This window comes from Psychromonas sp. (assembly GCF_047632955.1).
Taxonomy (GTDB): domain Bacteria; phylum Pseudomonadota; class Gammaproteobacteria; order Enterobacterales; family Psychromonadaceae; genus Psychromonas.
In genome coordinates this window covers 1-57,671 of record NZ_JBLIED010000002.1, presented here as the reverse complement: position 1 = coordinate 57,671, position 57,671 = coordinate 1, and the positions used below count along the sequence as shown (strand labels likewise).

Annotated in this window: 41 protein-coding genes (1 of these 41 running past the window's edge); 19 read left to right on the top strand and 22 right to left on the bottom strand. The window is 42.5% G+C overall.

The window, feature by feature from the left end:
• Positions 1-480 carry the 5' portion of a GNAT family N-acetyltransferase gene (locus tag ACJAZP_RS01985; protein WP_415229058.1) on the bottom strand. Its footprint begins 33 nt before the window's first position, so only the first 480 of its 513 coding nucleotides appear in the window; the start codon lies at positions 478-480; its stop codon lies beyond the left edge, outside the window.
• Positions 481-1,365: 885 nt separating this feature from the next.
• Between ACJAZP_RS01985 and ACJAZP_RS01980 the strand changes: the two genes are divergently transcribed.
• From ACJAZP_RS01980 to ACJAZP_RS01960, 5 genes are all read left to right on the top strand, one after another.
• Positions 1,366-2,514: a betaine/proline/choline family ABC transporter ATP-binding protein gene (locus ACJAZP_RS01980; protein ID WP_415229057.1), complete on the top strand. Its 1,149-nt coding sequence runs from the start codon at positions 1,366-1,368 to the stop codon at positions 2,512-2,514.
• On the top strand, positions 2,511-3,179 hold the full coding sequence (locus ACJAZP_RS01975; protein WP_415229056.1) for an ABC transporter permease: 669 nt from the start codon (positions 2,511-2,513) through the stop codon (positions 3,177-3,179). Before ACJAZP_RS01980 ends, ACJAZP_RS01975 begins: the two co-directional genes overlap by 4 nt.
• The gene (locus ACJAZP_RS01970) at positions 3,176-3,907 is read left to right on the top strand and encodes an ABC transporter permease (protein WP_415229055.1); all 732 of its coding nucleotides are present in this window, start codon (positions 3,176-3,178) and stop codon (positions 3,905-3,907) included. The genes ACJAZP_RS01975 and ACJAZP_RS01970 overlap by 4 nt, the downstream gene beginning before the upstream one ends.
• A gap of 133 nt (positions 3,908-4,040) precedes the next feature.
• Positions 4,041-4,949, top strand: a complete 909-nt coding sequence (locus ACJAZP_RS01965; RefSeq protein ID WP_415229054.1) for a glycine betaine ABC transporter substrate-binding protein — start codon at positions 4,041-4,043, stop codon at positions 4,947-4,949.
• 520 nt (positions 4,950-5,469) lie between these two features.
• The gene (locus ACJAZP_RS01960; RefSeq protein WP_415229053.1) at positions 5,470-6,378 is read left to right on the top strand and encodes a glycine betaine ABC transporter substrate-binding protein; all 909 of its coding nucleotides are present in this window, start codon (positions 5,470-5,472) and stop codon (positions 6,376-6,378) included.
• 628 nt (positions 6,379-7,006) lie between these two features.
• On the opposite strand, the gene ACJAZP_RS01955 is transcribed toward ACJAZP_RS01960, so the two are convergent.
• A complete protein-coding gene (locus tag ACJAZP_RS01955; protein WP_415229052.1) occupies positions 7,007-8,998 on the bottom strand; it encodes a hypothetical protein in 1,992 nt (663 codons plus the stop codon).
• Between the two features lie 948 nt (positions 8,999-9,946).
• On the opposite strand from ACJAZP_RS01955, the gene ACJAZP_RS01950 reads away from it, so the two are divergent.
• Complete coding sequence (locus ACJAZP_RS01950) at positions 9,947-10,687, top strand: Crp/Fnr family transcriptional regulator (protein WP_415229051.1); 741 nt, start codon at positions 9,947-9,949, stop codon at positions 10,685-10,687.
• A gap of 184 nt (positions 10,688-10,871) precedes the next feature.
• On the opposite strand, the gene ACJAZP_RS01945 is transcribed toward ACJAZP_RS01950, so the two are convergent.
• Entirely contained in the window at positions 10,872-11,363 is a 492-nt protein-coding gene (locus ACJAZP_RS01945; protein ID WP_415229050.1) for a TlpA family protein disulfide reductase, read from the bottom strand.
• A gap of 203 nt (positions 11,364-11,566) precedes the next feature.
• On the opposite strand from ACJAZP_RS01945, the gene ACJAZP_RS01940 reads away from it, so the two are divergent.
• From ACJAZP_RS01940 to ACJAZP_RS01925, 4 genes are all read left to right on the top strand, one after another.
• A complete protein-coding gene (locus ACJAZP_RS01940) occupies positions 11,567-13,060 on the top strand; it encodes an alkaline phosphatase (RefSeq protein ID WP_415229049.1) in 1,494 nt (497 codons plus the stop codon).
• Between the two features lie 81 nt (positions 13,061-13,141).
• Positions 13,142-13,549 carry a hypothetical protein gene (locus tag ACJAZP_RS01935; RefSeq protein WP_415229048.1) on the top strand — a complete coding sequence of 136 codons (408 nt, stop codon included), beginning with the start codon at positions 13,142-13,144 and terminating at the stop codon, positions 13,547-13,549.
• Between the two features lie 11 nt (positions 13,550-13,560).
• Positions 13,561-14,229 carry an ABC transporter ATP-binding protein gene (locus ACJAZP_RS01930; RefSeq protein WP_415229047.1) on the top strand — a complete coding sequence of 223 codons (669 nt, stop codon included), beginning with the start codon at positions 13,561-13,563 and terminating at the stop codon, positions 14,227-14,229.
• A complete protein-coding gene (locus tag ACJAZP_RS01925; protein ID WP_415229046.1) occupies positions 14,207-15,451 on the top strand; it encodes an FtsX-like permease family protein in 1,245 nt (414 codons plus the stop codon). Before ACJAZP_RS01930 ends, ACJAZP_RS01925 begins: the two co-directional genes overlap by 23 nt.
• Before the next feature lie 160 nt (positions 15,452-15,611).
• Here the strand turns inward: ACJAZP_RS01925 and ACJAZP_RS01920 are convergent, their stop codons facing one another.
• The 7 genes from ACJAZP_RS01920 to ACJAZP_RS01890 all read right to left on the bottom strand — a co-directional run bounded on the left by ACJAZP_RS01920 (position 15,612) and on the right by ACJAZP_RS01890 (position 28,947).
• Positions 15,612-17,540: an aspartate:alanine exchanger family transporter gene (locus ACJAZP_RS01920; protein WP_415229045.1), complete on the bottom strand. Its 1,929-nt coding sequence runs from the start codon at positions 17,538-17,540 to the stop codon at positions 15,612-15,614.
• A complete protein-coding gene (locus tag ACJAZP_RS01915) occupies positions 17,533-18,915 on the bottom strand; it encodes a glutamate decarboxylase (protein ID WP_415229044.1) in 1,383 nt (460 codons plus the stop codon). The genes ACJAZP_RS01920 and ACJAZP_RS01915 overlap by 8 nt, the downstream gene beginning before the upstream one ends.
• A 790-nt stretch (positions 18,916-19,705) precedes the next feature.
• Complete coding sequence (locus ACJAZP_RS01910; protein WP_415229043.1) at positions 19,706-21,493, bottom strand: choline/carnitine O-acyltransferase; 1,788 nt, start codon at positions 21,491-21,493, stop codon at positions 19,706-19,708.
• Between the two features lie 605 nt (positions 21,494-22,098).
• Positions 22,099-22,947, bottom strand: coding sequence for a GGDEF domain-containing protein (locus tag ACJAZP_RS01905; protein WP_415229288.1), 849 nt, complete (start codon positions 22,945-22,947; stop codon positions 22,099-22,101).
• A gap of 258 nt (positions 22,948-23,205) precedes the next feature.
• On the bottom strand, positions 23,206-23,676 hold the full coding sequence (locus tag ACJAZP_RS01900; RefSeq protein WP_415229042.1) for a ligand-binding sensor domain-containing protein: 471 nt from the start codon (positions 23,674-23,676) through the stop codon (positions 23,206-23,208).
• A 484-nt stretch (positions 23,677-24,160) separates the two neighbouring features.
• Positions 24,161-26,431, bottom strand: coding sequence for an EAL and GGDEF domain-containing protein (locus ACJAZP_RS01895; RefSeq protein WP_415229041.1), 2,271 nt, complete (start codon positions 26,429-26,431; stop codon positions 24,161-24,163).
• Positions 26,428-28,947, bottom strand: coding sequence for a chemotaxis protein CheB (locus tag ACJAZP_RS01890; protein WP_415229040.1), 2,520 nt, complete (start codon positions 28,945-28,947; stop codon positions 26,428-26,430). The genes ACJAZP_RS01895 and ACJAZP_RS01890 overlap by 4 nt, the downstream gene beginning before the upstream one ends.
• A 558-nt stretch (positions 28,948-29,505) precedes the next feature.
• Between ACJAZP_RS01890 and ACJAZP_RS01885 the strand changes: the two genes are divergently transcribed.
• A complete protein-coding gene (locus ACJAZP_RS01885; RefSeq protein WP_415229039.1) occupies positions 29,506-30,501 on the top strand; it encodes a porin in 996 nt (331 codons plus the stop codon).
• Between the two features lie 119 nt (positions 30,502-30,620).
• Positions 30,621-31,220, top strand: a complete 600-nt coding sequence (locus tag ACJAZP_RS01880; RefSeq protein WP_415229038.1) for a DUF2057 family protein — start codon at positions 30,621-30,623, stop codon at positions 31,218-31,220.
• A 294-nt stretch (positions 31,221-31,514) separates the two neighbouring features.
• Here the strand turns inward: ACJAZP_RS01880 and ACJAZP_RS01875 are convergent, their stop codons facing one another.
• A complete protein-coding gene (locus ACJAZP_RS01875) occupies positions 31,515-31,718 on the bottom strand; it encodes a hypothetical protein (protein WP_415229037.1) in 204 nt (67 codons plus the stop codon).
• A 698-nt stretch (positions 31,719-32,416) separates the two neighbouring features.
• Here ACJAZP_RS01875 and ACJAZP_RS01870 point away from each other — a divergent pair.
• From ACJAZP_RS01870 to ACJAZP_RS01855, 4 genes are all read left to right on the top strand, one after another.
• Positions 32,417-33,196 (top strand): DeoR/GlpR family DNA-binding transcription regulator, encoded by a 780-nt coding sequence (locus ACJAZP_RS01870; RefSeq protein ID WP_415229036.1) that lies wholly within the window; start codon positions 32,417-32,419, stop codon positions 33,194-33,196.
• A complete protein-coding gene (locus ACJAZP_RS01865) occupies positions 33,189-34,241 on the top strand; it encodes an oxidoreductase (protein WP_415229035.1) in 1,053 nt (350 codons plus the stop codon). Before ACJAZP_RS01870 ends, ACJAZP_RS01865 begins: the two co-directional genes overlap by 8 nt.
• On the top strand, positions 34,238-34,702 hold the full coding sequence (locus tag ACJAZP_RS01860; RefSeq protein ID WP_415229034.1) for a heme-degrading domain-containing protein: 465 nt from the start codon (positions 34,238-34,240) through the stop codon (positions 34,700-34,702). Before ACJAZP_RS01865 ends, ACJAZP_RS01860 begins: the two co-directional genes overlap by 4 nt.
• A gap of 492 nt (positions 34,703-35,194) precedes the next feature.
• Complete coding sequence (locus ACJAZP_RS01855) at positions 35,195-36,196, top strand: LLM class flavin-dependent oxidoreductase (RefSeq protein WP_415229033.1); 1,002 nt, start codon at positions 35,195-35,197, stop codon at positions 36,194-36,196.
• Positions 36,197-36,373: 177 nt separating this feature from the next.
• Here the strand turns inward: ACJAZP_RS01855 and poxB are convergent, their stop codons facing one another.
• Positions 36,374-38,098: a ubiquinone-dependent pyruvate dehydrogenase gene (gene poxB / locus ACJAZP_RS01850; protein WP_415229032.1), complete on the bottom strand. Its 1,725-nt coding sequence runs from the start codon at positions 38,096-38,098 to the stop codon at positions 36,374-36,376.
• 494 nt (positions 38,099-38,592) lie between these two features.
• Between poxB and yegD the strand changes: the two genes are divergently transcribed.
• Positions 38,593-39,906: a molecular chaperone gene (gene yegD / locus ACJAZP_RS01845; RefSeq protein ID WP_415229031.1), complete on the top strand. Its 1,314-nt coding sequence runs from the start codon at positions 38,593-38,595 to the stop codon at positions 39,904-39,906.
• Positions 39,907-40,092: 186 nt separating this feature from the next.
• On the opposite strand, the gene ACJAZP_RS01840 is transcribed toward yegD, so the two are convergent.
• The 10 genes from ACJAZP_RS01840 to ACJAZP_RS01795 form a co-directional block, all read right to left on the bottom strand.
• The gene (locus ACJAZP_RS01840; protein WP_415229030.1) at positions 40,093-40,638 is read right to left on the bottom strand and encodes a hypothetical protein; all 546 of its coding nucleotides are present in this window, start codon (positions 40,636-40,638) and stop codon (positions 40,093-40,095) included.
• Positions 40,639-41,059: 421 nt separating this feature from the next.
• A complete protein-coding gene (locus tag ACJAZP_RS01835) occupies positions 41,060-41,395 on the bottom strand; it encodes a hypothetical protein (protein ID WP_415229029.1) in 336 nt (111 codons plus the stop codon).
• A gap of 272 nt (positions 41,396-41,667) precedes the next feature.
• Positions 41,668-43,788, bottom strand: coding sequence for an alpha-amylase family glycosyl hydrolase (locus ACJAZP_RS01830; RefSeq protein ID WP_415229028.1), 2,121 nt, complete (start codon positions 43,786-43,788; stop codon positions 41,668-41,670).
• Positions 43,789-43,916: 128 nt separating this feature from the next.
• Positions 43,917-45,758, bottom strand: coding sequence for a glycoside hydrolase family 13 protein (locus tag ACJAZP_RS01825; RefSeq protein ID WP_415229027.1), 1,842 nt, complete (start codon positions 45,756-45,758; stop codon positions 43,917-43,919).
• 114 nt (positions 45,759-45,872) lie between these two features.
• A complete protein-coding gene (locus ACJAZP_RS01820; RefSeq protein ID WP_415229026.1) occupies positions 45,873-47,876 on the bottom strand; it encodes an amylo-alpha-1,6-glucosidase in 2,004 nt (667 codons plus the stop codon).
• A 102-nt stretch (positions 47,877-47,978) separates the two neighbouring features.
• On the bottom strand, positions 47,979-48,602 hold the full coding sequence (locus ACJAZP_RS01815; protein ID WP_415229025.1) for a hypothetical protein: 624 nt from the start codon (positions 48,600-48,602) through the stop codon (positions 47,979-47,981).
• Between the two features lie 134 nt (positions 48,603-48,736).
• Positions 48,737-49,864, bottom strand: coding sequence for an ABC transporter ATP-binding protein (locus ACJAZP_RS01810; RefSeq protein ID WP_415229024.1), 1,128 nt, complete (start codon positions 49,862-49,864; stop codon positions 48,737-48,739).
• Entirely contained in the window at positions 49,864-50,778 is a 915-nt protein-coding gene (locus ACJAZP_RS01805; RefSeq protein WP_415229023.1) for a sugar ABC transporter permease, read from the bottom strand. Before ACJAZP_RS01805 ends, ACJAZP_RS01810 begins: the two co-directional genes overlap by 1 nt.
• Positions 50,778-52,076, bottom strand: coding sequence for an ABC transporter permease subunit (locus tag ACJAZP_RS01800; protein ID WP_415229022.1), 1,299 nt, complete (start codon positions 52,074-52,076; stop codon positions 50,778-50,780). Before ACJAZP_RS01800 ends, ACJAZP_RS01805 begins: the two co-directional genes overlap by 1 nt.
• A gap of 151 nt (positions 52,077-52,227) precedes the next feature.
• The gene (locus ACJAZP_RS01795; RefSeq protein ID WP_415229021.1) at positions 52,228-53,361 is read right to left on the bottom strand and encodes a sugar ABC transporter substrate-binding protein; all 1,134 of its coding nucleotides are present in this window, start codon (positions 53,359-53,361) and stop codon (positions 52,228-52,230) included.
• 1,387 nt (positions 53,362-54,748) lie between these two features.
• Here ACJAZP_RS01795 and ACJAZP_RS01790 point away from each other — a divergent pair.
• Together ACJAZP_RS01790 and ACJAZP_RS01785 are read left to right on the top strand one after the other, a co-directional pair.
• Positions 54,749-56,071 (top strand): carbohydrate porin, encoded by a 1,323-nt coding sequence (locus ACJAZP_RS01790; protein WP_415229020.1) that lies wholly within the window; start codon positions 54,749-54,751, stop codon positions 56,069-56,071.
• Positions 56,072-56,154: 83 nt separating this feature from the next.
• Positions 56,155-56,985, top strand: coding sequence for a MalM family protein (locus ACJAZP_RS01785; protein WP_415229019.1), 831 nt, complete (start codon positions 56,155-56,157; stop codon positions 56,983-56,985).
• Positions 56,986-57,671 lie beyond the last annotated feature (686 nt).

The following is a 57,671-nucleotide window of genomic DNA, read 5'->3' as shown; positions in this document are numbered from 1 at the left end:
GTTTGATGCAAGTTTACGTTTCTCGAATGGCTTAACCATACCACCACAATATACAAATTGGTTCCATTTGTTCTGTGACTTATCAAAGTAACAAATAGGAGCCTGTAATTCGACGTAACCTGATGATTGGTAAGTTTTAGGTTCATAGGCAAAAAGAAACGAGTGGCTAACGTCAATCGTTTTCAATTTATTATCTAATTGTCTAAGCAGTTGCTTGCATAACCCTTTACCACGGTGATCTTTATTAACTGCGATTGCTCCCACGATACCGGCTTTAAACTGAAACTGTCCTTGACACATGTCGCGAGCATAAGCAAACCCACAACCAATGATTTCAGCAGAGATCTTAATAACTACCCCACATACAAACTCATCAGATAACTCAACATGAACTGTTGAGTTAAACACGTTGGAAAGGAATAAGTTAATTTGTGACTCCGATGCTTGAACCTCACTTTTTGTTAGTACTTTTAAGTGCACGTTGACTCCTTTCATATAACAGAGCATTGGTCTGCATTCTTACTAATACACATTTGAGATTTTATTTTTGATAAAAATTATATACTAACAGACTTATAAAATAGTTAGATAGATCCAAGGCATGATTGCAAATTGATATTTTATATAGAGGGAATAACACATCTGTATTTATAGAGATCGTTACAAATCCAGACCATACAAAATTAACTTATTATTTTCAATACGTTAAAGTATTAAGAAGGTGAAACGTGAAGATCAAGTATTCTTATAAAATGCAATAAACAAACATGTACTCGATTTGAGTCTAAAATCATTATTATGAATAATTTTCTAAGGCGCTCTATTGGTCAACGTTGTTCAGGCTTAGATTCAGCCAAGAGCAATTCTCCGGCACGATTTTCCCCGTGATATAACCATCACCAGCGCCTGGTTTTTAGGTGTTTTTAGCGCTTAAATAGGTCACCTGATAAGAGGGGGTACTCTTCTTATTTGGCTTTTCCCCGAATTGATGTGCGTTGTGAGCTAGTTGATTTTGGTTATTATTTATAGTTTTTAATCCGGCAAAGTGCTGCAACTTTGTGTTCTCTAATTTTAAGTAACTCGAAGCGCATCGATTGATTATACACAGGCTTTGCTGGGGCATCATTAGCTCTATTATGTGTTTTGGCTTAATTCGAGTATAATATCGCCTTTAATACAATGATTTAAATGAATATATAGTACGAAGGTTTGTCTTTTATACCTGACTTTTACGCTTTACCTGACAATCAGTTTGCTATTAAATTTCATGATGACAGATTGATTGTCCTATTAATAAGTCGAAATAATACTGTTACTAATACTCTGAAACAGAAAGGAATAGTTCAGAGAACAAAAAGGCTTCCAATGATAACTTATGAATCTGTAACAAAAACATTCGGCAAGGGAATCAATACCGTTAACGCCCTTGATAATATAAGTTTTACCATTCCAAAAGGTGAAGTAGTGGTGTTTCTTGGTCCTTCGGGATGCGGCAAAACAACTACCCTGCGTCTTACCAACAGACTGGAGGAACTCACCGGAGGGACCATCACCATAGATGGTCAGAATATTATGGACCTTGATGTCGTCGAGCTCAGGCAGCGCCTGGGATATGTCATTCAGGCGATCGGACTCTTCCCAAATAAAACCATCGCCGAAAACATTGCCGTAGTACCCAAACTGCTGGGCTGGGACAAGGAACGTATCCGCAAACGGGTTGATGAGCTGCTGCAAATGACCAACCTTGATCCTGATTTGTATCGCGATCGTTATCCCGCAGAGCTCTCTGGCGGTCAGCAACAGCGTGTGGGAGTTGCTCGAGGACTTGCCGCAGACCCCGAAATACTGCTGATGGATGAGCCTTTCGGCGCGATAGATCCGATCAACAGAGAAGAGATTCAAGACGAGTTTCTCAAGCTTCAGGCAAAACTGAAGAAGACCGTGGCCTTTGTCTCTCATGATATACACGAAGCGATCAAGATGGGCGATCGTATTGCCATCTTCAACAAGGGAAAACTGGTACAGTACGACACACCCGAGATGATTCTGACTCAGCCGAAAAACAAATTTGTTTCCGACTTTGTGGGTGCCGACCGGGCACTGAAAGTCCTTGGGCTGATGCGGGTAAGTGATATTATTAACCGCACGCCGAAGAACATTATTCAGGGATCCGACCGTTCTCAGGCAGCATTAGATTTTCTGAGTAACAAGCAATATCGCTACGGTATTGTGCTTGAAGAAAATAGACCGATAGGCTTCGTAACCCAGAAAGCGCTCAAATATGAAGAAGGGCCGGTGCGCGAGGTGATCGAAACATATCCCATTTTTCTGAAGGAACATACTCCACTGCGAGACGTGCTTTCCTCCATGCTGATGTATGACGCTATTACTTTTTGTGTGGTCGACGGAGATAAAAACTTTGTCGGGACGGTAACCTACAATGATATACAAAAAGCGGTAAAAGCAAGTTACGCCGACGAAGTAGAAAATATTGAAAATGAGGTGGCGCAATGAGCACACTGCAATTCATAATAGATAACCTGAACGAGGTTATGTATCTCACCTGGGAGCATATATGGATTGTGGGGATGGCGCTTCTTATCGCCACACCCATTGGCGTGGCGCTGGGTGTCCTCATTACGCGACAGGAGCAGTTTGCTTCGCGGGTTTTGAACGGTGCTAACATACTGATGACCATTCCCTCTCTTGCTCTGTTTGGATTGATGCTGCCGATCCTGGCGATTGTTAATATGGGTCTGGGAAAAGTGCCTGCTGTGATAGCACTGGTGTTATACAGTCAGCTTCCTATTATCAGAAATACCTATACCGCGATCAAGAATGTTCCGCCTGCTCTGGTTGATGCCGGAAGAGGGATGGGCATGAGTAAGTGGAAACTTTTACGCGAGGTGGAAATTCCGCTGGCTATGCCATTAATTATTGCCGGATTGAGAACGGCTGCGGTGATGAATATCGGGGTTGCCGCTATTGCTACCTATATCGGAGCTGGTGGCCTGGGCGTGTATATCCAACAGGGTATTGCCCGCGTATATCCGGAGATGATAATGAGCGGTGCGATACTTGTTTCTCTTTTGGCTATCGTAGTCGACGGTGGAATGGCGCTGCTGGAAAGGATGGCGACGCCAGAAGGTATTAAGGTACAGAGGAGACTTTCGCGATGAATAAAATATTTGCAAAATTATATATGATTATCATTGCGCTTATCATACTGATAGCGGGTATCACCTTTGAACGTACGGGTCTGATAGATCTGCTTTCTGATCCATACGAATATCCGGTTATTATGGCATTGTTCGGCCAGCATCTGTACATGGTGTCGATCAGTATGGTGTTTGCTACTATTATCGGCGTCACCGCGGGTATCGTGCTTACCAGAAAGCGGTTTCGCAAGTATGCGGGAATCTGCATGTATGTTATCGGCTTGGGACAAACTATCCCCTCGCTGGCTGTTTTAGCACTGGCCATGAGTTTCTTAGGTATTGGCATGAAACCTGCGATATTTGCGCTGGCCATCTATTCTATCCTGCCCATCGCCAGAAATACGCTTGCCGGTATTACTGCGGTACCCCCGGATCTGATTGATGCCGCAAAAGGCATGGGAATGCCTCCAATGAAAATTCTTCTCGAAGTAGAGTTACCCAACTCCATGAAGGTTATTCTCACGGGATTCAGAATAGCCCTGATAATCAATATCGGTACCGCTGCACTTGCTTATGTTATTGGAGCAGGGGGCCTGGGAGATCTTATTTTCACCGGCATAAATCTTATGCAGACAGATAAGCTGTTGGCCGGTGCGATTCCGGTCACGCTACTGGCTCTTTTTGCAGATTTTCTGTCAGGAATACTGGGATTTGCGTTGATTTCAAAAGGTTTGCGCCTTTCCGAATAGGAAAGGTGTGAGGGTCTGTTTTTTATCATAAACAGGCCCGAAGGATTTGGGCGAAAAATGCCGTTTGTTTTTACCCAAGTCCTTAAAAATAAAACTCTTCGGCATTCAGCCAAGAGACTAATGGAGGTATGACATGAAAAAGATATTTAAACTTGTTCCGGCATTACTTGTTTTAACGTTCCTTTTCCCCGGCAGTGTTCTTGCTCAGGATAAAAGCCTGATAGTGGGCGGTAAAAATTATTCCGAACAACTTCTTCTTCCGGAACTCGCTAGTATCCTTCTCGAACAGGAAGGCTTCGATGTGACGGTGAAGACAGGTGTAGGATCTGTGATCGCCAGAAAATCACTGGAAAATGCTGCGTTTGACCTTTATTACGAGTATACGGGCACGGCATACACTCTGTATTACAAGCAGGACGATACAGAAATAATGACCGATTCTAAAAAGATTTATGACTGGCTTAAAAAAGCCGATGCAAAGAAGGGGCTTGTCTGGCTTGATCCAGTTCAGTTCAATAATACTTATACTCTGATGATGAATAAAGCAGAAGCTTCGAAGCTGGGCATCAATAGTATTTCCGATCTGGGCGTCTACGTTACTAACAATCCGGAAAAAATGATATTTGCTCTGGACTCGGAATTTTGGGAACGCCCTGATGGATTTAAAAGCGTGATGAAAACCTATAATTTCAGACTGCCAGCCGGACAGGTTAAAAAAATGTCAGTGGGTCTTACCTATCAGGCATTAAAAGAAGGACTGGTTAATTCTGCAATGGGTTTTGCCACCGATGGTAGAATCGCGGCCTTCGGCTTTGTAAATCTTATCGATGATAAGTCTTTCTTCCCCGTATACAATCCCGTACCGGTTATCAGAAAAGAAGTTCTTGATAAGTATCCTGAGATTGCAGGCATATTAAAACCGCTTGCGGATACTCTGAGCACGGACGAAATGCAGCAACTCAATAAAGCCGTGGATGTAGACCACAAACGAGTTCACGAAGTGGCCATGAATTGGCTCAAAAGTAAAAATCTGATCAAATAGACCTGCTTCGCAGATCTTCGATTGGGGGAAGTTATCTTCTTCCCCCTTTCCAAAGGCACTTAAACCACAGGTACTTAAAAATCAGTTTATCGTTCACACATTTACAATCACTAAACCTCTGTTCTAATCTCCGGTTTTAATTTTGTTTAGCAGCATTTCCGCTTTAGCTTTCTGAGGCGCAAAGCGCCTTGATTTTCTATTTTTTTATCTCAATTTGAACAACAGATATTAACTTATTGATCGTAGCTATACGTGGTCGTATTAAGGTTTTATTGATTAGAGTATGATATTTATTTTAACGTGATGATTTAAAAGAATATAATGTATAGGGACCAGCTTTTTTGTTGCGTTCTGATCGCAAAAGGTTTACGTCTTCCCAAGTAGGGAAGTTGCACTTATTTTTTACAATAATGAGCACTTAATCAGGGACTAGGGCAAAAAAATGCAGCTTGTTTTTTGCTCTACTCCTTGAAAATAAAACTCTTCGGCATTCAGCCAGAAGACCAATAAGAGGTATTAAATGAAAAAGATATTTAAACTTGTTCCGGCATTACTTGTTTTAACGTTCCTTTTTTCCGGCAGTGTCTTTGCCAAAGATAAAAGCCTGATAGTGGGCGGTAAAAATTATACCGAACAACTTATTCTTCCGGAACTCGCCAGCATCCTTCTTGAAGAGCAAGGCTTCGATGTAACGGTGAAGACAGGTGTAGGATCAGTAATTGCCAGAAAATCACTGGAAAATGCTTCGTTCGATCTTTATTACGAGTATACGGGCACGGCATACACTCTGTATTACAAGCAGGACGATACAGAAATAATGACCGATCCTAAAAAGATTTATGACTGGCTCAAAAAAGCCGATGCGAAGGAGGGGCTTGTCTGGCTTGATCCGGTTCAGTACAACAATACCTATACCTTGATGATGAATAAAGCAGAAGCTTCGAAACTGGACATTAAGAGCATTTCCGATCTGGGCGTCTACGTCACTAACAATCCGGACAAAATGATATTTGCTCTGGATTCTGAATTCTGGGAACGCCCTGATGGATTTAAAAGCGTGATGAAAACCTATAATTTCAGACTGCCAGCCGGACAGGTTAAAAAAATGTCAGTGGGTCTTACCTATCAGGCATTAAAAGAAGGGCTGGTTAATTCTGCAATGGGTTATGCTACCGATGGTAGAATCATGGCCTTCGGCTTTGTGAACCTGATAGACGACAAGTCTTTCTTCCCTGTATACAATCCCGTACCCGTTATCAGAAAAGAAATCCTTGATATGTATCCTGAAATCCCTGCCATATTAAAACCGCTTGCGGATACGCTGACTACGACAGAGATGCAGCAACTCAATAAAGCCGTGGATATAGATCATGAAAGAGTTCACGAAGTAGCCGTGAATTGGCTCAAAAGTAAAAATCTGATCAAATAAACCTGCTCCGCAGATCTTCGATTGGGGGGAGTTATTTCCTTCCCCCTTTCCATAGAGACTTAAATCACAGAGACTTAAACCTCAAATACTTAAAAAACTGTTTATCGTTCACACATTTTCAATCACTAAACCTCTACTTTAATCCCCGGTTCTGATTTTTTAGAAGCATTTTAACCTTAGCTTTCTGATCAAAAGGGGCACATCGAGTTAGAACTTTTGCACTATTAATCTGTTGAAGCTACTCCATTTACGCTCGCTTTCTACCAAGCGAGCGTAAAAATCTCTTTATATTCTGGATATAGCCAAGTCGAAATGGCAAAAGGCAAGATGTGATAATTATTAAAAAGGCAAAAAGAAAGACCCTCGGCTCCTCGCGGTTCGTTACTTTCGGGGGAGTAAGCGGCGGTTAATGTGATGGAGGGAAGCTGCGACGAAAAAGCATGACATAGATGGTCACTTAAAGCATTGCATGTCAGCGCGGAGTATTGGCTATAGAAAGCTGCCGAGACAAGGCGCTCAGAGCTGTGTGATAGTGTACATTTTCGAGGAAATGGCCTTTATTATGCCTATAGCCAACTGGTCCGAGCCGCTTTCCGGGGCACGGACCAGTTGAAGACACGCCTTCAGATCACGGGAAGACCGGAAGGTCCGGCATTCCATTGCTGTAGCCGATCACGTAGCTCGGTACCTCATTGCAGGCATCCGGTTCGCAGACGCTAGGCGCAGGGATACCGTCTGTCGCGTCCCCGTTGACAGTCTCACCGAACCCGTTGATTACGTGGGTGATCGTGCCCGGGCCGCTAAGGTTTTTCGTCATCACGTGGAATATTTTGACCTCGGGTGTATCTGGCACCTCGTATGCGTTCTCGGTGACGATGTCGGGGTTGTTGCGGTTGAAGACGTACGATCCACCGCCCCACAGCTCGTGCTTCTGGACGTCATCGGCGACCTTGTACGCGGCCCATCCGAGCGTGCCGTGAGGAGTCATCCAGTCCGCCTGGGTGGGTGGATCATAGGGCAGCTCGTTCTGGTACAGGACCACGCGGCCGTTCTCGCCGTTCCAGATGGTGTTGTACTCCTGGAAATGCTCGACGAACAGGCCAGTGGCAGTGATATCGTCACCATTGATGACCACGCCATTGCGGCCGATGTTAGTGATCCAGCGCTCATTGTCGCCAAAATCTCCGCCATCGCCGTTTTCTCCGCCGACGATTTCGAAGCCTTCAACTCCGTGGTCAGCTCGCCACACCCAAGTGTGGTCGATCAGAACGTTGTCGCTGTTGACCTGCAGAGCGATGTCGGCCTTGCCGATGTGCGGCCCACCGACGCGGAAGTACACGTCGCTCAGCGTGGTCGGGTTGCTCGGATCGTTATTGTTCCGACCGTTGTTGCCGTTCTTCTTGCCGACCTGCAGCAGCACCGGTGACTCGATCGTGCCTGCGTCGATTGTCACGCCGGCAACAATAATGCCCGGCTTGTCGCCGATCTTCAGCGGAATGGCGCCGTCAACAGCGGTGAGCGTCGCCTGACCCATGCCCAAAACGACCGTGTCTGCCCGCTTTACCTCGATGCTCTCCGCGACGTCGTACACGCCGGGGGTGAGGATCAGGTGCTTGCCGCGAGCCAGCTGGTTGTTGATCTCCTGAACTGAGTCGTTCGGATCAGCGATGAAGAAATCGGTGATCTTGATGGACCGGCCGGGTGTCATGCCGTCGGCCCAGCTAATGCCGCTGGTATTACGATACGCGTTGGGCACTCGAACCAAGTACTTGCCCTCGTCGTCGACGTACAGGTACGGTTTCTCACGGCTCACCGGGGTCTCGGCGAGCGTGGTGTAAGGAGGATCCGGGTATCCGATGTCCTGCGGCGCGCCGATCACGCCGGAGAACACCTGATTCCACACGGGATTCGTCCACTCACCGATCTCGCTGTTGCGAGTGTACCACTGCTGCTGGGAACCGTTGATGATCACCCCGGCCCTCGAGTCGGCGATATAGCCGCCGCTGGCGAAGGACGGTCCTGAGCAGTAGTCCATGAGCGTGAGATTTCCGCCCTTGACGTCAACCCGGCGCATCGATACCGCCTGCGATACCGCCCACATGTTGGCCGAAGCCTCGCAACCGCCCTGGCCTAAAGTGTTCACGTTGATCGTGAGGTTGGACAGACTGCGCCAGAAGTTGTTCAGCGCGAAGCAACCCACGAACTCCGGGTTCGTGGGATCGTCGAAGCACTGGTTGTAGACCTCGATCGCCCCGTTGATCTGGACATCATTCGGCGAGGCGCTCAGGCCCGCGACCTCCGTGTAGTAGCCGACCTGAACCTGCAGCGGCTCCTCGTCGGTGCCGTACTCGCCCGGTAGGAAGAGGAGGCTGTAACGCTCTTCGCCCATCTCGTTGCTGACCTGCATGGCGTGAATCGTGTCGACTGTTGCCTGGATAGAACTCGTATCCATGCCCGGGCCGAAGATCATGACGTTGGGACCGAAGTCGGGATTCGTGGGATCTGTTATCTGCGTCGGAGCAGCGTTAGCAGTAAAAGCCGGAACCGTCGCCAGCGCGATCCCTAACGCCAAGGTTCCGATGGTTAATGAAGTTGGTACATTAAAGCGTATGTTAGGCATGTTTTTTTCCTCCATTTGAAGGCTGAATTATTAGAATGAATATGCTTTACCACCGGATGTCCAATAATACAGCACTTCGACATCGCCCGCTTGGGAACCCATTCTGATTTGACCGCACAGAGCAACACCTAATCCGGATTTCTTAGCGAGTTTTATATTCATCGACCTTTACCCTTTTTGACTTTTATCTAGGTTTTATAGGTGAGCCTCAACTGCTAAGCGGAGGTCGACCGATTAAAAGAGTATAGGAAGAATAAAAGCCATTTGAGTATAGGACGGAAAAAAACCTTTACCAAAAAAATTGTTGATTTGAACAGGATGTTTTATCTCTGTTTCTATTGGACGGGCAGGGGCAACCTAGCGTTGACTCTGTCGCTCACTTCCTGCTTACAAAGGTATTTATGAAAAAGATCGTTTATTAGCCATCAAATTGGATAACCGAAGGTATCTAGCCTTCAGCACCCACAACATCCTGCTGTGATCGTCAGTTGGTCCAAGTGTAATGCGCCAGTCATCGGCGTGATTGTGTTTGCTTCGGATCAAGGTCTAGTCGAATAATTCAATGAAGTGATGGCCGCGGTTTAGTGCGTGAATATTTGTTTGTCAGTCTTTTTTGAGTTTGTACGCAATCTCTTGCTAGTGAGAATACAAGCCGACTTGCCGCGAGCCGAAAAGAATATTGATGAAATACCGGAAAACCTAAATCAAACCTTTGACCGTTTACGTCAAAGCGATATAGATGTGGAGTTGTTCGATGTTTTATCAAGTTTTAATGATCTAAATTAGAATCTCGATCAATGTTGTAATGAATAAGCCGTATGTTGTGATTTAAAGAGAGTAGTGTGTTCGGTAGCGCACAAAGTAATTGTTTGGCTGTTTGATAATATCCCGCTAATATCGCTTTGTTATGACCTAATTTCCTCACTAAAAATTCTAAGAATCCCCCCTATGCATGATGCCATCGATACTACTTTTTCGCCGTTACAAAATCATCTCTTAGCCGCCTTACCCGAGGACGTTCAAGATCGTCTGTTTCCTTTTATTGAGTTGGAAAAGCTGGAGCTAGGGCAGGTGATGTATAAAGCTGACGACAAATTGGCCTATGTGCATTTTCCTGTCGATGCCATTGTATCTTTGCTTTACGTGATGGAAAGTGGCGCGTCTGCCGAAATATCAGTGGTCGGTAACGAAGGGCTGGTTGGTGTCGCTTTATTTATGGGCGGTGAAAGTACCTCTAGCGTAGCCGTGGTGCAAAGCGCGGGTTATGCTTATCGCCTAAAAGGCAGCATGTTAACCGACGAATTTGACCGACACGATAAGCTGATGGAATTGATGCTGCTTTATACGCAATCATTGATCACTCAAATGGCGCAAACCGCTGTGTGTAATCGTCATCATTCGATTAGTCAGCAATTATGTCGCTGGTTGTTAGTGTTGTTGGATCGTCTGCCGGATAACCATCTCACCATGACCCAGGAATTGATTGCTAACATGCATGGTGTGCGCCGTGAAGGCGTTACCGAAGCGGCGGGTAAATTACAAAAGCTTGGAGTGATTAATTATCACCGTGGTCATATCACTGTGCTAGATCGCGCGAAACTCGAATCCTTGAGCTGCGAATGCTACGCCGTTGTGAAGACAGAAACGGATCGTTTGTTGCCGCAACCTTTGGTGAATAATAATGCCTAATTTGCGCTTACCTAAACCATAGCAAGACGCGTTCTCATTAGATAAGAGCCTCAAAAAACTTGCTCACCCAATTAACTAAGGTGTGGCAGGGTTTCCTGAACGCGAGGCTTTACTTGCAAATGATCCGGGGTTCAATCTTCATGTGGGTGTGATGGTGACGATCAGAATAGGAATAACTTGTTCTTTATTGCGTGGATACCCACTGCTTTATTTTATTAAACTCACTTTTTTTAAACCCCGTAAACTTCTTCACTATTTTACCCTTTTTATCAATCAGGTAAGAAGTAGGTACACCTTCAATTTCATAGGCGGTTCGTTGCCATTCAGGCACGTCCCTTAATATTAAAAATTGCGCGGGAAAACGATGCGTAAATTTTAGAATATCCTTTGAATTTTCATCAAGATTAACCCCTAGAACAATAAAATCATCATTTTTAAGCTCATCTTGAAGGTCATTCAGATAGGGAAAAGATTGACGACAGGGGATGCACCAGGTTGCCCAAAAATCAATTAAAACAATTTTACCTAATAAATCATGTAATCCGAGGGCTTGTTGACTGTGAATTTCAATGCCATCAAGCGGGGGAGCTATTGTCTCTTTTGTTAAACAAAAAGATGGAAGGGAGCAAATCAATAATATAAACCCGGCAGTGCAGCGCAAACTAATTCTCATCATGATAATTAACCCAATAAAAAATCACATTATCTTTTAAAATAATGACAACAGTATGAATAGTGACATTATTCATAGCCTATATCGACAACTATATCGATAACTACATTTAAACAAAACTAACATAATAGTGTCACTTAAATGTAACAAACTCGTACTACAATCTCGTTCATTGTTAATCCATACCAATCTTTAAAGGAATAAAAATGAAAATTAACCTTGTTAATAAAGCGGTTGTCGCCGCACTTGGTGCAGGTCTGATGATCAGTGCAGGCGCTGCGGATCTTATCCAAAAAGACAATCAGTGGTTCAAGGATGGTCAAGCTGAATTACAAAAAAAAATGAATACCCCGCGTATCAATGGCATGGCTAAAAACATCATTCTATTCGTTGGTGATGGTAATGGTGTGACATCAAATACAGCCATTCGTATCTATAAAGGTCAAAAAGAAGGTGCAACGGGTGAAGAATACGTTCTCAGCTACGAGCAGTTTCCAAACCTTGCCCTGGCAAAAACCTATAATACCAATGCACAAACACCTGACTCAGCGGGCACTGCATCAGCCTTTCTTACCGGCGTAAAAACACGCCAGGGTGTTATCAGCGTGAATTCAAGCGTCGAACGTGGTGATTGCCAAGCTGGATTAAAAAATGGTCTGACAACCATTCTTGAATTAGCAGAGCAAGCCGGTAAATCAACGGGCGTAGTATCAACAGCGCGTGTCACCCATGCAACGCCTGCGGCAGCTTATGCACACTCAGCAGACCGTAACTTTGAAGATGACAGCGCACTAACAGCAGAGCAAAAGGCCGCTGGTTGTACTGATATCGCCACACAAGCACTTGGTACTGATATGGAAGTTGTTTTCGGTGGCGGTCGCCGTCACTTTTTACCAACAACAACTACCGACGGTGAGGGTCAATCAGGTAAACGTAGCGATGGTCGAGATCTCACTAAAGAGTGGCTGAGTAAATTTAAAGATGCGGCCTACGTCTGGGATCAATCGGGTTTTGACCAACTAGATACAGAAACAACCGGTCCGGTATTAGGGTTGTTCAATAGCTCGCACATGGAATACGAAGCGGATCGCGCTAAGGATAAAGGCGGCGAACCTTCTCTTGCGGAAATGACAGACAAAGCGATTGATATATTAGACAACAACAAAAAAGGTTACTTCCTGTTAGTTGAAAGCGGTCGTATTGACCATGCTCATCATGCAGGAAACGCCGCACGTGCACTAGAAGATGGTTCTGCCTTTGCCGATGCGGTTCAAGCTGCGATGGAAAAAACCTACACCAAAGACACGCTTATTGTTGTCACAGCGGATCACTCACATACGCTCAGTATGCAGGGTTACGCAAAACGGGGAAATCCAATTTTAGGCTTAAGCGTCGGTGTTGACAGTAAAGGCAATCCAACCGATAAATTAAACCTGGGTGATGATGGTAAACCTTATACAACCCTAAGCTACATCAATGGCCCGGGTGCAATCGAAGGTCCGCGTGCTGATCTTACACAAATTGATACAACGGATTTAGATTACATTCAACAGGCATTAATTCCAATGCAGTCTGAATCTCATGCCGGTGAAGATGTTGCTATCTATGCGCAGGGTCCTAAAGCCTGGCTAATCGATGGTTCGGTTGAACAGAACTATATCTTTAATGTGATGGCTAATGCGGGTGGTTTACTTAAATAAACCACTGTAAAACAGTCCATAACAAGGATGCAAATTTAACCTTTGCATCCTTTTCTCGTTTGAAAATAAGGTTAATTATTGATGCGTATCACTGTACTATTTTTGGCTATTTTATTTAGTTTCGTCGCGCAGGCTGCTGATCAATTAAAGTTTCGTGATCTCTATGGGCGCGGTGGTGATTTTTCGGCATTAGCGCAACAAAAAAAGGGTCAGGAAATTCGTGTTAGAGGTTATATGGCCCCGCCAATAAAAGCGCAGGCTGATTTCTTTGTACTCACTAAAATGCCCATGTCTTATTGCCCATTCTGTGAATCTGAAGCGGATTGGCCCACGGATATCATGTTAATTAAAACCGATGACATTATTGAAGTGCTTCCCTATAACGTCCCTATTTACGTAACGGGTATATTAGAAATAGGGACAGAAATAGATCCCGATACCGGCTTTTTAAGCAAAGTACGCTTAGTTCAGGCTAAGTTCGAAAAGTAAAAAGGATTGATATGTTAAAGCTTACTGATGCAAAAGTGGAGCTCGATAAACAACTGATTTTATCGCTTGATGAAATAGAACTCGCCTATGGTCAATTCAATGTACTAGCGGGACCCTCCGGTGCCGGAAAATCGACGTTTTTGCATTTAATTTCAGGGCAATTAAAAGCCAAGCAGGGTTGTATTCATTGGAAAGATCAGGCGCTTGAGCAATTAAGTGATAACGATTGTTCAAGGTGGCGCAATCAGGAAGTTGGCTTTATCTTCCAGGACTTTTACCTTATTCCCTCTTTATCCGCCTTGGAAAATGTCATTCTGCAACATAGTTTTTCAAATTGGCGAACTTCAACGACACTCAAGCAGCAGGCCATTGCATTATTAAAGCAATTTGGCATTACCAATATTAATAAAAACATTAATCAATTTTCTCGCGGGGAAAAGCAACGAATTTCACTGGCAAGGGCGTTATCCGGCAACCCGTCGATCATTCTAGCCGATGAACCCACCGCATCATTGGATAAAGAAAATGCCAAGTTTGTTATTGAACAACTTAAAGAGCAGGCTCAACGAGGAAAATTTGTGTTAGCAGTCAGTCACGATCCCCTTGTTATTGAGCAAGCAGATCAAACAGTGTATTTAGAAAGAGGAGTAATTCAACATGAATCCACTGATGCTGCTTAAGGCCTGGTATCGCCAATACACACTCCCCTGCGTTATTTTTGTGGTGTTATTCAGTGTTGCCTTATCGTTAGGTGTCGCTTTGTTATCACAGGAACGTGCAATAAAACAAAGCAGTGCCAATGTATCGGATCAATTTGATTTAATTATTGGTGCACCGGGCTCTAAAATTGACCTGGTGTTGAATACTGCCTTTTTAAAAACCGGTTTTCTGGAAACAGTACCCACGCATGTCTGGCATGATCTATTAGACGATCAACGTATCAAATGGTTTGCTCCTATCGTTTTTGGCGATGGTTATAATGGCTCGCCCATTGTTGGTACCACGCAAGCATTAGTCAGCTCTTTATATGGCGAACAGGGAAATTTCCCCACTATTCATTCTGCTTTTATAGGGGCCAACGTTGATCTTAGTCTCGGTGATGTTTTTCAAGCACAGCATGGCATGATAGAAGAGTCCGCTGACAGCGACGATGATGAAGAGGAGGGCCATTCACACCATAGCGATTATAAAGTGGCTAAAAAACTACCCGTTACCGGCACGCCTTGGGACAATGCTATTTTAGTACCCGTTGAAGCTAGCTGGCAGATTCATGGTCTGGGTAATGGACACGCTGATCACGACGAGGCAGAGCATAATCAAAATGAATTAATCAACTTCGGGGTGTTCGACCAACAAGACGCTTTCAAACCGGTGTCTGCTTTCATTGTAAAACCAAACTCTATTGCTAGCGCCTACGGCTTACGCAGTGATTTCAGTAATAATGAAACTCAGGGCGTATTTCCTGCTGAAGTGATGGTGATGTTATACGCACTAATGGGTGATGCACGCGCATTAATGAGTCAGATAACACTGATTTGCGAAGGTTTAGTGATGCTTTCATTGGTCTTTGGTATTGCGGCTTTATTTGCATTATTTAAACGTGAATTCGCCATTTTACGCACCATCGGGGCCACTCGAAATTACCTGTTATTATCGGTTTGGTTATTTGTCTTTAGCTTAATGACCATTGGATTATTACTGGGAATGTTACTGGCTAGCGTTGAAGTGCAATGGATAAGCAATATCTTAAGTGATAAGGCTCAATTTAATATTAATGCGACACTACAGGCAAAAGACTGGTTGTTTGCCCTTGCTGTTTTGGGCGTTGGCAGTGTCATGGCATTGCTGCCTGCGCTATTTGTTTACCGTGTTAGTAATGAAAAATTGATGCAGTCGATTTAAAGTACAGACAATATCTTGTGAAGATAATGTAATAAAAAACGGGAAATACAGATAATGTATTTCCCGTTTATGTTGATCAAGATAAAAGGCAATGGTCACACAACGAGCATTAAAAAAACGTCTGATCCCACCGGCCTCTGGATAACATTATCAGCTGATGCTAAGTCAGTATCATTGAGAAGTATCCGCCAATCAGAGCAAGCACGGTCGTGAATGCATAGCTGACCGGATAGGGGATGGCCGCGACAGAACTGCCAGACTCTTCCATGATTGCATTGAGACCTGGTGTACTGTTACGAGCACCCGTAGCCGACCCAGCGGCGATCACTGAGTTAAGACCAAAAATCTTGATTCCTACCCAAAATGCGATAAGTGGGGGAATTAATCCCCCCACAATACCGATTAGAGCAACCCATAAGATAGTGTCACCAGTAAGGGCGGAGATGACTTTAGGACCGACGTTGGCCGCAAGAACGGCGACAAAGACATTTAGGCCAAAATCCTGAAGAAAAGTTCGCGCACCTTCGTGGACCGGACCGCCAAAATTAGGGTTCCTACTTCGAAAATAACTCACCCCAATCCCAGCCATTATTACCCCGGCGGAAGTACCCAGCGCAAAGGGAATACCGGAAATGGTCACCGTGATAATGCCTACCAGGTAGCCTGCTAACATCGCGAGCGCAAGGTAGAGGATCTCGGATTTCATGGTCGGTAGGATAGCGTGTCCGCCGAGCTGTTTTGCGGTTTTCTGCAGGGCGACATCCGGGCCAGTTAGACGCAGCACGTCACCAAACCGGACATCAATTTTTGGCCCAAGTGGAAGTTCGGTGCCATCACGAAATAGCGCTTTCACTGCGACACCGCCCTCCATGATCTGACCAAACTCAGCCAAACTTTGACCTGATCGTTTGTGTGAGCCGATATGTACATCAGCCGCTTCAATTGGAATGTTGCGAGACAAAGGATCGTCCGATTCAGGACCGATCAGTTCTCCCTCTTCTAGAATCAGATCGTCGACATCTGCACGCACTGTAACGATGTCATCGTTTTGAATTGTTGGATCGCTACTCAGAGTGACGATCTCACCATTTCGTACGACGCGCAGGATTGGCGCCTCAGGGAACGCTTCAGCTAGCTGCGAGATTGTTTGACCGATAAACTTTGGGTGTGTCACGGTAAAGGCTCGAACGCCAAATGGGGAGAATCCCATGGCTAATGCTTTTGGCGCCCCAGGGACGGGATGAATAGCTCCACCACTGAACTCCTCTTCTGCGAGTTTCGCGTCGGTGACGGCATTCCGACCAAAAATGCGCGGAAGATAACGAATTAGCAGGATTATTCCCACCGTGGAGAGAACATAACTGATCGCATAAGCGGCAGCCATGTTGGCACCGACTTCCTCAATCGTCATCCCTAGTGGTGGAGTATAGGCTCCACTGGCTAGGGCGCCTTGACCAACGCCGAGGATTGCAGTGATGGTATAGCTGCCGGAGATTAATCCGGTCGCATAACCCGGTGCGAGATCAAAGAGTTGGGCACCAAAAAAGCAAATGACCCAGTTTAGACTCCAGACTATCAAACCGATAGTTATGAATGCCAAGCCCCCTTTGCGTAAACCTGAAAAGAACTGAGGCCCCACTTTCAGCCCGAGCGCATACATAAAGAGCAATAGCATGAAGGACGACAGAATACTGGGTATTGCGTAACTGATTCCGTAAACCGACTCGGCAATCATTGAAATACCGATACCGACTAGCAAGGTGCCAGCGGTAGACCCTAGAGTGAGAGTTCTGTAGCTGAACTTACCGATTAGTGTACCGATCGCAAGGGCAAGTAGAACGAAGGCAATAGGTTGGTTACCTAAGAGCTGAAAAAAACCGTGAAGACCCGACTCTGTGACGGGCTGAATGGTGTCGAAAACATTGCCAACCACGCTGCTCACCGATGGTATTGCATCGCCCTTGGTCACGGTGCTATCGGTTACTACCGAATTCGCTAACGCAGACTGAGAGACCAATATCGGTAGTAAGCTGAGGCAACGCAGGGCAATGCTTCGCATTGTCCTGTGGATGCGTTTCAGATTAACCATGGTGAAACCCCGGTTTTGCGGTTGAATTGAGGATCGGATTTTTGCTTAGGTGGTCGATCGCGCGGATGATATCGTCCAGAAGCAGTTGTGCCAAATCTCGGCTGACGCCATGGCGAATCAGGATGCGCTGGACGACCGTATCTTGACGATTCATCGGCAGTGGATAGGACGCGATTTGCCATCCGCCCATTCGTACCCGTTCCGATAGGTCATAAAGCGTAAAACCGTGATTCGTGTCGGTTAGTTTATAGGCGACAGCTGGAAGACCGCCATGACCATCATAAACCATTTCTAAACAATCAAATTCTGCCAGTTTGCTACTTAACCATTGCGCGGTGTCAGAGCAGGCTTGTTGGACGGCGCTATAGCCATCGAAACCAAGATGGAGGAAATTGTAATATTGGGCAATAATTTCACCGCCGGGGCGCGAGAAGTTCAACGCAAACGTAGGCATGTTGCCACCGAGATAATCGACGTAAAAGATAAGTTCTTCGGGTAAATCCTCTTGTGATGCCCAGATAATCCAGCCGACGCCAAGGGGGGCCAGGCCAAATTTGTGGCCAGAAGCGTTGATAGATTTAACCCGATCGAGTTGGAAATCCCAGACAATGTCTTTTTGAATAAAAGGCGCGATGAAACCGCCAGAGGCCGCATCCACATGAATAGGTATATCAAGTCCAAGGTCCTGCTGCATTAAATCCAGCTCATTAGCCAGAGCCTCAATCGGTTCATAGATGCCGGTGAAAGTAACGCCTAAGGTGGCCACTACACCAATAGTGTTTTCGTCACAATATTTGCGCAAATCGCTAGGTGTTAGGCCAAGATTGTTCCCTTCCAGCGGTACCTCACGAATTTCAACATCGAAATAGCGCGCAAATTTCTCCCAGCAAATTTGCACAGGGCCGGTTACTATATTTGGTTTGCTGGCATCTTTCCCTGCGGCTTCGCGACGTTTGCGCCATGCCCATTTTAGCGCTAGACCGCCCAGCATAGCAGCCTCGCTTGAACCTGTTGTTGAACAGCCAACGGTTTTACGCGATTTTTTAGCGTGCCAGAGGTCAGCAAGAATGTGCACACAACGACTTTCAATTTCTGCGGTTTGAGGGTACTCGTCTTTATCGATCATGTTCTTGTCAATGGCGTCAGTCATTAGCTGTTTGACCTCATCATCAACCCAAGTGGTGCAAAAGGTGGCGAGATTCTGGCGTGCATTTCCGTCTAGTAAAAGTTCATCGCGGATCAGTGCATAGGCAGTGCGAGGCTCTATTCGTTGTTTGGGCATCTGATATTTAGGGAGGCTTTCTTGTGAGGCATCTGTTGCATAGATGTCGCGCATGCTTGACTGATTGTTTAAATTGATGTGATGGATAGGCATATGAATGCTCCTTTAAAGGGCAATTTACGGCTGGCTGAGAAAGCGCCGCTTCGCTCTGTTCCAGTGGCGGAGAGATGACAACGATGTTGGTACTTGCGGCTAACTGTGCTTGCCACTAACAGCAAAGGAAACTAACGCATACATAGCTTGCCAAACCAGTCTGTTTTTGTCTGTACGTTAGCGTACAGTTAGTTACTTATTATGAGGTGTGGCGGTCTACGAGGGACGAATAGTGAATATCGGAATCTATATTTATGGTAATGCAGAAGTACTTGATTTTTCGAGAACGGCTCTAGGGATTTTCGCAGCTCAGGCCTATTACCCGTAACTTGCCGTCGTTAATTTGGCAGGAGTAATAGGCTGATCTGCTTTGCGTTTGTTATTAACCAAGTAATGGGTGTCCAGCTTTTTGTTAAGCCTTTTGTTTAAATTTTGCAGGGAGATGAGATGGTTATTAAATCGTTAGAGGTGGAGAATTAACCCGCTATTTTTACCCCATATCATAAAAAAACCTAGCACACCTGTGAATAAATAGCCTTTAAGACTATTACCATTAAAAATGCATTTTTGCATTTCGAATGGTAACGGGTTGATGACTAGTAATAAAGAGTGTGACTTTACTCATATGTACTTATTCATAGTCTGAGGTGATACGCTAAAAAGCAGCTGGGCAATACAAGCATAAATAACATTCTGAAACAGAAAAAACGGATCATCCAAACCTTTATATTCTTAACAATTCAAAATTAAAGAGCAGTTCTTCGATATCTGTATCTGACTTTTTTTTTTATTATATTTTCCGTTGCCCCATTAGATCTGCCATCTCTAGTAAAGATTGTTCAATATAATCGTGCATTTTATCTAACTTATCTTGCATCACCGTTCGACTGGTCATATTAAAATAGATCTCATCCTTTCGAGTGAAGTACATAATGCCATATCCATGATCAACAATAGGACCGTAACCTGCTAACACAACACCGTATGCCGATGTTGTACTGGTACAAACAACACTATTTGTTAGCACTTGAAACCCTTTATCTGTAAATAAATCAGGCAATTTTTCCATCCCAAGTTCACGACCAGAAGCATCATAATGGTATTTAAGCGCAAGTAGATGTGAATAAACTCCCTGACCGGAGCGGCATTCTTTAGCCCTTTCAATATGTTTTTGTGTCGCAAGAATAAGCGCGTCTATTTTATCTTGTACCGGACAACCGGCGTTTTGCATCTTCTCTATAAATGCTAATGATTCAGGTGAAACGGTATAGAGTACATCGATACGCCCATCTAAAAATGTTCTCGTCATTATCGCTTCATATGCGCTATAGCACTTGCCATACAGCTTATACTCGGCCAATTGCAATGCTAACTGAACAAAAGCATCCGGGCTTATAGCGAATTTTCTAATTTTATTTTTTCCAAATGACTTAAACGTTAATACGCGGGTTTGAGTGTTTGCCACGTGTTGTTTAAATGCGATTGCAGCCTTAGAAATAGTTTCTTTTAGTGATTTATTTAATTCAAACTTAACTTCTTGGAGGGCGTTATTTGTCTCTTTATTAACAATAAAATAACGGTGGGGATCCTTCCCCATAGTGTCATATAGATAGCCGATTAAACGCTGCACAGTTGAGCCATCAACACCGGAGTGTTCGAAATTGAGGCCAGTTTTTGCATTTTTAAATACAATAAATTGAAGTGATTTATCGAAAAAACGATCTCGACCATCTCCATGCAGTAAGTGTCGAGATACATCTGTCAACTCTTCTGGCTCATTTTCATCTAAACATAAAGCAAAAGCTGCTTCTTCTATTATGGTCATAGCTTGTTTATTCGTTCTTGATAACTTAAATAACTCATTCCGACTTTGAGCCCAAAGATCTCGAGGCAGTGAAGTCAATATACCTAAATTTTGCCCCGTACCAGACACGCCAAGAATACGGTTTAGTTCATGTTCAACAGCGGATCCCGAGCGGATCTGTCCGACTTCATCAAGAATATCTATTTTATAAATATGTTGCTTGTGTAGAACGACAATGTGCCGGCGACAAGATGAGACTTTAAATTTATCTCTTTTTTGATGAGGTATTCTTATTGAAGAAAAAATATTATTGTATTGATTCATACAAAGGGGCGTTTCTTTTTGAAAATCTGCTGCTAGTTCTTGTCTATCAAGGAGTGAAATAAAATGAAAAGCACTTACAATAAGCGCACTTGCCATATTGGCTTGTGAGCATGCTTTTTCATCAAGTTTATTTTTTAGATAATAAAATACATTATGGTTAATTACTAAAGAGGCGCGAGAATCAAGATACAAGGCTTTCCAAGCAGGAGCAGACCAGTTGCTATCTGTATGTTGATGAGACCATTCCGTTAATTTTTGTTGTAATCGAGGACCATCACCCCCTTGTTGCAGAAAGTGCTCAACCACTTTTTTTGTTGTATTTTGTTCTTCTTTTGTTAAAAATGGGGCGGCCCATTCTTTGAATTTTTGATTGGTTATATTCAGATCTGGTACTAGCATAACTGGCAACTCGTTTTGACAACGAGAGGTTTTCTCCATGATTTTTTTCACTTTTTCCTTGTTTTTTTATGATGTGAAAAGTTATCTACATCTTACTTTATTTTCACATTAATCAAAACAATAGTTACACCTGTAATCATCTGTGATGAAATTATTTTTTTAAAAATAATTAAGGCAGGGCTTACTTATCAAAAAAATTGGGAACATATAGACTCCATTTTCGAAAATAATACCAAAAGAAATAATCAAGTGAGCAACGATTGTGAAGGATAAATGAGAACGAACAAGGCGTGAGTTGCATTCGATTATTATTCTCACGTCACAAAATCGTCTGGAACTATTTAGAACAGCTTTAGCTGACCACTGAATGGTGAAGAACAGAACGTTCTGAATAAAGCGCACAAGGCAGTTAGAAATGATTTTAACCAGTAAGGCTGATCACCTTTGTAGTTCTTTTGGCAGAATATGGCTATTGTGTCATTTTGTGTATCGCGGTATCCAAACAATAGCGGAAAACTTGAAGTCTCTATCGCTCGCTTTTTCTAGTGGGTGACCCCATCACACTGGAGGTAATTTTCACAGCTCAGGCGTATAACCCGTAACTTGCCATCGTTAATTTGGCAAGGGTAATAGGCTGAGCTGCTTTGTGTTTATTGTTAATCAACTAACGGGTATACGGATATCCCGTCTCTTCCCGAATTTTTAACCTTAAATAAAGATTGATCGGCACAGTGCAGCAACTGCTCAATATCATATGAGGTATCCGCATTGACAATGCCGATACTCACGGTGACCGTGAGCGTTGCAGATATTTCCGGATAGTCCTGCTGTTTTATCAAGTGGTTTATTTTTTCGCATAGTGTGTAAACTTGCTGTGCTTGCCAGCCAATAATACCGAGCACAAATTCTTCTCCGCCCCAGCGTGCAATAAAACAGTTTCTTTGCTCAAACTGTGCAAACACTTGTCCTATTTTTTGCAGTACCTTATCACCTGCTAAATGCGTGTAGGTGTCATTAATCCGCTTAAAGTGATCAATGTCGATCATTACAATAGATAATATTGAAGCAGCATGCGAGAGTGAATAAATGCTAAGCACCCATTCATCAAAGGCTAAGCGATTATGTAACCCGGTCAAGGTATCTTCTCGAGCCTGTCTTGAAAAAGCCGATGCTTGAATCTGCAGCGCTTGGGTTTTTTGCGCGACTTCATGTTTTAATCTTAATTGAGATTGTTTGAGGTGGTACAGTCGCCAATGAACCAATAGACCGATGGTTAATAAAAACAGGATAAATAAGCTAAATTGAACTTCGATCCTTTGCCACCAATAGGGCTGAATAGTAAAAGAAAAGCTCGCTTCATTGACCTCATTTTCAAAGTAAGGGTAATAGGCATTGACGCGAAACTGGTATTTTCCCGGCGCGAGATTAGTATACTCGGCAACCCCCATTGAACCTCTTTTGATCCATTGTGTTTCCAGGCCCTCTAATTTAGTTCGATAAAGTATATCTTTTGAGGCAATAAAGCCTAAACCGACGAAATTAAAGGTTAGCCGCTGAACGCCAGGGGGCAGGGTGACGTTGTGCTGCTCACTCAGGTTTAACCAGCGCTGATCTACTTTGATTTTATCTATGATAGTTGGAAATTGAGCTGCGATAATCTGTTTAAAGCGTTGCGGGTGGGTGGCGATCAGCCCCTTCGCGGTGGCAAACCATAGTTGCCCGGTCGCGTCCTTGCTGACCGCCGGATTCGAGCCGCCATTAAGTTACGCAGTTGGCATGCCATCGAGTTCACCGTAATGAATGAAGTTAATCTCAGACTGCAGGCCATCGGCGACTGCGTTTGCCTCCTGCTTTGTAATTCGCCAGATCCCGCGATTAGAAGTCAGCCAAAAATCGCCCCTTGAACCTCCGGCAAATAAACTGCCATCGTTATCTGCATATAGGGCACGAACACCGGAATCAATCAGGCCGCTTGCGCTGCCGCGGGTAAAAACTTTAAATTCTTTACCGTTAAAACGCGCAATACCCTCCCAGGTTGCAAACCACAGATAACCATCTTCGGTCTGGGTAATAGCATTGATACTGTTATGGGGTAGCCCATCGCGGCTCGTCCAAGTGTCGTACTGGTAATTTTCGGAAAGAGCTGCTTGCGCGGGCAATATGGCAGTAAATACAAATAACAAAATTACAAAAAGGTGACGCAGTTTGGCTGTGATAACATTTATTAAGTTCATCGTTTTTGCCTAAATAACATATTGTATTGTGCGGAATGTTGTTTTATTCCAATCTAGACAAATAGCTAATAAAAAATAATACCAACAGGGGGGAGAATCCCTAAGTCAGTTGTATGGGTCATATTAGAGCATTTACGGTTAGCTTGCGCATGCACACTGTCTGGCTAGGGCATGGAGTTAATAATGTCATAAAAAACAAGTTTTTACCATTCAGTCTGGTTTTTTTTAGCCTCGTAATTGAGCCATCAATAGTACAAATAAATGCAGGTGTGGGGGATTAAGGAAAGGATTGTTAGCGAGTAAAAAACAACATAATGCAAAATAAAAAATCTGCCTCCATCGGCCCATTTAGCAGGTGCAAAGGTGCACATCGACTTAGAAATTTCACTCTATTTAAGTTTATTTCTGTCCCATCTCAACTTAAAAATGGCAAAAGAAAAGACGCGATCCCGTTACTTTTACCATTATGTTTGAAAAATCGCGTTTATTTACGTTTATGACAGCGCAGATAAAAAGTGATTTCAGAGGCATTCATCGCTTTACTGTGCAATTGCTGACCGACTGGCTCAAATTTATTGGATATTGTGGGCTCATCATCGGTGTTACCGGCGAGTGTGTCAGAAACGACCGTCACACCTAATGAGCGGGACAGAACAAGCAAGCCATCCTGTAGCGCATGGCTAACAAAGTCTACATATCCCTCTTTGGTAAAATGTGGCGATATTTTAAATTTATCGATCGTTAACTGCTCAAACAGCCTAAACAGCGGACGATCTGCGGCAAATTTATCAACGGTCAGTGCTATGCCCATTTTACTGAGATTGATTAGATTTTCATAAACAGTTGGGTTATCACTTTTAAAAATAACTTCATCGATTTCAAACTCCAGCCATTCTCTTGAACACTTAGTTTCCAGCAGAATAGTCTGCAGATCCCCAATCAAACTGACTTGTGATAATTGCACATCGGTTAAATTAATGGCAATACGTTCGAAATTAATCGCCGCTTTCTGCCAGATTACGGCCTGCAGTGCGGCTTTACGGATCATCATAAGACCGATCGGCACCGCTAAACCGTAATGTTCAGCCAGGCTGATAAAGCTGTCCGAATGTAACGCGCCACGCTGCGGGTGATTCCAGCATAACAGCGCTTCCAGCGCGACAATTTGCCGTTTACTCAGATCGTACTGAGGCTGGTAGTACAGCTCAAACTGATCCTGCGCTAATGCTTGTTTTAACGCTTTTGTAAATTTAACCTGCTGCCGTGAATATTGGGTCAACTTTTTAGTATAAAAATGATAGGTCGAGGCGTTAGCAGACTGCTTGCTGCGTTTTAATGATGCTGCTGAATCACTATTTCGTGTGCTTTTCAGACGGGATTTCCCACGCTGGATCGCTTTTTCCGCGTTGCCTAATAGTGTGTCTTTATCAGTGCCATCATCAGGACAGAGCGCAATACCGATTGTCGCAGAGAGATGCACCGATGAATGTCCCATTTCAACGTTAGACTCAAATTGCGTGGCAATATTTTGCGCAACATCAGCCACATCCTGTTCATTAGCCAACTCATCAACAATAATAACAAACTCATCACCACCAAAACGCGCAACAGTATCTTTTTCAGAAACACAGCTTTTAAGACGCTCTGCAATCTGTTGTAGCGCCATGTCTCCCGCATTCTGCCCATACCGTTCATTAATCGTCTTAAAGCTATTAATATCCACTAATAGCACCGCCATCATGCCCTGATTAACCGTTGCTCGGGCTATTACTTCCTCCAATCGGTTAAACAGAGCAATACGGTTAAATACCCCGGTCAGCGGATCATATTTTGATAAAAACTGTATTTTGGGCTCAACTCTTTTACTTTGATTTAAATCGATAAAGGAGCTGATACGGCGGATTCCCCCTTTTTCTTCGAGCTCAAAAGCATATATTTCTGTCCAGGCATAATGAATTTCGCCATTTTTTGTGCGATATGCCATATCTCCCTGCCAGCTTATATTTTTTTCTAATGCAGCCTCTATATTCTCATGTTCACTGCCTTCAAATATGCTCACATGTGATTGCAGCAGCTCCTCTTTTGAATAACCGGTCGTATCACAACAGGCCTTATTCGCCTCAAGAATATAGCCATTTTGATCGCTGATAATGATGCATTCCAGCGAGTGAGTGAATATATTGGCGGCAAGTTTGAGTTTTTCATCCGCGAGTTTACGGTCGGTAATGTCAATCACCGCGGCAAGACAGTCTGTTTCGGTAATGCCGATATTGGCTTCGATATTAAGCCAACGCTTATTCCCGCCAACCTCTGCTAAGACCTCAAAGGATTGTATGCCATCACCCGCAAATGCTTTTGCCAGAAAACCGTTGAAGTTACCACGATCTTGGGCTGTCAGGTAGTTTGAAAACTGTTTTCCTACCAAGTTAGCGCGTTCAATACCCAAGAGGCTCGCCCCGCGTAAATTGATCTGATTGATGCCGCCATGCAGATCGAAAGAAAAGTAGGCAATAGGTGCAAATTCAAATAACTCGGTGTAGCGATAATGTAACCTTTCGGTTATCCGTGCTTGCCTTAACTCCTCATTCTGCATTTCCAACTCAATCTGATGAACCTGCAGTTCGTGGAGCATTTTTTTGGCCGCATAGTCGCTAGGAACAGTTTGACTGTTCTTTGTTTGTGTTTTCAATTGTGCTTCCGCGCGCCGGCGTAACATTTTGCCGGACAGCTTGGTTGACTTTACAGGCTTCTTCATGTGCAAGGCCTTGTCTTGCGTAATTCTGACTCAAGCAGTTTGGCTGCACTGATATTGGTGAAGGTGATCACTACGCCGTCAATCACATTTTCTTGGGTACGATAAGGCATGATCCGGACTTTGAACCAACGTTGATTGTTAGCCGTTATCTCTTTTTCTACGAAGACCAGCGTCTTTAACACCTCCTGCGCATCTTTTTGCAGATCTTTATAATCCAGATCCGTGACAATGTCGAACAGTGGTCGGCCCACATCACCTTCAATTAGCTTGAATAGGTGAGTGGCATGGTTGGTGAAGCGCCGTACATGCAGTCCGTTATCCAGAAAAATGGTAGCAATTTCCGTACTATTAAGCAGGTTCTCCATGTCATTGTTGACCCATGACAAATCATCAACTTTGGATTGCAGTTCGGTGTTAACGGTTTGCAACTCTTCATTCATTGACTGCATCTCCTCTTTAGAGGTAGTCAATTCTTCATTGGTCGATTGCAATTCCTCATTGGTTGATTGCAACTCTTCATTGGCGGACTTTAGTTCCTCCTGAGAGGATTGCATTTGTTCGCGAAGGGATTTTATTTCATCATGCGCCAGTTGTAGTTCGACCTGACTTTCTTTCTCCGCTGTCCCTGGTTTTTTGCGTCGCCGCCTGGTCGGCGTCACGACTTCAGTAAATATCACCATTATCAAGCCAAGCAACTCTTTTGGCTTACTAATAGCTTGTACCGTCAAATTGATAGTGTGTGCATCTACTGTGATATTTTCAATCGTCACTGGCTTTAGCTGGCTCTGTGCTTTCTTCATCGCTTGCTCAAGCTGATGTTGTAGTTGTTCACGTGCCATTACGTGAATGTTCCAGTTGGCTTTGCCCGCAGCAGGCTCTAAATATTTTCCGGTACGACCATTGATGTAAATAATGTCGCCTGCCGCATTGACTAACACCGCTGCTGGCGAATAGTTTTGCAACAGAATTTGATCTGCCTGCGTTTGTAGATTGCTAATATTTTTAGTCATCTTACGGGTTCCCTCATGTTCATTTTCTGCCAGGGGTATGATTGGAAATATCCGCGTGGGAAAGTCGACTTCCGTGTGCTGTCTAGGGTTGTCAATGCGTGTGTAAATCCGTGAGTTTTCCTTGATTTCTGAGAACAATGAGATGGAATTACCAATCGTTTCGGCATTGCCTAGAATCAAAAGTCCATGAGACGTTAATGTGTAGTGGAACAGTGGGATTAACTTTTTTTGTAATTCCGGTGTAAGATAAATCAGAAGATTACGACAGGTGAGAATATCTAACCGGGTGAAAGGTGGGTCCATAATGATATTCTGTGGTGCGAAGATCACCATGTCACGAATGTTCTTGTTTATCCGGTAACCACTGTCATCTTTAATAAAATAACGATCCAATTGCTGTGCGGATACGTCAGCCTCAATACCTGCCGGATAATAGCCTTTTCTTGCAATATTGATTGCATCCTGATCAAGATCAGTAGCAAAAATTTGTAATTTGAAACGCCCTTTGGGTTTGATGTCATCCAATACATCCATTACCGTCATTGCCAGAGAATATGCCTCTTCTCCGGAAGAGCAAGCGATCACCCATGCCCGCAGTTCTTTACCTTCTGGATAATTGGCCAATAGTGCCGGCAGTGAGGTTGACTTGAGCTGCGCCCAAACGTCTTTATCACGAAAGAAATTGGTTACGCCAATTAACAGCTCCTTGAACAACAGGTCTTGTTCCTGCGGATTATCACGTAGATAACGGGCATAGAGTGAGATGGTTTTAAGCTGATGTAGACCCATACGCCGTTCAATACGACGATCTATGGTATTTTTCTTGTACAGTGAGAAGTCGTTTCCACTCCGTTCACGCAGTATAATAATGATCTGCTCCAGTGCGCTGGTTGACTTGGTTTTCACTATCGGTTCAAACTTGTTTGGAACACCTCGTGGGCTATGTTTGAGAAACGCTATAATCCGTTCCGGCAGTCCTTCAGCAGGGGCTATGATGTCAGCTAGCCCGGCATTAATAGCACTTTGAGGCATTGAATCAAATTTGGCTGACTCGGGTGACTGTACCAGAGACAGTCCGGCATTTTCTTTGATGGCGCGTAAACCAAGCGTGCCATCGGAGCCCATGCCTGACAAAATAACACCGACAGCGCGTTCATGCTGATCAGCGGCCAAAGATCGAAAGAATGAATCAATGGGTAACCGGATCCCACGATTAACCACCGGTTCTAACAGAAATAATACTCCGTGAAGGATCGATAAATCTTTGTTAGGCGGGATCACATACACGCAGTTGGGTTTTACCTTCATATTGTTGCGAATTTGTTTTACTTTCATCGGCGTATCGCGTTGCAACAGCTCAGGCATGATCCCTTTGTGAGTGGGGTCAAGGTGCTGGATGACAACAAATGCAATGTTACAAGGCGTTGGCATATGAGAAAAAAATTCTTTCAATGCTTCAAAGCCGCCAGCAGAAGCCCCTATGCCGACAATGACGGGTGTATTCATAACAGCCATACAGGAATCAAAGGAGATTTAGATAATGTTTTGCTTTGTTTTTTCATAGGGTATATTGCTTAATTATTTATTTATTAATTAATTGTAGAACGATTGTATCGTGTTGAACTGATTCCGGAAAACTTTTTATAAAATGCTTGATTCTTCTGCTGCGCTGTTAATCTGATTTTAGCAGATACTCTGAAGCGTTACGCGCCATCGGGATGCAATTGAAATCACAAAATGGTCATGCGCTGACGCTGTTGATTGCTTTTTCAGCAGGTCATGAGGGTCAGCCAAAAAAATCACCGCATTTCGTTATAGGTTTAATTTAAATAGGCTTAATTTAAGTTTTAAACAAGATATAACGTGATCTATATCACATTTATTTGTTTCTTGTGATTCTTTCATGAACTTATCTGAAAAATTATATACATTGATTGCCACGATTTAAAAGGACACGGATTGTCTGCATTTTTAGCTGAAGTGATTTTTCGTACTTCAGCACCTACCTGAAAATTATTTAAATATTACAATTTTTAAATAATTCTAAATAGAAGAAGAATGAATATGACATTCAATAAATACCTAATGGCTATTACGGCTAGCACTATCCTCTCAGCTCCCCTTTCTGCAGCGACTATATACAAAAATGATACTCAAGATTTTAATATTGGCGGGCGTGTGGAAGTACGTGGCAATTTAACTGATAGTGATTACTCAGATAAGTCTCGTGTACGTTTAAATGTAAACGGTAAAAATGAATTAAATGAAGATTTAACTGTTTTTGGTCGTTACGAATTCGAAATTACTGAAGATGAAGATGAAGACAACGGTACCGCAACTCTAAAAACACGTCATCTTTACGTTGGTGGTGAAACTCAATTTGGTACTCTTATTTACGGTCATCAAAACAATGCCGTAACATACCTTACCGATTTCACTGATTTAGCTGAAACATTCAGTGGCTACATTAATGATAAAACCGCAACATCAGCCGATCGTTCAAAGAACACATTACGTTACATTTATGCAACTGATAAGTTAACTTTTCAGGCATCTGGAACACAAAATGCCAATAATAATGCAGATGGTTTTGGTTTAATGGCGGCTTATAAGCTTACTTCTGAACTTGAACTAGCGGCAGGTATAACTAGCAGTGATCAGGAATACGGTAACACTACTGACGCAACTGACACTGACACATCAAACTCTTACATGCTTGGCGCTAGATACACTAAAGATAGCATTTATTTAGGAGCGAATGTTATGCAGGGTAATATTTCTGCTGCTGGCATTTCTGATTCTGACTTTGTAGCTGCAGATGCATTCGCTGCTTATAACTTCGGAGCAGATAACTCAAACACGGTAAATGTTAGTTACAGTTATTATTCTGCAGATGATATCGAAGCATTAGATACAAACTTTGTTGGATTTGAATATGCGCGTTACATTGGTAACTTTGCAGTATACAGCAGCTATAAAGTTGCATTGAATAATGACAACTCTAGTAGCAGTAACGATCGTGAAAACGAGTTACAACTAGGTGCTCGTTACGGCTTCTAAGTTTTTGCTATAAAAAATAACATTTTAAAAGCACTCTCTTTGAGTGCTTTTTTAGTTGTAAGTCTATTTTTCTAGCCTGAGTTAGGATTACCTTTGAGTGATAAGAGTGAGAATTAAATATGAAATTATGGAATATTATTGTGCTAATAATGGTGAGCTTCTTAAGTTCACAAGTATTAGCTGATATTCATTTAACAACGCCTTCGCAGCTGAAACTTCAAGTTGTTAATGGTAAAAACGCAAAAAGTGAAAGTGCTTTGATTTTTGAAAATGGTAAAAATCAAATAGCATTTCGTTATGAAGATCGTTACCGCTCGAGTGGGGAAGATATATTCTTTGTATCAGACATTATAATCATGACTTTTGAAGGCAATGATCAGAACTATTTTATAACTCTACCTAAATTGCGCACAGAAACACAACGTGAAAATTTTAATAATAAACCAGCAATAACATTAAAAGATAGCCATGGAAAAGCAGTACTGTTCGAACAGGGAAAATTGATGAAGAATGGTATGCAGTTTGACCGTCAATTAGTCGCAGAAATGGAGGCTTATAATCAGACATCTAAACCTGCTTCATTAAATCAGCCTGAGTCAATAATTATACCTGCTGGTAGTCAATCTGAAGGTGATGTAGCAGGAAAAATGCTAGATTACTGGTACAGCAAAGCTGATCAAAAGACCCGCGCACAGTTTAAAGCCCGTATTAATAAATAGTATTCGACTACGACAAACTTCAGTTATGCATTTCAGCTATGTATCTCAGCTACATATTTCAACTACATATTCCAACCACATATTTCAACTACAGGCTTAAAATGCATACTACAAATAAGCTCTACTCCATTAAGTAGAGCTTGAGACCAACGGCACTAAATATTCGCTCAATTTTACTGATTAAAATAAAATCGACGAGGTTAAGTTATATTACTTAACCTCAGCTCGGGATAATTGAAGCGAAGCGTTCTTTAATATCACAGGTCATGATTATCAAGTCTTTCATTTTGCTGATTAATGAGTACCTGACTGCACACTTTGCTGTAAAGCGATGGGAGAACAATTTTTAAGCGTCACTTTTCCCTGTAATAAGTTGCCCTTGGAATATTCGTTAAAATGGCAGGTATTGGTTTGTGGATCGTAGTTTTCGAACCACAAATTATCGTCTTTCCAGGTTGCGAGAATATGCTGCTGACCATTCGGTACAGTAATTGACATCACACCCCCATAACGTTTTACAAAAACTTGCTGGAAATGAAAATAGTAAGCCAGCAAACCAATAAAAAATATAATGGAACATGTCATCATGGCAGATTTCTATTTCTTTTTCTTACCCAATAGAAAGCCCAATCCAACCATTATCCCGATAACAACAGCTCAGTAAAAATAAGTAATCATCCTCAACTCCTCGCAGTGGGTTTAAATTTGCCTGCTGGTTTAAGACACGTTAACCCGTTTAAAAATCTCTGGGGTTGTATAAAATACTGTTTTCTTTAGGTGTAGCGGAAAATATATCACAAGATTTGATTATTTGTGAGTCGTGATCATTTAGGGAAAGCGCGGCTGTAATTTTGTACAAGCGCCGAATTATAATTACAAACACCAATTTCTTTTACTAATTTTTGATCAATAAGCTTTTCCATTGTCGTAATCACAAGCACTATCTAGATGTAGATAACCCGCGGTAATGGCATCATATACCGTTTGTGCACAATCTTCGTTGGCAATTTTTCATAACCCTAAAGCAACTTTTGGCACGGCTGCAATAAACATAATATCTCCTTAAATAAAAAATTTATTCACAATAAATAATAAGTTTTTGTAAGTTAAGTTAAAGTTAAATAGAGCATAAACTTACAATAATGCACTTGAGTATGATATCTTGCGCCTTATCAAGGCATAAAAAAGAGATTGTAATGACTCAAGAAGAGCGCTTACTAGCCCAACATGCACTACTGTTAAAGTCTAAAAAATTAACCACAGAGCAGATATGTCAACATTTTGGAATATCTCGAGACTCTGCCAGACGCGATTTAATCAAACTTGTCGGCCTAGCGGATGTGCAACGTATTAGAGGTGGCGCAATATTAGTTCCCGTACAGCAGAGCGTTTTACCTTACCTGCAACGTGAACACATGAGCGCCATTAAAAAGGCGATTGGTAAAGCGGCCGCACATTTAGTTAATGAACATGATTTTATTATTGTCGATAGCGGAACAAGTTTAACGGCTATGGCAGCACATTTAACTTGTCCGGCAACGGTGGTGACTAATTCTATTGATTGTTTGACAATACTCGCCGATCAGGAAAGCATTAATGTACAGCTGTTAGGTGGAACGTTAAATCACTATCACAGATCTATTTTAGGTTCCAAGGCAGTTGAACAATTATCAGAGTATCAAGTTAATAAGGTGTTTTTAGGTGTCTGCGCGCTCTCTGAATCTGGTTTGTCAACGTCGAGTGAAGAAGAAGCGAATATCAAAAAAGCGATGATCCAGCAGGCACAACAGCTTATCTTAGTTTGCGACAGCAGCAAATTTGAACAGCAGAATTTCCACCATATTTGTGGTTTAGATAAAGTAGATATCATCATCACGGATAAGTTGCCGGCGCAAAGTTTATTAACTGCAATTAAAAAACAGGGAATAGAACTGCTGGTGGTCAATGAGATGAATAAAGGAGATAACAATGAGTAATAATATAAATACGGGTGTTATTAAAACGGCTGTGGTCGGTTATGGTTTTTCTGCAAAAACCTTTCATCTTCCTTTTATCGATGCGCTCCTCGAGTTTGACCTTTCGGCAATCAGCAGCAGTCAAGCTGATACAGTCAAGCAGGACTGGCCTGATGCAGAGCATTATTTTACGGCAGAAGAGATGCTGCAAAATAGTGATGCGCAGTTAGTGATTATTACAGCGCCTAATGATGTGCATTTTTCACTTGCTAAATTGGCATTGGAAAATAATAAACATGTGCTGTTAGAAAAACCCTTTGTGACTAAAATAGCGGATGGTCAAACTTTGATCCGTTTAGCAGAAGAAAAAGGTCTGCTATTAAGTGTCTACCACAACCGCCGTTGGGATGGTGATTTTCTGACCGTAAAAAAATTAATTGCAGAAAATAAACTTGGTGATATCAAACATTTTGAATCTCACTTTGACCGTTTCAGGCCAGTAGTTAGGCAACGCTGGCGTGAACAATCAGAAGAGGGCGGCGGCATACTGTTCGATTTAGGACCGCATTTAATTGACCAGGCCTTACAACTCTTCGGATTACCAGAAGCGCTGACTGCGCAGTGTAAAATAATGCGCGAAGGATCGACTAATATTGATTATTTTAATTTAACCCTGCATTACCCGGATAAACTGGCGCTATTAAGTGCATCATTGTTTTCTGCAGGACCCAATTTACGTTTTAATATTCAAGGGGATCAAGCTAATTACCGAAAATTAGGACTGGATCCGCAGGAAGAGAGATTAAAAGCGGGTGTGCAGCCTAATACTTCGGACTGGGGTAAGGAAAACGAAGCGCAGTACGGTCAGTTATACTTTGCAGAGTCATCACAAGTATTGCCAACAGAGTGTGGCGGTTACCAACATTTTTACTCGCAACTGGCCGATGCCATTAATAACGGTGCTCAGCTTCCTGTATCTGCGCAAGATGCATTGTGGAATATTCGACTTATTGAATTGGCCATGCAAAGCAGTCGTTTAGGGAAAACAATAAAGGTTGAATCATGAGTACTGAGAATTTATTGCCTGATTTATTAAATCAGGAATTAGATCTGCAGTTTGAGCTATTTAATAATCAAACTGCCTGGCAGTTAGGCTGTAAATTAAAGAAACTAGCTGAAGATAAAAATGCCGTTGTCGCCATTGAAGTGTATGCCTTTAACCAGACTTTATTCAGCTATGCGATGCCCGGCACAGAGCTTGATAATCAGCACTGGATAAAGCGAAAGCGGCAGACTGTTTTACGCTTTGGTCACAGTACCTATTATATTGGCCAATACAATAGAGCTAAAAATAGAGAGTTTGAACAGCAGGTGCATATCAATGCCGAGGACTATTGTGCGCACGGTGGTGCATTTCCTATCAGGATAAAAAACTGTGGTTTGGTTGGTGTGGTGACAGTTTCCGGCCTTCCACAAAAAGAAGATCATCAAATGGTCACTGATGCACTCGCTGATTTAATTAAATAGGCAAATCCTGATTTATTATGGTGACCGAGATGCAGAAAAACGGGAGTATTAACATATGGCCTGCTTCTTTTTTCTGATCTCTCATCTTGTCATCAAGCAATGTACCTTTTCGCTTTAACAAATTAACTTGCTTATATTGGGGCTAAATGCGAGTTACAAAACGCTCCCGTCTCCCCTTGCTTGTGCAATATAATAAGAGGATAGTACTTTATTCGAGCAGTTATTAGTTTGAAAAAAACCTTTCTTTTGCAGGGTAAGAAGCTATTTCTCCTCGCTATGCTCTATTCACGAAATCAGTCGAAACAAGCATCACAATCAGAAGAAGATCAAATTGACTCATTCCTCCGATTTCTCACTATTCGGTCGCGTTTGGCACAGCTAAAACGCTTTTATTACCCGCACTGCGATGACTGCTAAAACGGAACCGGAGTAAATCATATTTCCCTTCGAACAACAGGAATAACATCTTAATAAAAGGAGTAAATTTTAAATATGAACACTAAGAATTTCACATTTTCCATATTGGAATTAGCCACTGTCTGCAGTCATTCCACTCCTCAAGAAACCTTTAAAAAGAGCCTTGATCTTGCTCAAAAAGCAGAAGGTTTTGGTTACAAACGTTTTTGGCTGGCAGAGCACCATAATATGCTCAGTATTGCCAGCTCTGCAACGTCAGTCCTCATTGGATATATTGCTGGTGGTACTAAAACAATAAGGGTGGGCTCCGGCGGAATTATGCTTCCCAATCATTCACCCTTAATTGTCTCCGAACAATTTGGCACCTTAGCCTCTATTTACCCAAATCGAATTGATTTAGGTTTGGGCAGGGCGCCGGGAACAGATCCGATAACGGCGCAGGCTATTCGTTCTGATAGAATGCAGGCGGTCCATAAATTTCCCGAAGAAATAAGCGAGATTCAAAAGTATTTTTCCTCTGAAAATAGCGGCGGAAAAGTAAGGGCCAGCGTTGCCGAGGGGATCAATGTGCCACTTTATATATTAGGCTCCAGCACAGACAGTGCCCACCTCGCGGCTAAAAAAGGGCTGCCCTATGTTTTTGCAAGTCATTTTGCGCCGGCACAATTATTTGAAGCCTTGAATATTTATCGCAGTAATTTTAAGCCTTCAGAATTCTTACAGGAACCCTATACCATTGCCTGCATCAATGTGATCGCAGCAGACAGTGATCAGCAAGCAGAAACAATATCCACGTCTATGATTCGAATGATGTTTGGTGTTTTGACCGGAAATATTGACTATCTTCAGGCGCCTATCAATATGACCCGCGAATTGCGGGATTTATCTGAAGACCCCGCTTTTCAGCGTATGCTCAAATATTCTTTTGTGGGCAGTAAGGAAACAGTGAAGCAAAAAACCGCAGATTTTCTTCAAAAAACCGGGGTCAATGAATTAATGGTGGCATCTCATATCTATGATCACCAGGACAGGGTTAAATCCTATCGGATTTTTTCAGAAGTGATGAAGGAATTTTAATCCTCAAAAACAATTAAAACCTTCACTTGATTAGATTTATGGAATGCCAACTGCGAGCTTTCGCGTACAGTCAAGGTTAATTGAACCGCTTGCTGATGGCATTGCTCTCACTACCAATATTCTCCCCTTTGCCAAAAAGCATAAGGAGCGAATATTGGGTCATTCACTTAAGCTGGTTTAACGCAGCCAATTAGTTTTACTTAATTCGACGATCTCATCACCACGGCCGTTAATGATAGCTTTCATCATGTACAGGCTAAAACCTTTGGCTTGTTCAAACTTTATTTGTGGTGGCATTGCTAACTCTTGCTTTGCCGTATCTACCTCAAGTACTACAGCACCGGGGTGATTCAATGTCTCGGTGAGTGCCGCGGATAAATCTGCCGGTTTATCAACGTGAATACCCTTGATACCACAGGCTTCTGCAATTGCAGCAAAACTTGGGTTTTCTAAATCAGTATCATCGCAAAGATTACCGCTTGCCTTCATTTCCATCGCCACAAAACCAAGAGAACGATTATTAAATACGATGATTTTTACCGGCAGATTGTGCTGTTTAAGTGACAACAAATCCCCCATTAACATTGAGAAACCGCCATCACCACACATTGCAATCACCTGACGAGAACGATCCAGTGCTTGAGCTCCCATCGCTTGTGCCATCGCATTGGCCATAGAGCCGTGATTAAACGAACCTATCAAACGGCGTTGGCCATTCATTTTCAGGTAACGCGCCGCCCAAACCGTTGGCGTGCCAACATCACAGGTAAAAACAGCATCGTCGTTTGCTTGTTCGCTGATTAATCTGGCCAGATACTGCGGGTGAATTAAATTATGTGAGGTTTTGCCATCGGCGAGCTGATCAAGATCTTTGCGCGCACCTTGATAATTTTTCACACATTGCTGCAAATGCTTACCGGAACGGTCATCATTAATTAACGGCAGCAAACCTTGCAACGTACTTTGAGTATCACCTAACACACCAAAATCAATTTGGGTGTGGCGACCTAATGCCGCCGGGTCATTATCGATTTGCAGCAATACCGCGTTCTGCGGATAAAAGGCCCGATAAGGAAAACTTGTGCCAATTATCAGTACGGTATCGGCTTGTTTCATCGCATGATAACCAGAAGAAAACCCAATCAGGCCGGTCATTCCAACATCATAGGGGTTATCATATTCCAAATATTCTTTACCGCGCAGCGCGTGCACAATAGGCGCTTGCAGTTTAGACGCAAGTGCCACAACTTCCTGATGTGCGCCTTTCGTTCCCGCGCCACACAACATGGTGACTTTATGGCTTTTATTTAATCGTTCGGCAAGCTCATTTAAATCGGCTGATGCGGGAGTATAGAATGCCGGTTTGGGTATGTTCCATTTAGGTTTGATACCATCGGGCATTTGCGAAAGCGCAACATCACCGGGCAATACTAATACCGCAACGCCTTTATGTAAAATAGCCTGGCGCATCGCCGTTTCAAGTAAATACGGCATTTGTTGCGGATTTGAAACCAACTCGCAGAAAACACTACATTCTTTAAATAGTTCCTGGGGGTGAGTCTCTTGGAAATAATTGCTGCCAACTTCAGCTGAGGGGATATGAGCCGCAATCGCAAGGACTGGCACTCGGTTACGTTGGCAATCAAATAATCCATTAATGAGGTGTAAGTTACCGGGGCCCGATGATCCGGCGCAAACAGAAAGTTCACCGGAAACGTGCGACTCTGCTCCGGCAGCAAAGGCGGCAACTTCTTCATGACGGGTACCAAGCCATTCGATATTGTCATAATGACTCAGACTTTCACTTAAACCATTTAACGAATCACCCGTTACTCCCCAAATTCGTTTTATCCCGGCCTGATTGAGTGTTGCCGCTATAAATTGCGCGATAGTATTGCTCATATACTTATACTCCACTGTCGTTGTGGCTGTTAAATGAAACTTTGTGATGGATTAAAATCATTTAACAGCTAAAAGTGTGATTTATATCTCGTTTTATTATCTTCCTCTTCGCGTAAAACTTGCGCAAGATCAACTTATCCTTTTTTTTACAACAATTATTCATAAAAAAAACCTTTTTATAATCTTTAGGAATATAAAATCTGATCAATGATTGTTTATCGGGGTATTGCGGCATGCGCTTTTTTCTACAAACAGCGCATGCTGAAATATTCTTTTGCGGATGATAAGAAGGCGAACAAGCAAAAAAGTGCAGATTTTCTTAAAAAAAAGAGGAGTCGTTAACCATCAAGCAGGCTATCTACCGTGGCTAAGAAATTTTGGCACGTTTTTTGTTATGTTCAATATTAATTTATCCTTGTTCAAGGTACTATATCGGTTTTAATTTAATGATTAAAAGGTATGGATGTCCTGCCTTTTCTTTGTCAAGGAACATAATGACAGCTGATTTTATTGGTATTGATTTTGGTACAAGCAATTGTGCCGTAGCCGCTTGGCTTAATAATAAACCAACACTGATTGTTGTAGATCAACATAGTGAGACCCCGTTTAAAATCCGATCTGCAATCTATTTGACCCACAATGAATCGGGCGCCGTGAGCAATAATGCAAAAACCAATGAACAAACCTTAAATGAGATGTTAAATTCGGGTGAAATTTTGTTTGGTGAAGAAGGTTTTAACGCTTTTTTATTATCACCGGACGAAGGTCGCTATGTTAATAGCCCAAAGAATTTTCTGGGCGCTAAAATTCCAAAACGGTTATTGGATAACTTTGAAATTTTAGTTATTCGCTTTCTCTCTTATCTTAAGCAGTGTGCTGAAAAACAGTTAAATACCACTATCAATAAAGCAGTTATTGCGCGCCCGGTTAACTACCACTCGACCATGGGGGAGTTAGGCAACCAACAAGCTGAAGCGCTGATGTTACGCGCAGCAACCAAAGCGGGTTTTGCGCAGGTTGACTTTATTCATGAGCCCCTTGCTGCCGCTTATCACTTTGAACAACAAATTAAAAAACCAACAAAAGCGATGATAGTCGATTTAGGAGGGGGTACCTCCGATGTTACTTTTTGTTTATTAAGTGAAGAGAAAGCCAATCAACTGGAGCGAGATGCTGATATTTATGCCACCAAGGGGATCCGCCAAGGGGGTATTGTCAGTGACAAAGATTTAGCAAGTAGCATTGTTTCACCGCTGTTTGGTCGAGGAGAGCGCACCGCAGCGGGCCGTTCAATTCCAAACATGTTGTTTTTTGGCGTTTATGCGATCGATAATATGCCGGAGATGGGGGATTTTTATTCTCCTGCGCGTGCTAAATCGATCACTGAATATATTGTGGAAAGTAAAGATCCTGTACCGCTTATGCGTTTACAGCAAGTACAAAAGCAAAGGCTTACTCATCAATTAATGCATGCCATTGAACTTACAAAGATCAATTTAAGTGACCAGCAACAAACAAAACTGTCGTTAACTTTTATAGAAAAATCATTACAGTTGGAAGTCAAACGCGAGCAGGTTGCGCAGACCATGACAAACTGGTTAGAAAAGATGTTTGTGATGATTGACAATGCCGTTGATGAGGCCCAGCAGCAACCTGAAATCATCTATTTAACCGGCGGTATGGGGTTATCACCATTGGTACAAGAAGCAATTAAAGGGCGTTATCCGGAGGTGAAAATAACGGTCGCCGATGCCTTTAGCTCCGTTGTATTGGGCGCGTTATTAAAAGCTAAACGTCTGTTTGCTTAAACTTTCAACTCTTGCTTGGTCTGAGATTAAAGGGTGGGTGGATTTAATGTTTTTATCGGTCGAAGCATGATGACATGGTAAATATTGTGCATGTCATCATAAGTGCTAGCTAGTTGGGGGAAAAGAGCGGCTCCACCTACAAATAAAGAGAGGAGCCGCGTTTAAGCAGAGTTGTTGTGTTACGACCTAGAAGTTATAACCCATGCCGAATACGTAGGAAAAGGCACCGTCTTGCCAGTTATCCGATGCGGAACCACTGTCAGTGAAGAAGAACTGATATTCGGCGCGCGCCATAATAAATGTTTTTTCCAGTACGTAGTACTTAACACCAAACTCGCCGCCGGCAAAACCGCTGTCTTTCACGCCGTCACCGTAGATAACCCCAAGGCTTGCACCTAGGAACGGGCGCCAGTGACTATTATCAAAGAAATGGTAGTCGTAGTAGCCGCGTGTGCTGCCGTTCCAGAAATCGTTGGACAGGTCTTCACCCTGGATATCGGCGAAGTTCAGACTCTGGCGTACACCCCAGACGGACTTATCGGAGGTGAACCAACCCAGATCGGCGGATATACCAAAACTGGAGTTGTCAAAATCCTTATCACTGCTGCCGGTTCCGGAAAGCGTGAACTCGCGCTCTCCTGCTGCAGGTCCCCAGCTGGGTTCTGCCTGAACAGCGCCTATGCCGCTCATGCCTGCTGCAAGTATTGCGATACTGATCATTTTGTTGTTCATGTTATATCCCTCTATGCGAATCTTTTAGCTCTTATGCGCACGTTTTTTCACGCATCTCATTTTTCGCATCTTTGGCCTGGAAGTTTGGGTTCAGCAGGAAATGCTGCATGGCCTAGAGTGCTCTATTGAGTATAGAAAGGGTGAGATTTTTTGCCAAAAAAATATCAATTTGATCAGGGCTTTTATCTCATCAAGCATAGATGTTCGACTCGGTTGTCACTACAAAACAACCGAAATAAGGATGACTGTGTCGCTGGCTTATTTTATGAAATTGGTCGCGCGCGGGAGATTACAAAAAAATTTCGTATTATTTTAATTTCTGGGATGAAGATGAAAATAGTACAATGCGAGGAGTCGAGCGTGCTAATAACAGTTATTAGCACGCTCGACTATTTTTAATCAAAAACAGCACAAACAATATCTATTGCATTGTGCTGTTTGATATTAGCAAGCCAGTGGCGCAGCTTATATATTGCGCATATTGAGTGGTTCTTTGTTGCGCAGTCGATTCAGGATTATTCAGTAATACAGCGGCAACTGATTCTATCATCGGGCGGCTGGCTTCTGCGCTTGGGTATTTAGCCCATTCCTGATTGATACGCTGTTCTGCCTGGCCACCGACAATAGCGCCACAGACGTTAACAACTTCACTGACTAAAACACTGTTTTGCGGTATTGTCGGATAACTTGTGGTGTTTGAACAACCACTGACAAACACAGAAATTGCGGCTAGCGTAACAGGGATAAATTTATTCATAATAGACCTTTTAATAATTTTAAAGCTGATAATAAAGACTGCCGTGTTTATACACGCTCTACAGGAGAAAAGACACTGTCATATTTTTGCTTTTTAACACCAATTTCAAAATTCAAAAAAAAATCATAGTGTTACAAAAATTAAAATTTTTTAAGCAATTGATAGCCGCCAATATCCGCTTGGCACATTGACAATCACTCAGCAAATGACCCGGTGGAAAAATGATAAAATTTACTATTTTCCTCTGTCAATATCGGTGTTTATATGCAGAATTATTCAACACATTTACTGACCATCATCTTGTTTGCCGAACCGTCACTGTTCACATTAAAGCTAAATACATAATTGCCCGGCTGCGAAATTGCAATTGAAGATTCTGTCCCCGGTCCGGCGGCAACGGCAGCACTTTGCTCTTGGCCAAGTTGTACAGCAGCACTCTCATCAACGGCCATCTCAATTGACCAGTCAGCAGAGGCAAATTTAAAGGTATAGGCTGTCACCTGTGCTTCATTAACGGTCACCTGATAAGTATTTTGACCTTTGTAACTAAACTTATGTGAGGCCGGGGTTGCACTGAAACCATTACCGCCCGCGTAACTACCGCGAATATACATATCCTTGCCAATGGGGGCTAGAGTACTGTCGTTGGGATTATCACAAGCGGCCATAAACCCTTCGCCGGTAATAGTGCTGGCAGCGGATGTTTTCGGGCCTCCTTCTGCAGGTGATGCAATATTGAGAAATTTGGCCTCAAAAGGTTTCAAGGTAAAGTTATAAACAGCACCTTCCTGCGCATATGCTTTTCCGCTTTGCAGATCTGAAAGTATCCCGTCACTGCCAATTGCTGCGCCACTAAGTGCAACTTTAACCCGCTTATCTTTAACGTTTAACAGATAAAGTACGTGATTATTCGCTGTATCTTTACGGTCAATATAAAGGTTATGATCAGAGAAAATATGGGTACGTGCACCATTGTAAAGTGCCGGATTGCTGTGACGTATTTTCATTATACTTGCGACATAGGCTTTTAATTCGGCTTGCTTAGGGCTTAACTGGCTAACAGAAACGCCTTCAATTTTAGCACTACTGCGGGCAACATGATCGTCACACAAACCAAGTTCAGCACACGAATTATTGACTTTCTCAGCAAAATCAGGAACTTCATCTCCAATTTCATCACCATAATAAAGGGTAACAGGACCGGAATAAGCGCCCATAAAACTAAAGGCGGCTTTATGTATTGCCCAGTACTGGTCATCGTCAGGTTCACTGATTCCACCTCGTTGCAGCAGATCACCAAAACGCACTAAATCATGGTTACCCAACATCAGATTAGGCATCGCATGGTCGGGATAAGCAAGATGGCTATTAAAGCCTTCATTTAGAGTCTCCGCGCCGCGTTTTCCTGCTCCATTTTCGTCCACTGCAAAGGTTTGTAATACTTTATAGCGCATCGGGAAATCAAATGCCGAATGCAGTGCTGGATTATTGTCAGTGCCATAACCGCTTGCGGCAATTTCATTCTCTCCCTTCCAAATTTCAGCCACCATATAACCCAATGGATTGACCATCTCGCCCGCGGCATTTTTATAGGTTACGTTTTTAGAGGTTTTCTCAACGGTTTTACGCAACGCGGCCCACTGCGCAACGGGAACTTGATAGGCTTGATCTAAACGCCAGCCATCGATTTTTAATTCATTAATCCAGTAACTCACCACTTCTTTATAAAATGACAGATCTTGCGGGTAACTAGACTCAAAACCAACACCCCCTTGATCGTTACCATTAGTCGGAGTCAGACCATTGGGTGACGCAGCCACATTACTTTTATGATGACCAAACACGCCATCAAAAAATACGTAAAGTCCTTTCGCATGGGCTTTTTTGACTAACTTTTTCGCCGTAGCCAGGTCACCAAAGTGAGGGTCTATTTTGAAATAGTCACTGGTAAAATAGCCGGTTGCATCCAAACGATCTATCCACTTATTTTGACCTGCAATCGGCGTTGATTCAAAAATAGGGGTAAGCCAAATAGCATTAGCTCCCAGGTCTTTGATGTAATCAATAGAGTCAATAATACCTTGCAGATCGCCCTGATGATGACTTGTTCCATAGCCCGTACCCTGCCCGACAGTGGTATCTCCATCGACAAAAGACTCAACCATTATCTGATAGGTGACAAGTCCACAACGTTTAGAAACAGCTGCATTTCCCTGATAACAGGCCAGACGTTGATCTTTATCGCTACTTGCCTGCTTCACTTCAATAACAATATTCTCATCGGAAGCAGACAGTGTATTTGGCGTTTGTGTGAGTCCTATTCCTGTACCACATGCAGCCAAATTTAAGGCGAGCGTCAGCGCCAGCGTTATTTTTGAAAATGAGTGTTTCATAACCTATTCCTTATTATGATTGAGTAAATTTCGGCCGGGCTTTAAGCACAACTATCTAAGTAAAATACAGCCTGTTGCGCCGAATATAATCAGGCAAACAGGACGGGATCTATCGATTAAAAGTCGCTTTAAGCATTAATTTTATAAACCGCAAACCCAAATGCAGGCAGTTTTAAGGTTGCTGTTAATTGACAGGATTTTTCGTTATAAATATCGGTTACAGCTTGTCCGTAAAGTGCACCGGGAAGTTGCAGTTCAGAGGCTTTATCACTGTTATTCATGGCGATAAATACTTGCTCCCCTTGACTCTTTTTTTGATAGATCAGACTGTTTTGGGCCTCATCAATCACTAACCAGGTCATTTTATGATGACGCAGTGCCGGATAGGTTTTGCGTAACTTAATAATCTGCATAATGTGCTGTTTCATATTAAGATCATGTTTATTTTCATCCCAAATCATACATTTGCGATTGAGTGGATCGGCGCCGCCATCTAAACCAATTTCACCACCATAATAAAGACAGGGAGAGCCTGTTTGAGTGAATTGGAAGAGGTACGCCAATTTTGCTTTGTCTTTGTTCGCACCGCATTTGTCGATGATCCGCGGAGTATCATGACTGTCTAAGAGTAAAAAAGAGACCTCGTTGACATTAATGGGGTAGTTTACATTGAGCTCATTCACCGCCGATTTAAACTGATTTGCATTTAGAGTATCACTGGCGAAAAAGCCTAAGATTGCATCGGTGAGGGGATAGTTCATCACCGCATCAAACTGATCCCCCCCGAGCCAGTTCATTGAGTCGTGCCAAACCTCACCCAAAATATAGAGTTCGGGTTTAATCGCTTTCAGTTCGTCACGGAAACGTCGCCAGAAACGTTGATCTACTTCATTGGCAACATCTAAACGCCAGGCGTCGATATCAAAATTACGCACCCAATAGCGTCCCGCCGCAAGCAGATATTCTATTACTTCAGGATTTTCAGTGTTAAGTTTGGGCATGTTTTCCGCAAAAGCAAAAGCGCGGTAGTTAAGCATGTCTTTGCTATGGCTCTGTCGTTTTGACTCATCTATAAGCGGGAACTGCTCAATATAAAACCAATCTGCATAGCTTGAATCTGCGCCGTGTTTGAGCACATCCTGCCACTGTATTGAGCTTGCACCAATATGATTAAAGACAGCATCAAACATTACTTTTATGCCGCGTTTGTGGGCTTCTTCAATCAATGTTTTTACTGTTTCTTCATCCCCAAAAGCAGAGTCTATTTTCAGATAGTCAGTGGTGTCATATTTATGATTAGTTTTACCTTGAGTAATAGGGGTGAAATAGATTCCCGTAATGCCGAGATCCTGAATATAATCAAGGTGGTCAATCACACCTTGAATGTCCCCGCCAAAAAAACTGTTGGATTTGGGATCTTGGGATCCCCAGGGCAGTACATTTTCAGGAGATATTGCAGGATTGCCGTTGGCAAAACGCTCCGGAAATATTTGATACCAGATAGTCTCTTTAACCCAGGATGGCGCATTAAACACATCGGTTGGATTAATGTATGGAAAGCAGTAAAAATTAGATAACTGCGAGAGCGCAGGATCATTTTCGCGGTTAGTGATGGCAATGATCTGCTTTTCACCTGCCAGTAACAGTTGCTTATCGCAACTTTCAAGAAGAAAGGCATAACGGGCGCGATAGTATTGCGGGCGCACGGCACAGAACCAATAATCAAATAGCTCTGTTTCACACTCTTTTTCCATCAGAATATTTTCACCACCTACCCAACCGCTGGCGTTTTCCGCATTCAGATTACCACCGCCACCACCGGTCGCCCAATCGTAGGGATCACCAACGCGCAGAGTGATATTATCCACCTCTCCTTTAGCAGAGCGAATCCGCAGATGAAGCGTTTCTTTATCATATGCATAAGAGTAACTGGAATGGGATCTGTGATAGATCGCAGCTTTTGTAATCATAAATAATACCTTTTGATGCTTTGAATAGTGCTTTGAATAGTACTTTGAATAGTACTTTGAATAGTACTTTGAATAGTACTTTGCATAGCGCTTTAAATTTTTTGTCGGCGAATACTATTGGTGATGCTTTTCTTCATAATGATTTTCTTGGTAATACTTCACCACGCGTAACACCTCACTGACACTCCATGCCTGAGCAAAACAGCCACGCGACTGGTTTGGTGTGTAACCATCATATATTTCAGCCAATTGTCCAATACAGCCTTCATAAAGTGCATCCTGGTGATGGGTAATAAACTGTTTCACAATATGGGTGAGTGTCTTATCTTTTGGAAATTGACGTAAAATACCCATTAGAAATTGGCCAATCATAAAGCCCCAAACCGTCCCCTGGTGGTAGGCCATATCACGATCAAAATGCGCGCCCGTATGGACAGTTTTAAAATCAGGATCACTGATTGCGAGGGAGCGTAAACCCAGAGGTGTATAAAGATGCTGATAGATATTCAGGATCACCGATTTTGCTCTCTCGGGATTTAAAATTGGGAAAGGAAGGCCAACGGCATATGCCTGATTGGGGCGAATTTGCTGATTAACGTGATCCCCTTTAATCCAGTCATTCAGATAACCCGCCTGGTTATAGAAGAGATCGTTAAAACTGCTTTTAACGATCGATGCGAGCGCGGGTAACTCAGGCATAGACTTGCCGAGCGCCTGATTAAAGTAATGCAAAATAGAGAGGGTGTTATACCAAAGCGCATTAATTTCTACCGCACAACCGTGTCTTGGAGTGGGAAGAATGTTACCAAAACGGACATCCATCCAGGTCAACTGATCAAAACCACTGCCGCCGCTGATTAGGCCATTTTCTAACATCTTAATCTCAAAATCAGTGCCGTTGCGATAGTGTTGATAGATGCTGACCATGCACTCGTAAGCGTGATCGCGAATGAAATCGAGATCGCCACTCGCCTGGTAATATTCATAGAGGCTGACAACAAATAGAAGCGCTGCATCAATGGTATTATAAAGCGGCGCAGTACCTGCTTCCGGAAAGAGATTAGGGAGAATACCGCGGCGTTCATAACGGATAAAAGTACGGAAGATCTGCTTGGCATCTGCAAACTGCTTGGTTGCTAAGTTACAGCCCCAAAGGGCGATCATAGTGTCGCGTCCCCAGTCTGCAAAAAAGGGATAACCTGCGATAATCGATTTAGACTCGGTAGAGTCGCGAGTGACCACAAACTGCTCGCTGGCGCGAACCAGCTGCTTTGCAAAGGGGCTTTTAAGACCTGCTTGAGCGATATACTGCTGCTGGCGCTGCACCTCTTCATTGATCATTGATTCAATGGTAGGTGATTCAATGCTCAGTGAGGGTAACTGCTTTGCGCGCGGCTCATCGACTTCAAAGATAATATAAAAATGCTCTTTGGCATGCTGACCCGCAAAGGTCATGGTGTGCAGCGCCATTTGAGCGTCGCTCGCGGAACGTTCATCTCGTGCATCATAGGAGAAGTACAATCCGGACTCATAACGAGGTGCTTCAAGTGCACAATCACTGCCATTATGCCGATAGGCGAGAGATTGCCCGTTACTACTAATTAAGCCAGGCTGGTGGATAAACGCCTGCTCTTTTGCAAGGTTTTCATCTTTAGCGCAAAAGTGGTATTTGGGGGTGACATTAAGGGAGAACGACTGTTTTAAGGGATTGAATATTCTATATTCCACACCAAGGCGATTCACCTGTTGCGTCATCACTATGGTTTTAGTTATCTCAATGCCCTGTATTCGATAGGTGAATTGTGGCAGATAGGTTTGGCTGAAATTATCAAACAGCAGTGTTGCATCGACCGTGTCATAAGGATTTTCATTTACTTGTGAGGAGAGCGGGTGACATTCACCTGCCGGTAAAGTAATACGATCATCTAAATGACGAACGAAACAAAAACGGTTATTTGGCGCCGCAATACTGCCCATAAAAAGAGCATGATCATGTCGGCTGCAGGAGCCGGCAAGGGTCAATGAGGAGTAGCCACCGAGCCCATTAGTTAAGAGATAGTTAGATTCTTCAAGGCGACTGATGTCGCGGAAATTTGCTTTAGAAAGAGATATTTTCATATAAACCTTATTCGATGTTAAATGCCGTCCACCCGGTTCCGATGATTGCTGTTAATACAGCAATCATTAAGAGGTATAAAAGAGGGCAGGTGTTCGCTATTTTTAACGTTTAATTTCGTTATAAACGAGTAATAACTTTTGGACTTCACCCTGTGTATAAGCAAGGTTTTGACTTTCTTCATATCCCCATAACGGTTTAATGAGAAAACCTTCTTTTAAGGGGGAGACCTTAATGGCAACAATATGATTTTGATCTTTATCGGAGATAAAAAACAGGTAGGGTTGAGGTTTACCCAGCAACGCGCTGTAAACCGAAGAGGGGGTATAAACAGCATTGACCACTTTAACGTCTTCGCTATGATAAAAAGCTTGCGCTTTTGCTAACACCGGCAGTGCCATCGCCTGAAGTTGCTCATAACTGCTTTCAACATGAAATGACCCACAGTTAGTTGGCACCTGCTCACGCAGTGTTTTATATTGCGCTGATATGTCTGCCAATGGCAGTTGCAGGTAGTGTTTCTCAAAAGCATCCGCTGTCATAAAAAGAGCATCATTATTAACACATTTTTTGAATGACTGTTGTTTACTAATAAAAGTGGCGTGTTCAAATTGTGGCTTGGGAAGATTGCCATAGACAATAACAAACCCGATGATAAAGATGATCACAGCCACGGCGATATGAAACATGTAGTCGTGAATACGTTGCAGTTGTCCGCGAAAAATCAAACTTGTTATTCCTTGTGCTGAAAAATACCGGCTAACTTTTAGCGTTATTGCTTATCTTTGAAAGGCTCTCTTCGAAAGAGTGAGGATTGGGGCGTAACGCTTTTACCCCAATCACCTAAGGCAATGCATTGAACTTAATTCGCTGCCTGCACATTGAATTTAATTGATTCTTCTGTTTCAGAATCAAAAAAGTGCAGCTTAGTATTATTAATTACCAAGGTAATTTTTTCATCAATACTCACTTCGCGTTCACCCGTCCCCAATGTACCCACGAAGAGGTTCATCGGTGCGGCATCAAAGAATATATTGACGCTGTCACCCAGATACTCGACGTTGATCGCGGTTGTCTCAAAACAAGAGTCTGGAAATGCCTGCTCATGTTTTAGACCCGAGCGAATGGCACTGGAACGCGCACCTAGAAAAATTGATTTACCATCATATCCCGCATCATCGAGGATCGTTCGATCACTATCACTTACCGCGATGGTGAATGAGTGGCAGCTAAATTTCCCGGCTTTATACATGCCTTCAATAAGGTTCATTGACGGCATACCCATAAAGGTTGCGACAAAACAGTTTTTAGGATTAGTAAACAACTCTTTGGGTGTACCAATTTGCTGAACCTCACCCATCGACATTAAGACGATGCGATCCGCCATGGTCATTGCCTCAACCTGATCATGGGTTACATAAACGGTGATAGCGCCTTTAGCACGGTGCATACGCGATATTTCGCTACGCGTTGTAGTGCGTAATTTTGCATCCAGATTACTCAGTGGTTCATCCATCAGATACAAATTAGGTGTACGCACCATTGCACGACCTAATGCAACACGTTGGCGCTGGCCACCAGAAAGCTCTTTAGGCTTACGTTCAAGGTACTGAGTGAGAAAAAGATCTTTAGATATCTCATCAACCTGTTTTTTAGTTGTCTCGGCAGGGTAGTTACGGAGTTTTAAACCATAACCTACATTTTCACGCACCGACATGTGCGGATAAAGCGCATAACTTTGAAAAACCATCGCAATATCACGATCCTTTGAACTGACATTGTTAACCACTTCACCATCAAGAATAAATTCACCCTCGGTAATATCTTCTAATCCTGCAATCATGCGCAGGGTGGTTGACTTGCCGCAGCCGGAGGGCCCAACCAGTACGATAAATTCACCTTCTTCAATATCAAGATTGAAATTACTCACGGAGTAAGTCTCTGAATTAGGGTATTTTTTATTGATATTTCTTAATGAAATCTTGCTCATTATCCTTTTACTCCACCTGACGTTAAACCGCCAACAATATAATTTTGAAATTTATAGAAAACTAAAACAGGCGGGATTGCTGCTAAAACTGCGCCCGCTGCAAAAACGTTATAATTTGAATCTTTAATATCATTAATCAACCCCATTAAACCAACTGCAAGGGTTTTTGCATCACTACTCATACTTGAGATAAGGAATTTCGGCATGATGATGTCGCCGATAGGACCTAAGAAACAGAAGATTGCAATCACCACAATCATCGGTTTCACAAGAGGAAGCAGTATTTCTGTAAAAATCTGTAATTGAGTTGCACCGTCAATCTTCGCTGATTCATCTAAATCACGCGGGATCGAATCATAATAGCCCTTCATTAACAGGGTATTCATTGTGGTACCCAATGCGGTATAGATAAGGGTCATATAGATGTAAGTGTATAACGTTGCATTGTCGGAGCTGTATATTCCGATAGAGCTTGCCATTGCATAAAGTGCGATCAAACCACTTCCTGACGGAACAATTTGAATCAGTAATAATGACATTAAGGCACTTTTACGCGACTTATAACGATACCGGGAATAAACAAAGCCCGAGATCACCACAATTACCGTTGAAAGTACCATGGTGACGATCGACAGCAGGAAGGTATTGCTATACCAGCTCAAATAAGCTGTTTTATTAAATAAATGGGTAAAATTCTCTGTAAAACTAAAATTCTGCGGAAAGAATGACGTTGAATAGAGTGAATTACTGACATTTAAGGCGCTCATTATGGTCAGTAAGATCGGATAAATAATCACGACCGCCATCACAATAAGAAAAGTATAACTCGCAATAAGCCCCATATTTCTAACCAAAAAGTTTCGCTGTAGCTTTTTTGTTTTTACCTTACGATGCAGACTGATTGTATTTTCCATCACATGACCTCCTCATTTTTAAACGCCCCGGCTTTAAGCCACGAATAAAGCACTACCGCACCGACTACCGTGCTGGCTATCAATGTATAAACAGCGGCTTCGTTATATTTTGCATCCATCATCAAACGGAAACCAAGTGAAGAGATGGTGTCGAGTGGTTTATAGAGAGAGCCTATTGTTTGCACCGTTGCTTCACCTAACATATAAACAATGGTGACGTTATTAAAGTTAAAGGTAAATTGGGTTATAAATACCGGGGCGACACTGATTAGAATCAACGGCAGGGTAATATCGAAAAAGTTACTCCAGGCATTGCCTCCATCAATGCTGCTTGCTTCATAGAGGTCATCGGGTATCGTTTGTAATACACCTGTGACTAAAATAAACACATAGGGGAAACCGAGCCATGCCTGGATTAGAATGATGGTTATCTTGGCATAATCGGCATCAAGGAAAAACCCTATGGCCGTTGATACATCATATTCGTTGCCCGTGAAAAAAGGGATAACCATGGTATTCATGCCACCCACTTTTGAGAAAAATAGTTGGAATACCAGAATGGTTAAAAAAGCAGGTACCGCCCAGGGTAAAATGTACACTGTGCGGAAAAACTTTTTCCCCTTGATGAGTTTATTATTTGCGACAACAGCAAGCACTGTGCCTAAAATAATGGTCAGGGCAGAGGCACAGAAAGTCCATGTCAAGGTCCAGACTAGCGTCTCTTGAAATGCTGCCGCTGTTCGCTCATTAGTAAAGAGGCGTTCAAAGTTTGTTAATCCTTTCCACTCCAGTAAAAAAGCAGGGGGCAGTATTGGTCGCTTGTAGTTTGTAAATGCAACAATAATCGAAACGATGGCAGGTAAGAAAGAAAATACGAATAACAAAATAAATTTGGGTGCGGTAATAATGTTTGGCACGATTTCATGAGACAGACCACGTACCTTTTCCGTAAAGGTAATCGCATAACCATTAACGTCTATTTGACGTTTTACATCCTTGGCGTCACGTGCAAAACCATAGTGAAGTGCTATAAAAACTAATAGCATTATTCCACCCAGAGTTGAGCCCACCATGATAAGAAAGGAGTCATCAACAAAACGCTCGGCACCAATGGTGATTTTTCCACTCGCTTGTTCGACGGCTAATAAGCGGAAATTGGGAAGTATAAATTGGATGTAAACTAGTATCTCTAAAGCGAGTAGCGAGAAGCCAAACAAGGTTTCTCGTACACGGCGTAGCAACATATGCCCACCGCCTGGTATCACCATAGAAAGCCAGAAAATAAAACGTTGACTCATTTGTAACCTACTTTTAATAAATTAGCATAAATTGCTGTTTAATTAGGGATTTTAAATTCACTGCACGTCACTACACTATGCCCAAATTTCTTGGACACAGTGTAATTTATATAAAAAGATTAAGAGCAGTCATTACCACTCTTAATTCAAACTACATATCTTCAATATCAATTGCGATAGTTTCAACGGCAGCGTCTAACGCACCTTTCACATTCTGGCCTTGTGCTATCTGAGCGAGGGCTATCTTCATTGGACCCCATACTTTGCCAAACTGAGGGATGTTCGGCATAGGCATGCCGGCGTTAGTGGCATCAAAAATAGCTTTATGAATAGAGCCTTCTTCATAATGAACGGCAAGGTTAGGCGAAATTTCACGGGTCATCTCATACCATTTATTAGCATACTCAGGCGTCGCTGCAAATTTAAGGAAGGCACGCGCACCGTCTTTATTGTCACTGTAACCATTGATAGCGATCCCTTTTGTGCCCGTCAATGCTTGGTATGGATGACTGCCATCCCAACTTGGAATTGGCGCAGCACCCACATTGATACCCGCTTTTTCAATATCAGCGATTGCCCATGGACCATTGATAACCGCACTGATTTTGCCTTCAGTAAAGTTTTTCATCATGATGTCATAAGCAACGGTGTCATCCTGCATCAGTGTCCAGTGACTAACGCCGCTGTTATACAGGGCTTGCGCTGCGAAACCCGCTTTAATTGAACCCGCATTATCTAAGCCAATGTTTTGAGGGTTGTTATCTTTAAAGATGTAACCGCCGTTAGCCATAAAAAGGCCGCCGGTAAAATAAAAGTCGGTAAATTTTGCAGCCCAGTCTGAAGGTGCAAGCTCTTTTAAGGTTTTTGGCGGCGTTTTAAGCATATCTTTGTTATAAAGAAATAACGTAGTGTCAGTAGACATCGGTAACATATAAGTTTTACCGTCGTAATTTGCTGATTTGGTTGATGTCTTTGTGTATCCTTTGATTTCGAAATTAGTTGGTTCAATTAAACGCTGATTTGCCAAATCACCAAGACGGTCATTAGGTACCATAAATAGATCTGCAACGTTGCCTTTTTGCGTTGGTAATGCTTCCAGCAAGTCAAACATTTTCGCCGCTGTCACTTCAACTTTAAAATCCTTACCTTGATTGAATTTTGTTGCCAATTCATTGAAATACGGCACATAGTTTTTTTCTACGCCGATTACAATATTGTCTGCGGCCATTGCATTGTTTGCCAAAAATAGTGCTGCTGATACGGCAAGAGTTACTTTCTTAATCATTTGATCTCTCCTGATCGGGATGAAGTTTTTTGAAATGGTAAAATTACCATGGCGTACAACAGCCATATCACCATCTTCCTTAAGTTGATTGTGTATATTTTCATAATGACTGTGCTTAAAAATAAACTGACTGAACTTAATTCACCGCTATCATAGGCCCAGCAGGGCATAGACTGAAATGCAATTTATCCGCAATGCTCATAGAAAAAATGTATTTCATGCGCAGAAAGCGTGATCTGGAGCGGGTATTTCCGGCTCTCCCTTACTGTAAGCGGGTTAAAAAACGTGATGTTAATGGATAAAAATATCGCACACATTAGGACTGAAGGCGCACCTTTTAGAAACCAACAGATATCCGCTACCACAAACCTTAATTTTAGCCAGGGGATATATTGAATCTATTGAGTATTTTGGCCATTTGAAACCTGATTAGATACGATAATTTCTGCCATTTAAGAGGAGGATTGCAAGCTTACACCCAGAATGTTCAGGGTAAAACGGCTAAATTTCATAAAATAAAAAACACCGCTTGTAGAAACTTAGATTTAACCTGAGAACGTTTGCGGTATTTGTTGTCAATGGCAACACCATAACCTGTCACCTGCTTACTAAATCTATTAATTTTCTACTGGTTTAAACAGAGGCCGCCTTTGTTATTAATCTGAACCAAAATATTTTGTTATTCACCACTTCCTGGCTAGCTAACGTTGTTCAACATAGTTCTAGTGTTTTATGTAATTATAACAAATAGTTACTGTCATTGATGTATTACTTTTATGCATTTACTTTGCGTCTAAAAAAATCCTATGACCCATCTCCCCCATTTTTTTATACGCAGATTTTGAACTTTTTTTAAAAAATCAGAGAAGAGTTGGTTTCTTTTTTATCGTTTTAGATTGCTTGAAATTTAGTCAGAGGGAAACTCAAGAGATCTGCATCACGATATTTTTAATTCGATTGGCCTGCTCAATACGGGGAATCTGTAAAAATCGCTATTGCAGATCACACTTTACCTATGTGAAATGCATTTTTTCTATGGATATTGCTGATCAATTGCATTTCAGCCCATGTCTCGTGCGGCCTATGATAGTCGTGAATTAAGTCCAGTGAGATTATTTTCAAGCGCAGTCATTTGGAAAATACTCTCGATAAGCTTAATACAAAGGTTGTTATGGCTGGTTTCTAGCAGCGTAATTTTACCGTTTTATAACACTTCATTCGAAAGAGATATTAAAGATGGTTTGTATCAATTTGGAGCGAAGCCCATGAGTAAGACTTGCATTACTGGTTATTGGGCTTAAGAACCTGCATATCAACAAATGCTTACTTCGCAGTCTTAGTTAGGTCAGTATTTAAAATAAAAATAACGTTTTAAAAGGGATTTAATATGAAAATGAATAAATATAATTTACTTGCTGTTGCTGTTTCTACTGCTCTATTTTCTGGCGGTGCACTTGCAGAAACAGATACGCTTTCCGGTGATGAAGCGGCACCTGTAGAAAAAGTCAAAGGAACTGATGTCTTAAAAGATGGTTGGGAAGTACATGGTTACGGCTCTATGAACTTCCGCTCTGTTGGTGGTGCATCCGTCGACACTGAATTTGGTAAGCCTGATTACAAAACGGCGGGGACACACGGGCAAAGTACCAATCAGATTGAGTTTGTCATTAAAAAACACACCGAACACGCGAATGGTGTGTGGTCAAATTTTGTCGTAAGAAGTGAATATGGTAACGGTAACTCTTTTGCTTACTCGTCTTCCGGCAGCCAAAAAGATAATAGCAAAGCTCAGTTTGAGGTAAAAGAAGGCTATGTTGAAATGGGGGGACTTTCTTATTTAGGCAAAGATACCTCAATTTGGGCTGGTCAACGCTATTTAAACCGGGCGGCGGGTCTTCTTTCCGGTGAATTCTGGAAACAATCATCAGGTGTAGGTGCCGGTATTCAATCTAAAATTGCCGGACATACAGCAGGAGTTGCGATTGTAACAGCTGATCCTGATGTAAATACGGAAGACGATTACGATGGTCGTCAGACACTAACTTCTTATGATTTATACTACTACGGCGTTGACGCGGGTATCGGCAGTTTAGATTTTGACGCCAAATATATGAGTCAGGCTAACACTGATGACGACACCGGATTTGGTGCAGCAGTAACACTAAATTCGAGCTACTACGGCTTAGATGGTTGGACTCAAACCGCTATTGCCTACGGTCAGGGCATTGCTAAAAACCGCGGTGTTAACTTTGGCTCATGGTCTGGGGGTGGTGACAATGAAGAATCTATTTTCTTAACTTCTTACGGTGTACTTAATATCTCTGAAAACTGGCAGATGGGGTCTGAATTAACTTACTTTGCTGCATTAGACGAATTATTTGGAGCACCAGGCCTAAAACGTTACCTTGCCGCTGTTCGTCCGTCATATAAAGTAAACGATAATCTGCGTCTTGAAGGAACAGCATCTTATGGTCATGAGGAAGGTGATGACGGTTACTGGGGACGTTCAGGTGACGATCTAAAAAGTGACATTATTAACCTTGAAATAGCGGCAGCCTTTACGGTGAATGCAGACTACTTTGGTCGCCCGCAAATCAAACCCTATGTGAGCTACATTACTGCAGATGATGACGCGAGTGCTGCTCAACTAGGCATTAATGATGGCAGCTCTGAAACAATAGTCGGTGTACACACTGAAATCTGGTTCTAATTACGCTGTTAATTTCACTAAAGTTAAAGGCAGCCAATGCGGTTGCCTTTTTGCGTTTCTTGATTTACTACCGGAGAATCACTATGGACAGTAAAAAATTATTAATCGGCTTATTCGTAAGCCTTTCTTTAACTGCGTGTTCTTCAACGAACCGCATAACAAAACCAATAGAACCCCTAGCGTCATCTGAAGTTTGCTGCGATGATTTTTCTCAATTTCCATGGATACAACTCGGTACGACAGAAGAGCTCGATTTCCAATTAGATGCAAGTTCACCTATTGGCCGTTTCTCCGATGGTAACAGTTACTTTAATGCTTTTAAATTATCTGAACGTTCACAAAAAGTACAATTGCGCCTTGCCAGTTTAATGCTCAATAATTCAGTTGTAGCACCTAAATTGATTGCGCTTGATGACAAATTTAATATTGTCAGTACGGCAAGCTTCGATCAATTTGATATTAAAACATCCGATGCATTCACTCAAACGCAATTTCAATTGAGTTTTGACCTTGATGCTTCTAAAACACCTTATTTCATCATTTATGCTTCTGACGCTTATTTAGGTCAATCGATAAAAGTAAAACATCCTGCTCGAATCAGAGCTGAAGAATTAGGTGAACCCATGCCAATGGTGACCGATCCAACTTATAGCTATCAACGTTTTGGAAAATTAAGTCTATCCGTAAAAACACTTTCATTACAGGCCTATAAAACAGCAGTAAAACAAATCCAACCCGCAATAAAATCAGCCCAACCAGAAACGCAACAGTTCTATCAAAATGCCATCACACAGGCCGTAAACGCCAATGATATTAGTAAAGCATTAAGCTTAATAGAAGAAGCCAAAGCATTAGGAATAATAAACCCCGAAAGTGTCTTTATTAATGCATTAGAAAAAATAAATACAAAATAAAATGCAGCCTTAAAAAGCTCTTAAGTGTTTAATTTAAGGGCTTTCCTATCGCATTGAAATTAACGGATTAAAAGCCCTTGCCAGAGGGAATCGGTTGCGTCGTGTCCTGGAACCGGTAACTGCTCCGCAGCATAAAACCACAGTGACCCCTCTGTTACATCAGCGCTAAGTTGTTAACTAAATCAAAGAATCAAACCGCTGTGTTAGTGGTGCTGAAATGATCTTCTGCAGCGCTCAGTATGGATTTCACCGATAGCAATAGGGACGGGAAGTCTGTTTTGAGAACGGATCATTGGAATAAGTTAGCGCTTGAGTCACGTTTATCAGTCCAATGAAGATACTTTTTGTCGTTTACATCACATTTATTTAATAAGCTTGAGGCAAATGATGGGCGGTAAACTCTGCCAAAGATCACGCTTTTCCCGAGTGATATGCATTTTTTCTATGAAAACACCGATAAAATAGCATTTCAGTCTATGTCATATGCTGCTTATGATAGTGCCTATTAAAGATCAATAGACAGGGTTATTTTCAAGGACAATAGCAATGATAATGAAGGCGCAGAAGAGCGAGGCTGGCACAGTAGCGAGATCAGATAAAAAATGGTGGCATGATGCCGTCGTTTATCAGATCTACCCTCGTAGTTTTATGGATGCCAATCATGACGGTATGGGCGATTTGGCGGG

Coding starts and splice junctions, on each gene's coding strand:
- ACJAZP_RS01980 (WP_415229057.1), top strand. CDS start 1,366: ATGATAACTTATGAATCTGTAACAAAAACATTCGGCAAGGGAATCAAT.
- ACJAZP_RS01975 (WP_415229056.1), top strand. CDS start 2,511: ATGAGCACACTGCAATTCATAATAGATAACCTGAACGAGGTTATGTAT.
- ACJAZP_RS01970 (WP_415229055.1), top strand. CDS start 3,176: ATGAATAAAATATTTGCAAAATTATATATGATTATCATTGCGCTTATC.
- ACJAZP_RS01965 (WP_415229054.1), top strand. CDS start 4,041: ATGAAAAAGATATTTAAACTTGTTCCGGCATTACTTGTTTTAACGTTC.
- ACJAZP_RS01960 (WP_415229053.1), top strand. CDS start 5,470: ATGAAAAAGATATTTAAACTTGTTCCGGCATTACTTGTTTTAACGTTC.
- ACJAZP_RS01955 (WP_415229052.1), bottom strand. CDS start 8,998: ATGCCTAACATACGCTTTAATGTACCAACTTCATTAACCATCGGAACC.
- ACJAZP_RS01950 (WP_415229051.1), top strand. CDS start 9,947: ATGCATGATGCCATCGATACTACTTTTTCGCCGTTACAAAATCATCTC.
- ACJAZP_RS01945 (WP_415229050.1), bottom strand. CDS start 11,363: ATGATGAGAATTAGTTTGCGCTGCACTGCCGGGTTTATATTATTGATT.
- ACJAZP_RS01940 (WP_415229049.1), top strand. CDS start 11,567: ATGAAAATTAACCTTGTTAATAAAGCGGTTGTCGCCGCACTTGGTGCA.
- ACJAZP_RS01935 (WP_415229048.1), top strand. CDS start 13,142: ATGCGTATCACTGTACTATTTTTGGCTATTTTATTTAGTTTCGTCGCG.
- ACJAZP_RS01930 (WP_415229047.1), top strand. CDS start 13,561: ATGTTAAAGCTTACTGATGCAAAAGTGGAGCTCGATAAACAACTGATT.
- ACJAZP_RS01925 (WP_415229046.1), top strand. CDS start 14,207: ATGAATCCACTGATGCTGCTTAAGGCCTGGTATCGCCAATACACACTC.
- ACJAZP_RS01920 (WP_415229045.1), bottom strand. CDS start 17,540: ATGGTTAATCTGAAACGCATCCACAGGACAATGCGAAGCATTGCCCTG.
- ACJAZP_RS01915 (WP_415229044.1), bottom strand. CDS start 18,915: ATGCCTATCCATCACATCAATTTAAACAATCAGTCAAGCATGCGCGAC.
- ACJAZP_RS01900 (WP_415229042.1), bottom strand. CDS start 23,676: ATGAACTTAATAAATGTTATCACAGCCAAACTGCGTCACCTTTTTGTA.
- ACJAZP_RS01895 (WP_415229041.1), bottom strand. CDS start 26,431: ATGAAGAAGCCTGTAAAGTCAACCAAGCTGTCCGGCAAAATGTTACGC.
- ACJAZP_RS01890 (WP_415229040.1), bottom strand. CDS start 28,947: ATGAATACACCCGTCATTGTCGGCATAGGGGCTTCTGCTGGCGGCTTT.
- ACJAZP_RS01885 (WP_415229039.1), top strand. CDS start 29,506: ATGACATTCAATAAATACCTAATGGCTATTACGGCTAGCACTATCCTC.
- ACJAZP_RS01880 (WP_415229038.1), top strand. CDS start 30,621: ATGAAATTATGGAATATTATTGTGCTAATAATGGTGAGCTTCTTAAGT.
- ACJAZP_RS01875 (WP_415229037.1), bottom strand. CDS start 31,718: ATGTCAATTACTGTACCGAATGGTCAGCAGCATATTCTCGCAACCTGG.
- ACJAZP_RS01870 (WP_415229036.1), top strand. CDS start 32,417: ATGACTCAAGAAGAGCGCTTACTAGCCCAACATGCACTACTGTTAAAG.
- ACJAZP_RS01865 (WP_415229035.1), top strand. CDS start 33,189: ATGAGTAATAATATAAATACGGGTGTTATTAAAACGGCTGTGGTCGGT.
- ACJAZP_RS01860 (WP_415229034.1), top strand. CDS start 34,238: ATGAGTACTGAGAATTTATTGCCTGATTTATTAAATCAGGAATTAGAT.
- ACJAZP_RS01855 (WP_415229033.1), top strand. CDS start 35,195: ATGAACACTAAGAATTTCACATTTTCCATATTGGAATTAGCCACTGTC.
- poxB (WP_415229032.1), bottom strand. CDS start 38,098: ATGAGCAATACTATCGCGCAATTTATAGCGGCAACACTCAATCAGGCC.
- yegD (WP_415229031.1), top strand. CDS start 38,593: ATGACAGCTGATTTTATTGGTATTGATTTTGGTACAAGCAATTGTGCC.
- ACJAZP_RS01840 (WP_415229030.1), bottom strand. CDS start 40,638: ATGAACAACAAAATGATCAGTATCGCAATACTTGCAGCAGGCATGAGC.
- ACJAZP_RS01835 (WP_415229029.1), bottom strand. CDS start 41,395: ATGAATAAATTTATCCCTGTTACGCTAGCCGCAATTTCTGTGTTTGTC.
- ACJAZP_RS01830 (WP_415229028.1), bottom strand. CDS start 43,788: ATGAAACACTCATTTTCAAAAATAACGCTGGCGCTGACGCTCGCCTTA.
- ACJAZP_RS01825 (WP_415229027.1), bottom strand. CDS start 45,758: ATGATTACAAAAGCTGCGATCTATCACAGATCCCATTCCAGTTACTCT.
- ACJAZP_RS01820 (WP_415229026.1), bottom strand. CDS start 47,876: ATGAAAATATCTCTTTCTAAAGCAAATTTCCGCGACATCAGTCGCCTT.
- ACJAZP_RS01810 (WP_415229024.1), bottom strand. CDS start 49,864: ATGAGCAAGATTTCATTAAGAAATATCAATAAAAAATACCCTAATTCA.
- ACJAZP_RS01805 (WP_415229023.1), bottom strand. CDS start 50,778: ATGGAAAATACAATCAGTCTGCATCGTAAGGTAAAAACAAAAAAGCTA.
- ACJAZP_RS01800 (WP_415229022.1), bottom strand. CDS start 52,076: ATGAGTCAACGTTTTATTTTCTGGCTTTCTATGGTGATACCAGGCGGT.
- ACJAZP_RS01795 (WP_415229021.1), bottom strand. CDS start 53,361: ATGATTAAGAAAGTAACTCTTGCCGTATCAGCAGCACTATTTTTGGCA.
- ACJAZP_RS01790 (WP_415229020.1), top strand. CDS start 54,749: ATGAAAATGAATAAATATAATTTACTTGCTGTTGCTGTTTCTACTGCT.
- ACJAZP_RS01785 (WP_415229019.1), top strand. CDS start 56,155: ATGGACAGTAAAAAATTATTAATCGGCTTATTCGTAAGCCTTTCTTTA.